Genomic DNA, 56,192 nt, shown 5'->3' with positions numbered 1-56,192 from the left:
AGTGCCCGGCATCAACGAGGACGTGCTGCTGCGGCGGGGTTTCGGCGCCGCGGACATTCCCCGGCTGCGCGTGCTCGTGGAGAGCCACGCCTCGCTCGCCGGGCTGCCGGAGCCCCGGCGCGGGGACTTCGTGGTGGCCATGGACGCCGTGGCCGGCAATGTCGTCCAGCACGCCGGCGGGCGGGGGCTGCTGGTCCTGACCAGGACCCGGCGGGAGTTGGAGTGCCGGATCAGCGACCGGGGCCCGGGCTTCAGCGAGGACGTCATCCCCGACCTCGCGCCCGGGCTCAACGGCTCCGCCCCCGGCCGTGGCCTGTGGCTCACGCGCTTGATCACCGACCGGCTCACGGTCACCCCGGGCCCCGTCGGGACCACCGTGAGCTTCACGATGAGCCTGGCGTGAGACCTGGGCCGGAGCCCCGGCGGAGCCGGACCGGCGCCCCGGCCCCACCGGCCGGGCGGCTCAGACGTTCCCGCGCCAGGCGCCGGTCTCCGTGCCGCGCTCCTCCATGAAATGCTTGAACCGCTTCAGGTCACCGGCGACCTGGCGCTTGACGAAGCCCAGCTTGTCGCCCACCGTCTCGGCCACGCCCTCGGGCTCGAACTCCATCTGGAGCATCACCTTGGTGGTCGCGTCGTCGATGCGGTGGAAGGTGACGACACCCGCCTGGCGCGCCTCGCCGCCCACGGTCGTCCAGGCGACCCGCTCGTCGGGGATCTGCTCGGTGATCTCGGCGTCGAACTCCCGCTTCGCACCGTCGACGTTGGTCACCCAGTGGGTGAGCGTGTCGGTGCGCTGCTCGATCCGCTCGACGCCCTCCATGAACTGAGGGAAGGTCTCGAACTGCGTCCACTGGTTGTAGGCGGTGCGCACGGGGACGGCGACCTTGATGGATTCCTCGACCTGCGACATGAGTGCGTCCTTTCCTCCGAGTGGTCCGCCCCGGAAGGCTGTTCCGGGGCGTGGAGCCCCATCGGCTCCCGCTCGGTAACCCACGTGCCCCGGCACACCGGAATCATGACCGCCGTTCCGCCGCGTGGGTCTCCCCGTGGCGGGCACGCGTACCGTATGGGAACGCTGAGCCGATGGGAACGAGCTCTCGAACGCTGGGAAAAGGGCCTGGTCGCCAAGGTCCGCCACACCGAGCCGGTCGAACTCCTCGACGCGCTGCGGCGCGAGTGCGACGACCACGCCGTGGTGTGCAGCGAGAACAGGGTGGTCGTACCGAACGCGTACGAGGTGGAGCTCGCCGCCGATGTGTACGAGGAACTCGCGCACCACGGCGGCGAGGTGGGGCAGGCGCTGACGGACTCCCTGGCGCGCCACGGCGAGGAGCGCGGCTATGAGTGGGCGGGCCCGCTCGCCGTGCGGCTCGTGCCCGCGGCGCGGCTGCCGGGCGGTCTCTACGAGGTGAGCAGCAGGCCCATGCCGCACGTCCGCGCCGACGCCTTCCCCGGGGCCGGCTGACCGCTCGGCCCCGGGCGCCGGCCGTCAGCCGTTCAGGGCCGCCGACACGACGGACTGGGCCTCCTCCTGGACGCGGGCCAGGTGATCGGGGCCGAGGAAGGACTCGGCGTACACCTTGTAGACGTCCTCGGTGCCCGACGGCCGCGCGGCGAACCAGGCGTTGGCGGTGGACACCTTGATCCCGCCGATGGGCGCGCCGTTGCCGGGCGCCCGGGTGAGCACCGAGGTGATCGGCTCACCGGCGAGCGTGTCGGCGGTCACCTGGGCGGGCGACAGGCGGCCGAGCGCGGCCTTCTCCTCCCGGTCGGCGGGTGCGTCGACCCGCGCGTAGGCCGGTTCGCCGAACCGGTCGGTGAGCGCGGTGTAGTGCTCGCTCGGCGTGCGGCCCGTCACCGCCAGGATCTCGGACGCGAGCAGCGCGAGGAGGATGCCGTCCTTGTCGGTGGTCCACACCGACCCGTCGCGCCGCAGGAACGACGCGCCGGCGGACTCCTCACCACCGAAGCCCAGCGTGCCCCCGGCCAGCCCGTCCACGAACCACTTGAAGCCGACGGGCACTTCGACGAGCTCCCGGCCCAGGTCGGCCGCCACCCGGTCGATCATGCCGGAGGACACCAGCGTCTTGCCGATCCCGGCGCCGGCCGGCCACCGCTCCCGGTGGCGGTAGAGATAGTCGATCGCGGTGGCGAGGTAGTGGTTGGGGTTCATCAGCCCGCCGTCGGGCGTGACGATGCCGTGCCGGTCGGCGTCCGCGTCGTTGCCGGTGGCGATCGCGAAGCGGTCGCGGCCCGCGATGAGGGACGCCATCGCGTGCGGGGAGGAGCAGTCCATGCGGATCCTGCCGTCCCAGTCCAGCGTCATGAACCGCCACGTGGGGTCCGTTTCGGGGTTCACCACGGTGAGGTCGAGGCGGTGCTCCTCGGCGATGCGGCCCCAGTACGCCACGGACGCGCCGCCGAGCGGATCGGCCCCGACGCGTACGCCCGCCGCGCGCACGGCGTCCAGGTCGAGTACGGACGGCAGGTCCCGCACGTACGCGCCGAGGAAGTCGTACCGGCTGGTGGTGGCAGCCGCCAGAGCCCGGGCGTACGGCAGGCGCCGCACATCCTTGAGACCGCCCGTGATGATCTCGTTGGCCCGCTCCTGGATCCAGCCGGTCGCCTCCGACCCCGCGGGTCCGCCGTTCGGCGGGTTGTACTTGAACCCGCCGTCCGCCGGCGGATTGTGCGAGGGGGTGACCACCACCCCGTCGGCCCGACCCGCGGTCCGTCCTCGGTTGTGGGTGAGGATGGCGTGCGACACCGCCGGGGTCGGGGTGTACCCGTCGGCCGCGTCGATCAGCACGGTCACCCCGTTGGCGGCGAAGACCTCGACGGCGGTGACCCGGGCCGGCTCGGACAGGGCGTGGGTGTCCGCGCCGAGGAACAGCGGCCCGTCGATGCCCTGACGGTCCCGGTACTCGCAGATGGCCTGGCTCGTCGCGACGATGTGATCCTCGTTGAACGCCGCGACGAGGGATGACCCGCGGTGCCCGGACGTGCCGAAGGTGACGCGCTGGGCCGGTTCGGCCGGATCGGGGTGCAAGGCGTAGTACGCGGTGACCAGCCGGGCCACATCGATGAGGTCCTCCGGCCGTGCCGGCTGTCCCGCGCGCTCGTTCGGCATCTGTCCACTCCTCCGTATCGGTCCGCTGCGCCCCGTGCACAACAGGTCATGATCGCCCGTCGGTCGCGCTCCGTGCGACTGCCCCACCGCACGGACGTTCCCGTCGGGCATGCCCGGCGTGCGCCCGCCCGACTCCCCGTCCGCCGCCATCGGCGGGATCCGGCTTCCCGGCGTGGCCGGCACGGTCCGGTGTGATGTCCACCCCGCGACGCGGGGCGGCCCCGCCACCCGGGACAGGAAGGTGGCGGGGCCGGTTCGGGCTCGGCGCCGGCCGGGGGGACGAACCGGCGCCTGCTCGGGTCGGGGTGCTGGTGCCCCGTATCCGGCCGCGTATGCCTCCCCCTCCTCAGCGGCGCGTCACAACCGGTGCCGCCGCCCGGATCGCGCCGCCTGGCGGCCCGCAACTCCTGCAGCCGGTCGTTGTCCCGATCCCGGCCCGGGGCGTGGTCCGCACTGCCGTGCACCGCCCCGTCGGCGACGGCGTCGCGCGGATCGCGCAGGTACTCCCCGTACCGGGCGCGCCGCACTTCCGCCTCCCGGTGCGGGCGCTCCCGGTGCAGGCGCGCGAGGCGCGCCGGAAGCGGCGGCGATGGCCGCACCGACCACGGTACGCACAAGAGTCGTCCACTCCATCGTCGGACCGTAACCCGTCAATCGCCGTAGCCCGTCCGGGTCTTGGGACGGCACGGGCGGAAACGCGGGCGGAACGCGCCATTCCCGCGTGACGCGGGTGCGACCGCCCGCAGGCCCGGGGGCGGGGTTCGTGTGGACGGCCCCGACCGCCACCGCCGGTCATGGACGCGATCGGGGGCCTGCCGACCGGGCGACGGCGCCGCGGCCTGACTGGCTGACCGTGCCGGGAAGGGCGCAGCATGGGATGAGGACCATGGACGGTGACCGGAGGCGGTGCACGCTGTGACCGGGCAGATCTTCGCGTCCTGCGGGGTGCGGCTGGCCGGTGTCTACGTGCCCGCCGACACCGGCGGCGCCCTGCGCCTGGCCGAGGTGGTGGGCGACACCCACACGCCGTACGCGATGCCGGCGTCGTACGACCTGTCGGACCACTCACCGGTCGCCGTCGCCTGCCGCGCGCACCGCCCCGTGTGGCTGACCGCCCGGGACCTCGCCCGGTACGGCGTGGACGGCCCCGTGTCGCTGGGGGCGCTCCCGCTCGGCGGCGGCACCCGGCTGCTGGGATGCCTCCTGGTGGTGGGGAGGACCGAGGACGGCTTCGACACGGACCAGCGTGCGTTCCTGGAGCTGTACGCCGACCAGACGGCGGCCGGGCTGGAGGCCGCCGCGGCCCGCGTCACCGTACCCGCCGAGGCCGGCACGCCTGCGGGCCCCCCGCTGCTCCCGCTGCGCGGCGGCGCGTTCACCCTGACCCTGAGGACCGGGCGCATGGACGTGGACGCGCAGGTGCTCAACCTGCTCGGCATCCCCCCGGCGGAGTTCGACGGGCAGGTGGCCACCTTGCTGGCCTGTGCCGTCCCCGACGACCTACCGGCGCTGATGTCGGCCGTGGAACCGGACCGGCCCTCGGCCGACCAGCAGCTGGCCTTCCGGATCCGCCGGCCGGGCGGTGAGCTGCGCTGGCTGGGCCTGCGCTGCCGGGTACTGAGCGGGCGCGACGGCAGGCCGGAGCGCATGCTCGGCGTGGTGGGCGACGCCTCCTACCTGCGCCCCACCCCCGACGACGTGTCCCTGGTGCAGCGGCTGTCCACCGCGCTGGCCGGCGCCACGACCATCCGGGACGTCAGCAGGGTCGTGGTCGAGTCGCTGCGCGCCCCCCTGCGCGCGAGCCGGGTCGCCGTCGGCGAACTGGAGGGCGACCGACTCGTCGTCACCGTCCTCGACCCGCCGGAGCCCGACGCGTGGCCGGAGGTGTGGCGGTCGGAGTGGCGCTCGGAGTGGCCGGACGCGTCCTGCCACGCCCTGCCGACCCTGGAGAGCGCCCTGCGCGAGGGCCACGTGGCCCTGTGGCCCCCGGGCACCGACCTGGAACCGGGCCTCCAGGGCATCGGCCCCGGCGGCCTCGCCGTCCTGCCGCTGCCCGCGGAGGGCAGGATGGTGGGGGTGTGCCTCGTCGGCTGGGACGGCGAGCACCGGTTCGGACCCGAGGAACGCTCCCTGCTCACCGCGACCGCCGGACTGGTGGGCCAGGCGCTGATGCGCGCCCACGCCCTGGACGCCGGCCACGAACTCGCCACGATGCTCCAGCGCAGCCTCCTGCCCCGCAAACTGCCGGCCCTGCCCGGAGGCGTCGCCGTCGCACGCTACCTGCCCGCGACGGTCGGCCTCGAAGTGGGCGGGGACTGGTACGACGTCATCCCGCTCTCCGACGGTCACGTGGCCCTGGTCATCGGCGACGTGCAGGGGCACAGCGCCGGAGCGGCCACGATCATGGGCCAGATGCGCACGGCCATCCGGGCCTACGCCGTCGAGGGCCACCCGCCCGATGTCGTGGTGGCCCACGCCAACCGTCTGCTCGTCGGCATGGAGACCGACCTGTTCGCCACCTGCTGTTACGTCGACCTGGACATGGAGGAGGGCATCGCCCTGGTCGTCCGGGCCGGGCACCTGCCGCCGCTGCTGCGCCCGCCCGGCGACGCCACCGAGGAGCTGGACATCGAGGGCGGCCCACCGCTCGGGGTCATGGCGGACGCCGAGTTCCCCATGACCGAGATCGGCCTCGCCCCCGGGAGCCTCATCGCCCTGCTGACGGACGGCCTGGTGGAGTCCGCGACGCTCACCCTGGAGGACGGCCTGCGCGGGGTGCGCTCGGTGCTGGACGCCGCCGACCCGGCCGACGTGGGACGGATGGCGGACGAACTCGTGGCCGGCGTCCGCCGCCGTGACGACGACGTGGCGGTGCTCCTGCTGCGCTACGACGGGATGCGGGTGCGTCCCGTCCGGGCGCGGTGGACGGTGTGGCGGCTGCCCGACGCCGTCATGCACGCCCGGCGGTTCACCGGGCGCGCCCTGCGCTCCTGGGGTGTGATGGAGGAGGTCGACATGGTCCTGCTGGTCGTCTCCGAGCTGGTCACCAACGCCATCGCGCACACCCGGGGCGAGGTGCGGCTGGACCTGACGCTGGCGGCGGACCGGCTGCGCGTCGCCGTGAACGACGCGTCGCCGCGTACGCCCGTCAAGGCCACCAGCGTGGACTGGGAGGCCACCGGCGGGCGCGGGCTCCTGCTCGTCGAGGCGCTGTCCACGTCGTGGGGCTCGGTGCCGCTGAGCGGCGGGAAACAGGTGTGGGCGGAGATCGCCCTCTCACCGCGCGACCAGCCCGACGACCAGCCCGACGACGGCACCGGGCCCAGCCGTCCCGCCGGCAGGAGGTGACCTGTGATGACCACCCACCGCCGCCGTGCCGCCGCCCTCGCGGCCGGACTGGTCCTGGCCTGCGGCCCGGTGGCGTGCGGCACGGCGAGCCAGGTGAGCGAGCCGGGCGAGCGGACGTCGGGCGACGGCCGGACGATCGGACTGCTGCTGCCGGACCACACCGAACGGTTCGACACGTTCGACAAGCCCCTGATCGAGCGGAGGGTGGGTGAGCTGTGCCCCGAGTGCACCGTGGAGTACGCCAGCGCCCAGCACGATGTGGCAACCCAGCAACAGCAGGTCGACACCATGATCACCAAGGGGGTCGGGGTGCTGATCCTCGACGCCGTCGACTCCAGGTCGCTGCGCTCCTCGGTCGAGCGGGCACGGGACGCCGGCATCCACGTCGTCGCCTACGACCGGCTCGTGGAGGGGCCGATCTCGGCGTACGTCTCCTTCGACGGTGAACGGGTCGGCAGGCTCCAGGGCGAGGCGCTGCTCGAAGCGCTCGGCCACAAGGCGCGCGGCGCCCGGATCGTGATGATGAACGGTGCCGCCACGGACCCCAACTCCGCCTGGTTCAAGAAGGGCGCGCTGTCCGCCCTGGAGGGCAGGGTGACGATCGCGAAGGCGTACGACACCGCCGACTGGCTCCCGGTGAACGCCAACATGAACATGTCGGGCGCCATCGCCTCCCTCGGCGCCGGGAACATCGACGGCGTCTACTCCGCCAACGACGGCCTCGCCTCCGGCATCATCGCCGCCCTCAAAGCCGCCAAGATCCACCCGCTGCCTCCCGTGACCGGGCAGGACGCGGAGCTCGCCGCCCTCCAGCGCATCGTCGCAGGCGACCAGTACATGACCGTCTACAAGCCGTTCCGGCTGGAGGCCGGCGCCGCCGCCACCATGGCCGTCGCGCTGCTGCGCGGCGAGAGCCCCGACCGGGTCGCGACCAGCAGGGTGAGCAGCCCCACCACCCGCGACATCCCGGCGGTCCTGCTCACGCCGGTCTCCGTGACGGCCGACACCATCAAGGACACCGTCGTCAAGGACCGCGTGTACACCCTCGGCGAGATCTGCACCCCGAGGTACGCGGCCGACTGTGCCAAGGCGGGACTCACCCCCTAGGGCGGAGGAGCAAGTGGCTCATACGAACAGGTCGGCACCACCCCTGCTGGCGATGCGCGGCATCTCCAAACGCTTCGGCGCGGTGCAGGCGCTCGCGGACATCGACCTGGAGATCCGCGCCGGCGAGGTCGTCGCGCTGGTCGGGGACAACGGCGCCGGAAAATCCACCCTGGTCAAGGTGATCGCGGGGGTGGACCCCGCCGACGAGGGCGTCATCCAGTGGGACGGCCGCGCCGTCCGCATCGAACGCCCCCACGACGCCCAGCACCTCGGCATCGCGACCGTCTACCAGGACCTGGCGCTCTGCGACAACCTCGACGTCGTCGGCAATCTCTTCCTGGGCCGGGAGATCCACCGGCTCGGCATCCTGGACGAGGTGGAGATGGAGCGCCGCACCCTCGCCCTGCTGGAGACCTTCTCCATCCGCATGCCGAGCGTGCGCGTACCCGTCGCCTCCCTGTCCGGCGGGCAGCGGCAGACCGTCGCCATCTCCCGCTCGCTGCTGGGCGAGCCACGGCTCGTCCTGCTCGACGAGCCGACCGCCGCCCTGGGCATCGAGCAGACCGCGCACGTCCTCGACCTCGTCGACCAGCTGCGCGAACGCGGACTGGGGGTGCTGCTCATCAGCCACAACATGGGTGACGTCAAGGCGGTGGCGGACTGGACCGCCGTCCTGCGCCTCGGCCGCAACAACGGCTTCTTCGACGTGACGACGACCTCCCACGAACAGATCATCTCCTCCATCACCGGCGCCACGGACAACGCCGTGACGCGCCGCGCCTCACGCGAGTGGAAGGGGGACCTGTGAGCGCGCCCACCACGACGGGACGCACGGGCCACGCCCGGGCCTGGCGGGACAGGCTCCGCGGCGGCGAGCTGGGCTCACTGCCCGTCCTGCTCAGTCTCGCGGCGATCTGGATCATCTTCGTGAGCCTGGACGAGAAGTTCCTCTCGCCCCGCAACCTGTCCAACCTCAGCGTGGACATCGTCGGCACCGGACTGATCGCCGTCGGCGTCGTCTTCGTGCTCCTCCTGGGCGAGATCGACCTGTCGGTCGGCTCGGTGAGCGGCCTCGCCGCCGCCGCGTTCGCCGTACTGAACGTCCGCCACGGGCTGCCGGAAGGGCTCGCCGTACTGATCGCCGTGATCCTGGGCATGGCCGTCGGAGCCGTACACGGGTTCTTCTTCGCGACGTTCGGCGTGCCCGCGTTCGTCGTCACCCTCGCGGGGCTGCTCGGCTGGAACGGCCTCATGCTCTACATCCTGGGCTCCAGCGGCACCATCAACCTCGACGACGAAGGCCTGGTCGCCATGTTGACCGGCTACTACTTCACCGACGTGGCCGTCGCGTACGGCATCGCGGCGCTCGGCGTCGCCGGGTACGTCCTCGTCTCCGTGAGGGACGCCGCACGGCGCCGGGCCGCGGGGGTCCCGTCCAGGACCCCGGCCGAGATCGGCGTACGGACCGGCGCGCTGGCCCTGGTCGCCTTCGCCGCCGCGTTCGTGCTCAACCGCTTCCAGGGACTGCCCCTCGCCCTGCTGCTCTTCATCGCCGTACTCGTCGGCCTCGACCACGTGCTGCGCCGCACCACCTACGGGCGGATGATCTTCGCGCTCGGCGGCGGCGTCGAGGCCGCCCGCCGGGCCGGACTCGGCGTGGTGGGCATCCGCCTCTCGGTCTTCATGGTGTCGGGCACGATGGCGGCGCTCGGCGGGCTCTTCCTGGCCTCCCGCGTCACCTCGGCCAGCCAGGCCTCGGGCGGCGGCAACCTCCTGATGAACGCCATCGCGGCGGCGGTCATCGGCGGCACCAGCCTGTTCGGCGGACGCGGCAGGGTGTGGTCCGCGCTGCTGGGCGTCCTCGTCATCCAGTCCATCGCCTCGGGGGTGGCGCTGCTGGGCATCCAGGCGGCCGTACAGTTCATGATCACGGGCGGGGTGCTCCTCGTCGCCGTGGTCATCGACGCGCTGTCGCGGCGCGCGCAGAAGGCGCACGGACGGGTGTGAGCCGACCGAGGCGCGTTGTGCCGATTCATCGATCACGACAGCTCGATGGGCCCAACCCGGCGTGCCGGACCGGATACACGGCTCTACGGTCGACTTTGCCCTGTCCGCCCCCGCGGACGGGTTCGCCGAGCGAAGGATGCCGATGTCCCGACGTACGCACACCTGCTCCGTCAGAACGCTGATCCGAACCGTGATCGCCGCTCACGCCGCGCTGCTGCTCGCCGCCCCCGGCGCCCACGCCGCGAGCGGGTACGCGGCTCCACGCGTCGACTGGGACGCCATCGCCCGGTGCGAGTCCAGCGGCAACTGGAAGGCCAACACGGGCAACGGCCACTACGGCGGCCTGCAGTTCACCCAGTCGAGCTGGGAGGCCGCCGGGGGCCGCGCCTACGCGCCCCGGGCCGACCTGGCCACGAAGAGCGAGCAGATCGCGACCGCCAAGAAGCTCGCCGCCATCCAGGGCATGGGCGCCTGGTCCTGCGCCCGCCGCCGCTAGGTCGTGTCTTCACAGTCCCGTCTGCCTGGCGGGCGCCCGGCACGCACTCCCCAGAGCTTCGCCCGGGGGTACCCCCAGCCGCGTTGTCGTCAGTCGCCGATGTCCCCCGTAGCCCTTCGGACACGGGAGGTGCCCCCACCGCAGTGGCTCCTTCCTCCGCCTTGCGATCGCACGCACCGGACACCGCCAGGCCCGCCTCACGGGCGGACGACGCTACTGTGAAGACACTCCCTAAGCGGCGCGCGGTCGCGGACCGCTGGGCGCCGTCGTCCGCGGCCGGCGCACCCGGTCACCGCCCGCCGTCGGTACCGGACCGGTGCCGACGGCGGCGCTCACCGGGCCAGGTCGTCCAGCAGCAACCCCGCCACCGGCTGCGCCCCGCCGGTGAGGGGTTGCTCGGTCCACATCACCTTGCCCGTGGGGGTGTACCGGGTGCCCCACCGCCCGGCGAACTGGGAGACCAGGAACAGCCCGCGTCCGCCCTCGTCCGTGGTGGCCGCGCGCCGCAGGTGCGGTGAGGTGCTGCTGCCGTCGGACACCTCGCAGATCAGGGTGCGCTCACGCAGCAGCCGTACGTGGATCGGCTCGGAGCCGTAGCGGATCGCGTTGGTGATCAGCTCGCTCAGCATCAGCTCCGTGGTGAAGCCGATGTCCCCCAGCCCCCACGCCTCCAGCTGCCGGCCGCACGCCGCGCGGACGGGGGCCACGGCAGACGGGTCGGCGGGCACGTCCCAGTCGGCGACCCGCTCGCGGTCCAGCAGGCACGTGCGCGCCACCAGCAGCGCGATGTCGTCCCTGCGGTGCGGGGGCAGCATGGCGCTGAAGACGGCCTGGCAGGTCTCCTCCGCCGTACGGTGCGCGCGGTCCGCGAGCGTGTCGCGCAGCAGACGCAGCCCGGCGTCGACGTCGCGGTCCCGGTGCTCGATCAGGCCGTCGGTGTACAGGACGATCCGGCTCCCCTCCGGCAGTCGCAGCTCGGCGGTCTCGAAGGGCCCGCCGCCCAGGCCCAGCGGGGGGAAGACGGGCACCTCGGGGAACTTTGCCGTCCCGTCGGGGAAGACCAGCGCCGGCGCGAAGTGTCCCGCCGTCGCCACGCTGCACCGGCCGGACACCGGGTCGTAGATCGCGTACAGACAGGTCGCCCCCGTGATGCCGTCGCCGCTGCCGTCACCGGCCTCCTCCAGATCGATGCGGGCGACCAGCTCGTCGAGGTGGCCCAGCAGCTCGTCCGGCGGCAGATCGAGGGCCGAGAAGTTGTGCACCGCCGTGCGCAGCCGCCCCATGGTGGCGGCGGCGTGCAGCCCGTGGCCCACCACGTCGCCCACGACCAGGGCGACCCGCGCGCCGGGCAGCGGGATGACGTCGAACCAGTCGCCGCCCACCCCGGCCTGCGCGGGCAGGTAGCGGTACGCGACCTCCAGGGCGTCCTGCTCCGGCAGTACGCGGGGCAACAGGCTGCGCTGGAGGGTGACGGCCATGGTGTGTTCGCGGGTGAAGCGGCGCGCGTTGTCGATGGCGACGGCGGCGCGGGCCGCCAGCTCCTCCGCGAAGGCCAGGTCCTCCTCCTCGAAGCGCTCGGCCCGCTCCGAGCGCCAGAAGTTGGCCATGCCCATCACCACGCCACGCGCCTGCAACGGCACCACGATCAGCGAGTGGATGCCGTACGCCAGCGCCTCGTCCGCACCCTGGGGGTCCTGGGCCCGCCAGCCGTGCGCCACCGTCAGGTCGGCCTCCCGCACCGCGTGCCCGCCGCGCAGCGCCGCCGCCATCGGCGTGGTCGGGACGTCGAACCTGATCAGGTCGCCCACCCGCTGGAGCGGGGGGTCCTCGCGGATGCCGCTGGTGGCGGCGCGCCGCATCTCGGTGTGCTCCTCCGTCGGCTCCTCGCCCCGCAGGACCGGGTCCAGCAGCTCCACCGTGGCGAAGTCGGCGAACCGGGGGACCGCCACCTCCGACAGTTCCTCGGCGGTCCGCGTCACATCCAGCGTGGTGCCGATCCGCACCCCCGCCTCGTACAGCAGCTTCAGCCGCTCCCGGGCCACCTCCGCCGTGCCGGACAGCGCCCGCAGCTCGGTGGTGTCGCGGAGCGTCGCGACCGTGCCGGACGCCCCGCCGTACGGGGCCGTGGGCCGGGTGTTGACCGCCAGCAGCCGGTCGCCCGCCAGTCGCACCTCGTCGGTCACGGTACGGCCGGAGGCGAGCAGTTCGGCGGTGTCCTGGTCCAGGCCCAGGCCGGCGACGTGGCGCCCCTCCGCGTCCGGAGGCAGTTCGAGGAGCCTGCGCGCCTCGTCGTTGGCGAGCGTCAGCCGGCCGTCGCCCCCGATCAGGATCACCCCTTCGCGCACGGCGTGCAGGACGGCGTTGTGGTGCTCGTACATCCTGGTCATCTCGGTGGGGCCGAGGTCGTGCGTCTGCCGCCGCAGCCGTCGGCTGACCAGCGCGGAGCTGGCCGTGGCGAACGCCAGCGCGGCGGCGGCGGACCCGAGCAGCATGGGCAGGTGGCGGTCGACCGCGTTGCCGACGCTGTCGATGGTGACGCCGGCGCCCACGAGCCCGACGACCGAGCCGGTGGCGTCGGTGACGGGGACGATCGCCCGCGCCGCGTCGTTCGGGGCGCCCTCGAAAATCTCCGTGAAGGGGGACCCGGCCGATGCCCGCTCGACGCCCTCGGCGCGCGTGCCGATGAGGGAGCGGTCCGTGTCCGCGTAGCGCGTCCCGTCGGGCGCCATCACCGCGATGAAGTCCACGCCCGAGCCGCGCCGGGCCTGCTCGGCGGGGCGTTGCAGCACGGCCGCCGGATCGGGGGACGTCAGCGCCTGGAGAGTGCCCGGGGCGTCGGCGAAGGACTCGGCGGCGGCCAGCGACCTGTTCTGGGCGTCCCGCTCACTGTCGTACCGGGCCTGGAACGCCAGTGCGACCACGGCGGCGGTGATCAGCAGCACCGCCACCACGACCTGGAGCACGAGTACCTGACCGGCGACCGTACGGGGGCCCAGCAGGACACGGAGCCCCCGGTGCGGCGGGCGCGGCGCCTTCTCGGCACCCCGCGGGCGCGGCGCGCCACCGGCATACCCCGAGGCCGGACGCCCGTCCCGATCGCTCCGACCGGGAAGTTCGGCGCGTGTCCGGCCCGACGCACGCCTGGGTCGTCCGAGACGTCCGTTCATGTCCCATTTCTAGCATCGGACCCCTGTTCCGGCATCGGCTGGCTCATCCTTCTCCTCGCTGGGAGAACGTGCCACCCCCGCCCAGGATGAGGGAATGCCCCCCGCCGGCAGGTCCACCCCCGGCCGTGGTCCAGGCCGACAGGCCGAGGGGGACCGATGTGGAAGAAGGTGTCGCCCGGCCTGACACGCTCGCTCCGGCCGGTGGGCCGGCTGCCATCGGCAGTGGGCGGAACCCTGGACAGGCGCCGCCCACTGCCTGGCTCTCAGGTTCTACTTCCTCTTCCGGGCCTGTACGACTCCGAAGATGACGAAGGCCAGGACGGCGATTCCGAACAACACCCAGAGAGGGACACCATCAAGTCCCTTGTAGGCCAGTACATTCGGATCAGCGGGTGATTGCACGAGAACTCCTTCGTTGGATGCGGAACCAGAAGTTCGGCTCTAGCTCGTGGCGTCTTCGTAGGCCGCCTCCGTGGCCTCTCCGACCGCCATGCCACCGACGGCGCAGGGGATTGCTCCCGCTCCGCCGGTCAGGTACGTGCACCCGGCAGTGAATGCCTTGTCGGCGGCGAAGCTGATCGCCGTTCCAGCGGCTGCCTCGTAGTCTCCCGTTATCAGCTGCCCGGCGAATTCACCGGCAGCGATGGCGTCCCCGGCCTTACCGACGGTGTCCATCACTCCGTTGAGGCTGAGGGTTCCCCGCGGGTCGATGCGGTTGACGGGGTCGCCCTCGGCGTAGAGGTAGGGGTTCTTCTCCTGGCCGGAGGGGTCGGGGGAGTTGAAGCGGCCGATGTTGGCGTCGTAGTAGCGGGCGCCGAAGTGGAAGAGGCCGGTGGGGTCCTGGTAGCCGCCGGCGAACCGGTAGGGCTGGGGCACCTGCTCACCGGTGCCGGCACGCTGGACCCCGCGGGGGCTGTAGGAGTAGGTGTTGACCTTGGCGCCGGCCTCATCCGCGACGCCGATCACGGAGCCGATCGCGTCGGTGAGGTAGTAGTACGACTTGCCCCCGGTCGTCATGGAGTTCAGGGTGCCCCCGGGCTCCCGGTTGAATCCCATGTCCACCCCGGCCGTGGTCCTGGCCGACAGGCCGAGGGGGCCGTTGTGGAAGAAGGTGTCCCCCAGCTTGATGCGCTCGGACTGGTCGGTGGAGCCGTACTGGCCCGCATACGTCTTGCCGCCGACCGTGATCGACGTCAGCTGCGAGTGGTCCGACCACGTTTCACCGGTACGGGTGCCTTCGGGGGTCGAGGCACCAGCGGTCTCGTTGCCGAGCTTGTCGTAGGACCAGACCCCCGTGGAAGTGCTCTTGGCGGTGATCTGCTGGGCGTCGTTGATGGTGTACGTGGTGCCGCGCGGGCAACCCGGCTCCGTGCCCTGGGAGGTGAGGTTGCCGGCCAGGTCGTAGCAGTACTGCCAGGAGTCGTTCAGCGTGGCGCCCTTCTCCTCCTTGGCGTAGGAGAAGCGGCCGGCGCCGTCGTAGGTGTACGTGGTCTTCATGCCGGCGACGGCGTCGGTGCGGGTGCGGATCTTCGCCCCGTCCTTGGTGCCGTTGAGGTAGGAGTAGGACAGATCCGTCAGCGTCCCCTTGGGCGAGGTCGCCTTGATCTTCTCGGGGCGGCCGGACTTGTCCGGGGTGACTTCCTGGACCGTACCGCCCGGATAGGTGGTCTTGGTGCGGAAGTCGTTGTTGTTGTGCGCGTAGGTGGTGACCTTGCCCGTCGGGTCCTTCAGCTGCGTGAGCTTGTTGGCCGCGTTCCAGGTGTAGTCGGTGGTGCCGGCCGGGTCGGTGTAGGTGTCGACGTTGCCGGCCGGGGTGTAGGTCAGCTTGGTCTGCGAGCCGTTCTGCAGGGTGCGGACCGTCTCCCGGGACAGCGGGTCGAAGTCGTACGTGATGACACCTGAGCCGTCGGACCGCTGCTTGAGGTTGCCGTCACCGTCGTAGGAGTAGGTGACGGTCGCGTAGCCGGAGGTGTCGACCTTGGTGATGCGGTCTCGCTCGTCGTACTCGTACAGCGTGGTGACGCCGCGGCCGTCCTTCGCCGTCGCGGTCCGGCCGAGGGCGTCATAGGTGTAGGTCGTGACGCCGAGTGGTGCGGGCGGGGTGACCTTGGTCAGGTTGCCCTTGGCGTCGTAGGTGAAGGAGGTGGAGACCGACTTGGTGCCGGACATCTTCACCGTCACCTTGCACCGCTGGCCCTGGAAGCCGCCGCAGGTGGGCGTGGCGGGGTTGTAGTCGAAGGACTGGCTGCCGCCGCCCGTACCGATCACGGCGACGGACTTGGTGTTGCCGGCCGTGTCGTACGTGAATTCGGTCTTCTCGTCGTCCGCGCTGGTCATCGTGCCCGGCAGGTCGGCGCCGGCGACGGTCTGCCAGGCGGCCGTTCCCGTCGCACCCGTGGGCAGCTTGGCGGAGGTGGGATTGTTGCGGGCGTCCCACCCGTAATCGGTGACGTTGCCGCCGGTGCCGTCCACGCCCATCGCGTCGGTGGCGGTGTCGATGTTGTGGTTGGCGTCGAACGTGCGGGAGCGGGAGCGGCCGAGCGCGTCAATGACCTTGGTGACCCCACCGTCCGCGTTGTGCTCGTACTTCGTGGCGTGCTGCTCCGGGTCGGTGACCGTGGTCGTCCCGGCCTCCGAGGGATCGACGTTGGAGTACGCGTAGGTGTAAGTGGGGCCGGTGTGGCCGGTGGAGTTGGTCTCGGTGGCGCGCAGCATGGAGCGCACCCGGTTGTGCTCGTCGTAGGTGAAGGTCGTCACCCGCCCCTCGGGGGTGGTGATCTTCACGAGGCGCCCGTCGGCGTCGAAGCCGTAGGCGGTGGTCTTGCCCTCGGTGTCGGTGGTGCGGGAAAGGTTGCCGCCGCTGTCGAGGTCGAAGACGGCCGTGCGTCCGGTGTGGTCCTTGGCCTGCCACTGGCTCGGGTAGGTCTTGACCAGGTCGACCCAGCGCCCGGAGCGGGTCTCGGTGAGCTTGAAGCCCTTGTGCTCACCGGTCTCGTCGTGCTGGTCGACGGTGATGGTGCCGCTGTTCTTGTCCGTGACCTTCGTCAGCGTGCCCGACGCGTCGTAGGTGTCCTTCAGCCCCGACTTGCGCGCCGTCAGCGTGTAGGTGCCGTCCGCGTTCTTCTTCAGGTCCTTCGAATAGCCCTTGGGCGTGGTGAAGGTGCCGTCGGTGTTCTTGGCGAAGCGCACCGCGTTCCCGGTCGCGTCGTAGAGCACGACCTCGGAGGTGTCGATCACGAGGTAGCGCTCGTACTCCTGCCACCACCGCTGGGACACCTTGCCCCACGGGGCGTCGAAGGAGTTGTAGGTGCGGGCCAGACGCAACTTCTGCCCCACCCCGGCCACCTCGAAGTCCGTGGCCGCCAGCATCAGATTGCCGTTGGACAGGTTGATCCGCGCGACCAGCGAATCGGTGATCCGGAAGTCGGAGATCTGGTGCCACGGAACCGCGCCCTGGCCTTCGGGCCGGTACGGGGTGCTCAGCGCGCTCATCACGGACTTGCGGGCGGCCGGCGTCGCCGAGCCGGCCCGCTTCTTCTGCGCCGCACGCCACGCCGCCACCTCCGGCGACGCGGGCGCCTGCGCCTTGTTGGCAACGGGCTTGGTCGAGCCGACCCGAACCGGTGGAACCTCGAAGCGGGGACCGCTCTTGCCCCATACCGAGGACGGTCCCGGATCGGCCGGAGCGGCCAGCGCCGGTGTCGCCGGGACGGCCAGCGACAGCGCGGCCACAGCCGCGACCAGGCCATACGTGGACGATCTGCGGGCACGCCGAAGAGGCGTGCCCGAAGCACGTGAGTGCATCAACTTCCCCCCACAGGAAATGTTCCGTCACGGCAACCTCAGTGGTCGCCGGGTGAGACACGCTGCCACGCGGGGGGTCACGTGTTCGATGCGCTGCCCGCAGAACACCCCTTCATGTCAACCAGATCCAGCCGATCCACGACAGCCGCATTGCGCGGTCAACTATTGTCGTAAGGCAAAAATTGCTGATCAGTGCGGGTCGGCCGTACCGCGGAACCTGGCGTGAAGTAGGCGTACCACCGAGGTCGCCTCTGCCGCCGAACCCGACCGGGCCGAGCCCCACAGCCTGCCGCACCTGCCGAACCGCCCGCGGCTGATCCCGCGCCGTCACCGGGTCAATGGCGCCCGCGCCGCCGCACGGTCCGCGTCAGCGCGGGAACGTCATGCCGTCAGCTTCTCCGGCAGCCACCGCAGTTGCGCCGCCTGCTGGAAGAAGTCGCCGCCCTCGTGGTCGTTGAAGTCGTACACCTCGATCGCCTTGTCCTCGTGCGCGTAGGCGTTGAACGCGGCGAACACCGTCGACGGCGGGCACGTGAGGTCCTCCAGGGCGGTGGAGAACAGCGCCGGCGCCGTCGCCCGCGCCGCGAAGTGCACCCCGTCGACGTACGCCAGCGTCCGCGCCACCCGCTCCGTCCGGCCGCGGTGCGTCTTGAGGTAGGAGGCCACCTCCCGGTACGGGTGTCGGTCGGTGATCGTCGTCGCGCGCGGGAAGTCGCACAGGAACGGCACGTCCGGCGCGACCGCGGCCAGGTCGGGGACCAGGCCCGCGACGGCGAGAGCGATCCCGCCGCCCTGGCTCGCGCCGATGGCCGCCGTCCGCGAGGCGTCGGTCAGCGGGTGCGACCGCGCGGCCTCCACGGCCCGTACCGCGTCGGCGAACACGCGCCGGTAGTAGAACTCGTACGGGTCCTCGATGCCCCGGGTGAGGAACCCCGGGTAGGCGGGCCCGCTGCCCACCGGGTCGGGTGTGTCACCGGGCGCCCAGCCGCTGCCCTGGCCGCGGGTGTCCATCACGAAGTGGGCGAAACCGGCCGACGCCCACAGCAGGTGCGTGTGCGGCAGGCCGCGTCCGCCGCCGTACCCGACGAACTCGACGACCACCGGCAGCGGTTCGCGGGTTCCGGCCGGTATCACGAACCAGCCCTTGACGGGCTGGCCGCCGAAGCCGGCGAAGGTCACGTCGTACGTCTCGACCGTCGCCAGGCGCGTGTCGACCCGCTCGAAACGCGCGTCGAGCGCGTGGGACCGGGCCTCGTCGAGGGTCTTGGCCCAGAAGGCGTCGAAGTCCTCGGGCTCCGCCGACGCGCTGCGGTAGGCGCGGAGTTCGTCGAGGGGCAGATCGAATCGGGACATGGTGGCTCCACCTGGGTCGGATACAGGGGACATCACCGTACGTGTGGGGGCCCGCTCCGCAGAAGACGGCCCAGGGGGAGCCGAGTTCGCCGGAACGGTTCCGCGCGCCCCCATTTTTGTCATGGACCTTGTGGAACGGTTCCCGTCCCTGCTATCCATCCTCCGGGACGGTTAGGAAACTTTCCTTCCAGTCTCGACTCCGTCCACCCGGAAATGGAGACCCCCACATGAGACCGGCACGGATCCTCAGGCGCTCCCTCGGCGGCGCCGCCACCCTCGCGGCAAGCCTCGCCGCCGCCCTCCTCCTCACCCTGGCCGCGGCCCCGACCGCCCCGGCGGTCACCACCGCGTCCGCCCCCGCGCCCGGGACGCCGGTCGCCGTCAACGGACAGCTGAAGGTCTGCGGCACCAAGCTGTGCAACCAGCACGGCACGCCCGTCCAGTTGCGCGGCATGTCCACGCACGGCCTGCAGTGGTACAGCCAGTGCCTCACCAGCGGCTCCCTGAACGCCCTGGCCACCGACTGGAAGGCCGACGTACTGCGCGTCTCCATGTACATCCAGGAGGGCGGCTACGAAACCGACCCGCGCAAGTACACCGACCTCGTGCACTCCCTCATCGACCGGGCCACCGCACGCGGCATGTACGCGATCGTCGACTGGCACATGCTCAACCCGGGGGACCCGCACCACAACCTGAGCCGGGCGAAGACCTTCTTCACCGAGATCGCCCAGCGCCACGGCGACAAGAACAACCTGCTCTACGAGATCGCCAACGAGCCCAGCGGGGTCAGCTGGTCCCGGATCCGCAGCTACGCCGAGCAGCTCATCCCCGTCATCCGCGCCAAGGACCCCGACACCCCGGTCCTCGTCGGCACGCGCGCGTGGTCGTCGTTCGGCGTCTCCGAGGGGGCGGACGAGAGCGAGGTGGTGGCCGACCCGGTGCGGGCCGCCAACATCATGTACACCTTCCACTTCTACGCCGCCTCGCACCGCGACGCGTACCTGGACACCCTCTCCAGGGCGGCCGGTGAACTGCCCGTCTTCGTCACCGAGTTCGGCACCCAGGACTACGCGGGCGAGGGTGCGAACGACTTCACCATGGCGCAGCGCTATCTCGACCTCATGGCGAGCAGGAAGATCAGCTGGGTCAACTGGAACTTCTCCGACGACGACCGCTCCGGCGCCGTCTTCCGGCCCGGCACGTGCTCGGCCGACGGCCCCTGGACCGGCACCACCGCCCTCAAGCCCGCCGGTGTCTGGGTACGGGAGCGGATCAGGTCCGCGCGAGCCCTCGGCACCGGCTGATCGTGCCCCCCGCCCGCATGTGGTGCACTGTGCGGGCGGGGGAGCACCGACACGCAGGGACAGGAGCCGCATTGACCAGCTACCGCCAGCCGGGCGTCGTCCTCACCGACCACCGCTTCACCGTCCCGCTCGACCACACCGACCCGTCGGGCGAGCGGATCGAACTCTACGGCCGTGAGGTCGTGGCCGCCGGACAGGTGGGCGCGGACCTGCCGTGGCTGGTGTACCTGGAGGGCGGACCGGGCTTCGGGGCCCGACGCTTCGTCGGCACCCAGGCCTGGCTCGGGCGCGCCGTCCGGGAGTTCCGGGTGCTGCTCCTGGACCAGCGGGGCACCGGCCGCTCCACCCCCGCCAACCGCCAGACGCTGCCGCTGCGCGGCGGCCCCCGTGCCCAGGCCGACCACCTCGCCCACTTCCGCGCCGACTCCATCGTGCGCGACTGCGAGCTGATCCGGCGCCGGCTCACGGGCGGCGCGCCCTGGACCGTACTCGGCCAGAGCTTCGGCGGCTTCTGCGCCACCCACTACCTCTCCACCGCCCCCGGGGGCCTGCGCACCGTGCTCATCACCGGCGGCCTGCCCTCCCTCGACGCCCCCGCCGACGACGTCTACCGCGCCGCCTACCCGCGCGTCCAGCGGAAGGTCGAGGCGCACTACGCCCGCTACCCGCAGGACGTCGAACGCGCCCGCCGCATCGCCGCGCACCTCACCGAGCACCGCACCGTGCTGCCGGGCGGCTACGTCCTCACCCCCGAGGCGTTCCAGTCGCTGGGCATCCTGCTCGGCAGCGGGGACGGCAGCCACCGCCTCCACTACCTCCTGGAGAACGCCTTCGTCCGCACCCCCACCGGCCCCGCCCTCTCCGACGGCTTCCAGGAGGAGGTCCACGCCGCCCTCTCCTTCGCGGGACACCCGCTGTACGCCCTGCTGCACGAGCCCATCTACGCGCAGGGCCGGGGGCCCACGGCCTGGGCGGCCGAGCGCGTGCGCGCCGAGTTCCCGCAGTTCGACGCGGGCAAGGCCCTCGCCGGTGACGGGCCGCTGCTCTTCACCGGCGAGACGATCCACCCCTGGCACTTCGACGTCGACCCCGCCCTGCGCCCGCTGCGCGAGACCGCCGAGCTGCTCGCCGCGCGCACCGACTGGCCGGCGCTGTACGACGCGGGGCGGCTCGCCGCCAACACCGTGCCGGTCGCCGCCGCCGTCTACCACGACGACATGTACGTCGACACCGCCCACTCGCTCGCCACCGCCCGCGCCGTCGGCTCGCTGCGGACCTGGGTCACCGACGAGTACGAGCACGACGGCGTCCGCGCGAGCGGCCACCGCGTCCTGGACCGCCTCCTCGCACTCGCCCGCGGCGAGGCCTGACGGCCTATCAGCCCAGTCAAGGCCTGACGGATCATCAGTCCGGTCGGCCACGGAGTCGAAGTCGGGCAGGCGGGCACGGTTGCGCCCGTATCCTGCGCGCATGACCGATCACGTGACCGCCCAACCGGACGACCGGCTCCAGCCCATGCCGGAGGACTGGCAGCGTGCCCTCGCCGTCGTCGCCCACCCCGACGACCTCGAATACGGCTGCTCCGCCGCCGTCGCCGCCTGGACCGACGCCGGCCGGGAGGTGGCGTACGTCCTCGTCACCCGCGGCGAGGCGGGCATCGACACCCTCGACCCCGCGACCTGCGGCCCGCTGCGCGAGCGCGAGCAGCGGGCGAGCGCGGCGGTCGTCGGCGTGTCCGAGGTCGAGTTCCTCGACCACAAGGACGGGGTGATCGAGTACGGAACGGCGCTGCGCCGGGACATCGCCGCCGCGATCCGCCGCCACCGGCCCGAGCTGGTCCTCACGCTCAACCACCGCGACACCTGGGACGGTGTCGCGTGGAACACCCCCGACCATGTGGTCGTCGGCCGCGCCACCCTCGACGCGGCGGGGGACGCCGGCAACCGGTGGATCTTCCCCGAGCTCACCGAGCAGGGCCTCGAACCCTGGGACGGCGTTCACTGGGTGGCGGTCGCGGGCTCCTCCGCCCCCACCCACGCCGTCGATGCGACGCCCGGCATGGACCGCGCCGTACGCTCGCTGCTGGAACACCGCGCCTACATCGACGCCCTGACCGATCAGGACCCGGAGCGGTACTGCCGGGAGTTCCTCACCCGGAACGCCCGGTCGGCGGCCCCTCGGTTCGGCGGGCGCCCGGCGGTGACCTTCGAACTGTTCAGCCGCTGACCGCCGGGGTCACTACGCGCCGGAGACGAGACGGTCGACGGCCGCCGTCCCGGAGGACGTGTAGCCGCGCGCCATGTCCATGGGCCGGACCGGCGCGACGGCGGCAGCCGTCGCCACCGCCGCCGGCACGGGAACCGGCATCGGCAGGGGGGCGGCCACCGGCCCGGGCGCGGGCACGGGGGAGGCCGGGACGAGCTCCAGGTGCTGCGGGGTGACGCCGGTCCGGACAGGGGCGGGCCGGGCCGGCGCGCCGTACAGCACCTGCTCCATCGCCGACACCAGCCGCTGCACCTCGTCCGGCCGCCGTACGACCAGGCGCAGGAAGCGGCTGGAGCTGCCCACCTTGTTGCCGCACTCGCGCACCAGCACGCCGTGCTCGGTCAGCAGGCGGTCGCGCAGCAGCGCCCCGTCCGCCCCCACCGGCAGCCGCACGTAGACGAAGTTGCCCTGGGAGGGGTAGACGGTCAGACCGGGCAGCGGTGACAGCCGGGCGATCATCTCCTGGCGGTCCCGCCGGGCCAGGCGCAGGCTCTCGGCGTACTCCTCGCGGTGCTCCCCCAACATGAACACCACCGCCTCCGCGACGGAGTTGAGGTTCCACTTCGGGAGCGCGGAGCGGATGCGGCCGGCCAGCGACGGGTTGGCGACGAGGTAGCCGAAGCGTATGCCGTGCAGGCCGAAGTTCTTCCCCAGGCTGCGCAGCACGATGACGTTGGGCCGCAGGACGGCCTCCTCGACGATGGTGGACTCCGCCGGCGCGTCCGCGAACTCCAGGAACGACTCGTCCACGACGACCAGGTCCAGGTCCTGGAGGCTGTCGCACAGGGACAGCACCTGATGCTTCGACAGCAGGCCGCCGTCGGGGTTGTTGGGGTTGCAGACGACCGCCGTACGCGTGCCTCTGGCGCGGACGAACCGTACGAAGGCATCCGGGTCGAGCCGGAAGCCGTACGCCTCGGGCAGCATGAACATGTCGACGCGCTTGCCGGTCTCCATGGGCTGGTCCGTCCACCGGCCGAAGGTGGGCACGGGAACGGCCAGCGACCCCCGGACCAGCAGATGGTCGATCCAGGTGATGAGCTCGGTGGAGCCGTTGCCCATGGCGACGGTCCGCGGATCGAGGCCGAGGACCCGGCACAGCTCGACGGTGATGGTGTCGGCGTCGCTCGGGTAGTAGGTGAGGATCTCCCGCAGCCGCGCGCCGAGCCGGTCGAACATCGCGGGGGTGGGGAAATAGGCGTTGCACGGGATGCAGAAGTCCGTGATCCGCCCCGGGCCCCCGTCGGCCGCCCGGTCGAGCATGGCGATCGACGGGGTGTGCGCGGTGGACGCCCGGAAAAGCGTGGTGACATCGCCGGCCATGGAACTGCCCTCCCTGCCCGTGGAAGGCCCGCGCGGGGGCGCGGACCACCGATCCATACGGATGGCGGGCCGGGCCGCGTTCAACACCGGTGCGCGGTCGCGGGAGGCCGCGGGGATACGGGGAGGCCACGGGGAGCCGGGTGGCCGTCGTCGCCCCGTCCGCCGCGCAGCCCGTCACCCGGTCGCCGGCGAGGCACCGGTGCGCGCCTCACCCGCGTGACCAGAGCCATCGCCCGGTGACCACCGGAGGCTCACCACCTCGCGCTGCCTCTTCCGTCCGAGGCAAGCGACCGCTTAGTATGCGAGCCATCGCGGTACTGGTACGTCCCGACTCTTGTGGAGGCCCCCCATGCAGGCATGGCGAGTGCACCGGAACGGCGAGCCGAGCGAGGTGATGCGGCTCGAAGAGGTGGACCGGCCCACGCCCGGCGCCGGGCAGCTCCTGCTGAAGGTCCGGGCCGCCAACATCAACTTCCCCGACGCGCTGCTCTGCCGCGGGCACTACCAGGTACGCCCCCCGCTGCCCTTCACGCCCGGCGTGGAGATCTGCGGCGAGACCGAGCACGGCCGCCGCGTCATCGCCACGCCCGCCCTGCCGTACGGCGGCTTCGCCGAGTACGTCGTCGCCGACGAGGCCGCGATCCTGCCCGCGCCCGACGCGCTCGACGACGCCGAGGCCGCCGCCCTGCACATCGGCTACCAGACCGGCTGGTTCGGACTGCACCGCAGGGCGGCCCTCAGGGAGGGCGAGACGCTCCTCGTCCACGCCGCCGCGGGCGGCGTCGGCAGCGCCGCCGTACAGCTCGGCAGGGCGGCCGGCGCGCGGGTCATCGGGGTCGTCGGCGGCGCCGCGAAGGCCGCCGTCGCCCGTGAGTTCGGCTGTGACACCGTCATCGACCGGAGCGCCGACGACATCGTCGCGGCCGTCAAGGAGGCCACCGGTGGCCGGGGCGCCGACGTGGTCTACGACCCGGTCGGCGGAGACGCGTACGCCAAGTCCGCCAAGTGCGTGGCCTTCGAGGGCCGGATCGTGATCGTCGGCTTCGCGAGCGGCGACATCCCGGCACCCGGCCTCAACCACGCCCTGGTCAAGAACTACTCCATCGTGGGCCTCCACTGGGGCCTGTACAACCAGCGGGACCCCGAGGCCGTCCGCCGCTGCCACGACACCCTCACCGAGTACGCGGCCAAGGGCCTGATCAAGCCGCTGATCAGCGACCGCGTCGCCTTCGAGGACGCCCCGGCCGCCGTGCAGCGCGTCGCCGACGGCACGACCACCGGCCGCCTGGTCGTCGTACCGGAAGGAGCCACCAAGTGATCGACGCCACCGAGCTGCGCCGCCGCACCCGGGAGTTGCTGGCCGCGCACCCTGTCCCCGCCTCCGGCGGGGACACCCCACGCGCCGCGACCGGACGGACCGACTTCCTCAAGGCCCGCTTCGACGCCGGCCTCGCCTGGGTGCACTACCCCGTCGGGCTCGGCGGCCTGGACGCCCCCCGCTCCCTCCAGGCCGTCGTCGACGCAGAACTGGAAGCCGCCGGGGCGCCCGACAACGACCCGCGCCGCATCGGCATCGGCCTCGGCATGGCGGCCCCCACGATCCTCGCGTACGGCACCGAGGAGCAGAAGCAGCGCTTCCTGCGCCCGCTGTGGGTGGGGGAGGAGGTGTGGTGCCAGCTGTTCAGCGAGCCCGGCGCCGGTTCCGACCTCGCCGCGCTGTCCACCCGCGCGGTACGGGACGGGGACGACTGGGTGGTCAACGGACAGAAGGTGTGGACGTCCAGCGCCCATGTCGCCCGCTGGGCCATCCTCATCGCCCGCACCGACCCCGACGTGCCCAAGCACCGCGGCATCACGTACTTCCTGTGCGACATGACCGACCCCGGCGTCGAGGTCCGGCCGCTGCGCCAGATCACCGGCGAGGCGGAGTTCAACGAGGTCTTCCTCACCGACGTACGCATCCCGGACGCCCACCGCCTCGGCGAGGTCGGCGACGGCTGGCGGGTCGCCCGGACGACCCTGATGAACGAGCGCGTCTCCATCGGCGGCGCCCGCATCCCGCGCGAGGGCGGCATGATCGGGTCCGTCTCGCGGACCTGGCGCGACCGCCCCGAGCTGCGCACCCACCACCTCCACCAGCGCCTGCTCGACCTGTGGGTGGACGCCGAGGTCGCCCGGCTGACCGGCGAACGGCTGCGCCAGCAACTCGTCGCGGGCCAGCCTGGACCCGAGGGCAGCGGCATGAAACTGGCCTTCGCCCGCCTCAACCAGGAGATCAGCGGCCTGGAGGTCGAACTCCTCGGCGACGAGGGGCTGCTGTACGACGACTGGACCATGCGCCGCCCCGAGCACGTCGACTTCACCGGGCGCGACGCCGGCTACCGCTACCTCCGCTCCAAGGGCAACTCCATCGAGGGCGGTACGAGCGAGGTGCTCCTCAACATCGTCGCCGAGCGCGTCCTCGGGCTGCCCTCCGAGCCGCGCAACGACAAGGACGTCGCATGGAAGGACCTGGCGCGATGACCGACCTGCTGTACTCCGAGGCCGAGGGCGACCTGCGCGCCGCCGTACGGTCCCTCCTCGCCGACCGCGCCGACCCGGCCGGCCTGCCGGGTCGCGTCGAATCCGGGAGCGCCCACGACCCCGCCCTCTGGAGGGCCCTCGCCGCCGACATGGGTACGGCCGGGCTCCTCGTCCCCGAGAAGCTGGGGGGCCAGGGCGCGACCCACCGCGAGGCCGCCGTCGTCCTGGAGGAACTGGGCCGCGCCGTCACCCCGGTGCCGTACCTCACCAGCTCCGTCATCGCGACCGAGACGCTGCTGGCCCTCGAAGCGAGCGACCCGGCCGTGGACCTGCTCACCGGCCTCGCCGCCGGCCGCACGGTCGCCGCGCTCGCCGTCCCGCTCTCCGCCGGCCCCGGCCACGAGCCCACCACGGGCACGGTCACCGGCGTCGCCGACGCCGCCCGCGCGGACGTCCTGCTCGTGCTCCGCCCCGACGGGCTGTACGCCGTCGACGCCGCCGACGCCACCATCGCGCCGCGGACCCCCCTCGACCTGACCCGCCCGCTCGCCGCGGTCACCGTGCCCGACGGCGTGGGCACCCGGCTCGCCGACGCGGACACCGCCCGGACGGCGGTGCGCCGCGGGCTGCTCGCGGGCGCCGGGCTGCTCGCCTCCGAACAACTGGGCGTGGCCGAGTGGTGCCTGGAGGAGACGGTCCGCCACACCCGCGATCGCCACCAGTTCAACCGGCCCATCGGCTCCTTCCAGGCGCTCAAGCACCGCATGGCGCAGCTGTGGCTGGAGGTCGTCAGCGCCCGCGCCGCCGCCCGTAACGCCGCCGACGCGCTCGCCACCGGCAGCCCCGAGGCACCGCTCGCCGTGGCGGTCGCCCAGGTCCACTGCTCGCGGGTCGCCGTGCACGCGGCCGAGGAGTGCGTGCAGTTGCACGGCGGTATCGGCATGACCTGGGAACACCCCGCGCACCTCTACCTCAAGCGCGCCAAGGCCGACCAGATCGCGCTCGGCTCGGTCGCCCGGCACAAGGAGACCCTCGCCGGCCTGGTCGACCTGCCCGCCCCGGCCTGAGGGCCCCGGCCGGGGCCGCCCCCCTTCCCGGACATGACCGGACACAGCACCCCGAGCACCGGGTAAGGACCGTGGGCTGACCGCACCCTCCTACGTGCTGTTTAATTGCGAACAGTTCGCAACAACAGTTGATCTTCACGAGGGGTGTGGAACATGACCGCCCGATCCCTGCGCGGCATGGCCGCCGCGACGATGGCCGCAGCCCTGGCCCTCACCGCGGCGGCCTGCTCGAACCCGGGTGCCACCGGAGCGGGCGCCGCGGCCCAGGACAGCGCCGTCGTCGGCATCGCCTACGAGCCCGAGACGCTCAGCCCCCTCCTCGGCTACGGCAAGGACGGCAACTCCAAGATCTTCGACGGACTGCTCGCCTTCGACGCCGGCATGAGGCTCAGGCCCGCCCTCGCCGCCGCGCTGCCCGAGGTGAGCGCGGACGGTCTCACGTACACGTACAAGCTCCGCAAGGGTGTGACGTTCAGCGACGGCAAGCCGTTCGGAGCCAAGGACGTGGTCTTCACCTACCGCACCATCCTCGACAAGAAGACCAACAACCCCTCCAAGAGCGAGCTCGACGCCCTCCAGGACGTCAAGGCGGTCGGCGACGACACCGTCGTGTTCACCCTGAAGTACCCCTACGCGCCGTTCGCCGAGCGCACCGTCCTCGCCATCGCCCCCGAGCACATAGCGGCGAAGCAGGACGTCAACGCCGGCCCCTTCACCACCAAGCCCATCGGCACCGGCCCCTACGTCCTCACCGGCTGGTCCAAGGGCGAGAAGATCAGCTTCAGGGCCAACCCCCGCTACTGGGGCGGCGCGCCCAAGGTGAAGAAGTTCACCATGGCGATCATCAAGGACGACGACGTCCGCGCCACCCGGCTGCGCTCCGGCGACCTGGACGGCGCGATCCTGCCCCCCAACCTCGCCAAGGGGTTCACGAACGACAAGGCGAAGAAGACGTACGAGGCCACGACGTACGACTACCGCCTCGTGACCCTGCCGACCCACAACAAGGTCACCGGCGACACCGCGGTCCGCCGCGCCCTCGACGTCGCCGTCGACCGCGCGACCATGGTCGACAAGATCCTCGAAGGCGCCGGAAAGCCCGCCTACGGCCCGGTCCCGACCGACAGCCCCTGGTTCACCAAGGGCACCGAGCGCTCCCACGACCTCGCCGCTGCGAAGAAGATCCTCGACGACGCCGGCTGGAAGCCCGGCCCCGACGGCATCCGCGTCAAGGACGGCGTCCGCGCCGAGTTCCCCCTCTGGTACCTCTCCGGTGACAAGCTCCGCCAGGAGCACGCCCTCGCGTACGCCTCCGACGCCAAGAAGGCCGGCATCGACATCAGGACGCAGGCCGGTACGTGGGAGGTCATCGAGCCGCGCATGAAGCAGGACGCGGTCCTCGCCGGCGGCGGCTCGCCCGGCGACCCGGACTTCGACCAGTACCTGCTGCTCAAGTCCTCCCTCGGCGGCGACGGCTTCAACAACATGGCCTGGTACGACAACCCGGCCGTCGACAAGGCCCTGGACGCCGGCCGCACCACCAACGACAAGGCCAAGCGCAAGGCCGCGTACGACACCGTCCAGCGCGAACTCGTGAAGAACCCCGGCTACACCTTCCTCACCCACATCGACCACCTGTACGTCGTCGACGACGCGTGGGACGGGCTCTCCACCCAGGTCGAGCCGCACGACCACGGCCTCGCCGCCGGCCCCTGGTGGAACGTCGAGGACTGGACGCCCAAGGGCGCCGAGAAGTGACCGCCGACAAAGCGGGCCGCCGCCTCCCCTGGGGGGCGATGGCCCGGATGGCGGGACGGCGGGCCCTGTTCGCCGTCCCCGTCCTCCTCCTGGTGACGTTCGGCGTCTTCGCCGTCGCCGCGGCCTCCCCCTTCGACCCCGTCAAGGCGTACGCCGGCACCGCCGGCCTCACCGCCTCGCAGGAGAACCTCGACCAGCTGCGCGCCAACCTCGGCGTCGACCAGCCGCTCGTCTCACGCTGGTGGCACTGGCTGGGATCGGCCCTCACCGGTGACCTCGGAACCTCCGGCGTCATGCGCCAGCCCGTCGCCGACGTCATCGCCGAGCGGATCGGCTGGTCGGCCCTGCTCGCCGCCACCGCGTTCACCGTCGCCATCCTGCTCGGCACGGCGCTCGGCGTGCTCGCGGCACGGAGGCGGGGCGGCTGGCTCGACCGGTGCGTCAGCTCCGCCGCGTACACCCTCGAAGCCGCCCCCGCGTTCTGGCTCGGGCTGCTCGCCATCTGGTTCTTCGCGCTCGAGCTGGGGATCCTGCCGGCCGGCGGACTCACCGACACGGGCAGCGACACCGTCACCTTCGGGCAGGTCGCCTCGCACCTGGTGCTGCCCGCGCTCGTCCTGGGCGTGTCCCAGCTGCCGTGGTTCTTCCTGTACGTCCGCCAGGGCGTCGCCGACGCTTTGGAGGAGGACCCCGTGCGGGGCGCACGCGCGCGTGGCCTCGGCGAACGCACCGTGCTCCTCGGGCACGCGCTCAGGTCCGGCATGCTGCCGATGCTCACCCTCATCGGCTCCCGCGTGCCCGAACTCATCACGGGCGCCCTCCTCGTCGAGACCGTGTTCAGCTGGCCCGGCATCGCGGCGGCGACCGTCCAGGCCGCCACCTCCGTGGACTTCCCGCTGCTCGCCGCGCTCACCGTGCTCGCCACGGCGGCGGTCCTGCTCGGCAACCTGCTGTCCGACCTCCTGTACGGACTCGCCGACCCGAGGGTGGGATTCGATGGCTGACCTCGTGTGGACGTCCCACGGGCGCACGCGCCGCTCCACCCGTACCGTCCGGGTGTCCGTCTCCGCCGTGATCGTCGCGGCGGTCGTGGCCGCCGTGCTCCTCGTACCGCCGCTGGTCCAGCTCGACCAGCAGGCCGTCGACCTGTCGCTGAAGCTCCAGCCGCCCTCCGCGGCCCACCCCTTCGGCACCGACGACGTCGGCCGCGACCTGCTCCTGCGCTGCGTCTACGGACTGCGCGTCTCCCTCCTCGTCGGCCTGGTCGCGGCGCTCGTCGCCACCGTCATCGGCACGGCGGTGGGCGCCCTGGCCGCGGCCTTCGGCGGCTGGACCGACCGGCTCGTCATGCGGCTCGTCGACACCTTCTCGTCCGTCCCGCACCTGCTGCTCGGCATCTTCATCGTGGCGATGTTCCGCCCCGGTGTGTGGCCGGTCATCGTCTCCGTGGCGCTCACGCACTGGCTGTCCACCGCACGCATCGTGCGCTCGGAAGTGCTGTCGCTGCGCTCCCGCCCGTACATCGACGCGGCGATCTCCGGCGGCGCGTCGCGATGGCGGGTGACGACCCGGCATCTCCTGCCGGCCGTCCTCCCGCAGGCCGCGCTCGCGGCGGTCCTCATGGTGCCGCACGCGATGTGGCACGAGTCCGCCCTGTCCTTCCTGGGCCTGGGCCTGCCCGCGCACCAGGCGAGCCTCGGCAACCTGGTGCAGAGCGCGCGCGGTTCGCTCCTGGCCGGTGACTGGTGGCCAACCCTCTTCCCCGGCCTCTTCCTGATCATCCCCACCCTGGCCATCGCGGGCCTCGCCGGCGCCTGGCGGGAACGGCTCAATCCGCGCCGCCGATCGGAGCTGATGCTGTGACCCCCGCGACCTCGGGGAACCCCGTCCTCTCCGTACGGGACCTCTCCGTACGCTTCCGGATGCGCGGCGGACGCCACATCGCCGCCGTCACCGGGGCGGGCTTCGACCTCGCGGCGGGGGAGTGCCTGGCGCTCGTCGGCGAGAGCGGCTGCGGCAAGTCCGTCCTCGCCTCCGCGCTGCTCGGCCTCCTCCCCGGCAACGCCCAGACCGCCGGTACGGCGACGATCGACGGCCCCGAGGGCGCCATCGACCTGCTCACCGCCGACGAGCGCACCCTCGCCCGTACGGTACGAGGGCGGCGCATCGGACTGGTCCCGCAGTCCCCGGCCGCGCACCTCACCCCCGTCCGCACCGTCCGGGCCCAACTGGAGGAGACGCTGCGCGAGCTGGCCGGCACTCGCAAGGCGGACCTGCGCCGGGCGGCGCAGGCCGCCGCCGAACGCGCCTCCTTCCCCCTCGGGCTCCTCGACCACCACCCGCACGAGCTCTCCGGCGGCCAGGCCCAGCGCGCCGCCACCGCCCTCGCCCTCATCGGCGACGCGCCCCTGCTGCTCGCCGACGAGCCGACCACCGGACTCGACCGCGACCTCGTCGACCGCACGGCCGACGAACTGCGTCGCCACGCCGACGACGGCCGCGCCCTGCTGCTGATCACCCACGACCTGGCCGCCGCCGAGCGGATCGCCGACCGGGTCGCCGTCATGTACGCGGGCCGCATCGTCGAACTCGCCACCGCCGGCCGCTTCTTCGGCACCCCGGGCCCCCGCCACCCGTACGCGCGCGGCCTGCTCGCCGCCCTCCCCGAGCGCGACTTCGCCCCCATCCCCGGCCTGCCGCCGGAGCTGGGCGCCCTGCCGGACGGCTGCGCCTTCGCCGCCCGCTGCGACCGCGCCACCGAGGCCTGCGGCGCCGTGCCGCGCTTCGCGGACGGCGTCGCCTGCCACCACAGTGAGGAGCCCGCCCGTGCTTGAACTCCACGCCGTCACCGCCGGGTACGACCGCCGCGCCCCCGTCTTCCGCGGAGCCTCGCTGACCGTCGCGCCGGGTGAGGCCGTCGGCCTCCTCGGCCCCAGCGGCTGCGGCAAGTCCACCCTCGCCCGGGTCGCCGCCCTGCTGCACCGCCCCGACGCCGGCCGGGTGACCCTGGACGGCGAGGAGGTACGCGGCTGGCGCCACCGCGCCCCGCGCCACCTGCGCACCGCGATCGGCGTCGTCTTCCAGCAGCCCCGCATGTCCGCCGACCCGCGGCTGCGGCTGCGCGACCTGATCGCCGAGCCGCTGCGCGCGACCGGCCGCCGCGACGAGGCAGCCGGCCGCGTCGCCGAACTGGCCCGTACGGTCGGCCTCACCGACGACCTCCTCGCCCGCCGCCCCCACGAGGTCAGCGACGGCCAGCTCCAGCGGGCCTGCCTCGCCCGCGCGCTCGTGCTGCGCCCCCGCTGGCTGATCTGCGACGAGATGACCGCGATGCTCGACGCCTCGACGACCGCCGCCCTGGTCGCCGCGGTCGAGGCGTACCGCGAGACGCACGGCGCCGGGCTGCTCGCCGTCGGCCACGACCGCGTCCTGCTGGAACGCTGGTGCACCCGCACGACGCAGTGGTCCGCGTGCCTGCCGCCGTACCGCCCGAACGGCGAGGAGCCGAGCCCAGGGGTGACCGATCCGCCAACGGCCGCCCGGCGGGTGTGAGCCGCACACGACCGGGCAGGCACGACCCTATGACCGACACCTTCACCCACGGTGCGTGGGGCACCGAAGGTACGCGCGACGAGGTGGCCCGGCTGCGCGGGGAGGTGCGGCACCTCCGGGCCCAGGCCAGGAACCGCCCACTGATCGCGCAGGCTCAGGGCATCCTGCGGGAGCGCTACCGGCTCGCGGACGCGGAGGCCGCGTTCGCACTGCTGCAGTACGCCTCCCAGCGGTTCAACATCAAGCTGCGCACCCTCGCCGACGCCGTGGTCGCACTGGACCGCCCCGACGAGGGGGCGGAACAGTGGTTCCCCGGGCGGGCCCGGCACCCGGCGCCCCGCCTGGACTCGCTGGCCATCGATGACACCGCCCGCGTCAACCGGGGCGCCGTGCTGCGCGCGGTCCTGTCGCGGACCATGACCATCACCTCCACCCACATGGGCAACGTGCAGATCATGGACCACGCGTCGGGCGGGCTGTGGCTGGAGAAGCACGAGGGGCTGAGCGAGGACTTCGTGAGCTTCTTCGACTACGTCGGTGGCTCCGGTACTTCCTGCGCCCAGGCGGCGAACGACATGACCCAGGTCACCGTCCGGGATGTCGCCACCGCCCCGGTGTTCACGGAGGACGCCCGCCGGACGATCCTGGAGGCGGGGAGCCGCTCCGCCCACAGCGTGCCGCTGCTCGGCGGCGGCCGGGTCGTCGGCATGGTCAACGCCCACTTCGACCGTCCGATCCCGGAGCTCCACACCGCCCAGCTCAACGCCCTCGACCACACCGGCCGCGAGGTGGGGCGCTGGCTGGCCTGGTACGACCGCACCGTCGTCCTCGACGCCCTCGAATACCTCCACGCCGCCGCCCGCCACCCGGCCATGACCCGCGCCCGGCGCCGCTGAGAGCCGATCATGAAGACATAGGCTTCGGACATGAGTCGAATACATGTCAAGGGCGCCGCGCTCCACTACGACGACCGGGGCCCCGGCGACGGCCTGCCGGTGGTCCTGGTCCACGGACACCCCTTCAACCGCACGCTCTGGGCGCCGCAGGCCGAGGCGCTGACGGCGGCCGGACACCGCGTCATCACACCCGATCTGCGGGGCTACGGCGACAGCGACGTCACCCCGGGCACGACCCCGCTCTCCGACTTCGCCGACGACATCGCCGCCCTCCTCGACCACCTCGGGATCGACGAGGCGGTGATCGGCGGAGTGTCCATGGGCGGACAGATCACGATGGAGTTCCAGCGCCGGTACCCCGGCCGCGTCCACGCGCTCGTGCTCGCCGACACCTCTCCCGCCGCCGAGACCGACGAGGGCAGGGCGTTCCGCAACCGCCTGGCCGACCGGCTGCTCGCCGAGGGCATGGACGGGTACGCGGACGAGGTCATCGACAGGATGCTCGCCCCGTACAACGTCACGGGGAAACCGGACGTCGCCGCCCATGTCCTCGGCATGATGCGCTCCACCGACCCGCGGGGCGCCGCCGCCGCGCTCCGGGGCCGCGCCGAGCGCCCCGACTACCGGCCGGTGCTCGCCGCCGTGTCGGTGCCGACCCTCATCGTCGTCGGCGCGGACGACCCGTACACCCCCGTGGCCGACGCCGAGGGCATGCACCGGCTGATCCCGCACGCCACCCTCACCGTCGTCGAACAGGCCGGCCACCTGCCGAACGTCGAACAGCCGCAGCGGTTCAACGCCGCGGTGCTGCGGTTCCTCGACACCCAGGTGCGCCCGGACAGCGACTGAGACCCAACGAGGCGCGAACGAGGCGCGGCGCGCCGGCGGCGCACCGGCCAACTCCACGCGTGCCCGGTCCGGTTGGAGGTGACGGGACCGCATACTCGGTTCCGTCCCTCCATCCCCGTCCCGGGAGGCCCTCCATGGCGCCGCTGTCCCGCCGATCCGCCGTGGTCGGCCTCGCCACCACCGCCACCGCCCTCGCCCTGCCCACGCGGCGGGCCGCCGCGCACCCCGCCCCGGCCACCCCCGTCAAACCCCTGCGCCGTGCCCACGCCCACAACGACTACCTGCACGAGCGACCCCTCCACGACGCCCTCGCGCACGGCTTCACCAGCGTCGAAGCGGACATCTTCCTCGTCGACGGCGAACTCCTCGTCGCCCACGAGCCGTCCCGGCTCGACCCCACGCGTACGCTCCGCGCGCTCTACCTCGACCCACTCCTGGCACGCGTACGGGCCAACGGCGGGACGGTGTACCGCGGCCACCACAGGCCCGTACAACTGCTCATCGACATCAAGGCGGACGGTGACACCGCGTACCGCGTACTCCACCGCCGACTGACGGCCTACCGAGCCATGTTGAGCAGGTGCGCGCACGGCGCCGTACGGCCCGGGGCCGTCACGGCCGTGATCTCCGGCGACCGCGCCGCCCGCGCCCCCATGGAGGCGCAGACCGTGCGGTACGCCTTCTACGACGGCCGCCTCGACGACCTCACCGCGCCCACCCCCGCCCCCGCCTCCTTCGCGCCGCTGATCAGCTCCAACTGGACCCGGAGCTTCACCTGGCTCGGCACCGGCCCCTTCACGGACGCCGAACGGGCCCGCCTCCACGCGATCGTCACCGCCGCTCACCGCGCCGGGCAGCGCGTACGGTTCTGGGGCACACCCGACCGCCCCGGGGCCGCCCGCGACGCCCTGTGGGCCGAACTGCTCGCCGCCCGCGTCGACCACCTCAACACCGACGACCTCGCCGGACTCGCCGCCTTCCTCCGCGCCCACGGCGTCCGCACCGGGGCGTAACGGGCCGGCCGCGGGTAATACCCGTTCGGCCGACACGCCGTACGGCCGGACGGCGCCGCCGCTCCGCCAGACTGGCCGCCGAATGCCGCACAACCGATGCGGCGACTGGCCGAGGAGGGCGTCAGATGGCCGTATCCGTCTCCGTGGTGCTGCTTTTGCTGGTTCTGGCGGTGATCTTCCTGCGTAACGGCGGCCTGAAGGTCTCCCACGCGCTGGTCTGCGCCCTGCTCGGGTTCTTCCTGGCCGGCACGAGCCTGGCGCCGACCATCTACAACGGCGTCTCCGCCACGGCCGACGTCGTCAGCAGCCTCAAGCCGTGACGGTCAGGCGGCGTCCGGCCGTACGAACAGCCCGATGCCGTTCGGTACGGCGCGCTGGACGCCACCGCTGGGATGGTTGAGCACGCTCACCTTCGTCGCCTCGCCGACCCGGGCCACCAGCGTGGAGGAGCCACCGCCGTCCAGGTTGACGGCCTCCGACGCGCCCAGATCCCGCATGACGGCGGCCAGTTCGGCGACGGTCAGCCCGGACCGGAACTCCGCGCCACCGTCCAGGGCGAGCAACACCAGCCTTTTGCCGTCGGCCCCGACCCCGGCCGCCGTGCGCACCGCGGCCGTCACCCCGTCCAGCCCGCCCAGCGGCTCCCCGCCCCGCAGCACCGGGAACCCGCCCACGGCGAAGCGGTACGACACCCCCGGCTCCGCGCCCGCGGCCACCAGCGCGTACCGCACGCCCACGAGGTCCCCGACCGCCAGCTTCCGCAGCTCCCGCGCGCCCGCCTCACGCCCCACCACGACCTGGGTCCCCGGCTCGATCACCCCCCGGCCGGGCGCCTCGGCGACCGCGACCACCTTGCCGCCGCGCACCGTCACCTCGTACGTCTCCGCACTGCACGGGGCGCTCCGCTGGGTGTCCGTACCGCAGGTGGCACGCACGCGTGACGCACCGCCCCAGTCCTCGGTGAACACCCCGACCGAACCCACCGGCAGCGCGTACTGGTTGAGCCCGCCGAGCGGGAACTTCCCGTACGGCGTCGACACGGCCCCCTCCAGGACCAGTTCACCGACGCGCGCCTTGCCGTCGTCGCCCACGCCCAGCACCTGCCGGGCGTTCGTACCCGGCGGCAGCGCGGGGCCGAACCGCTGACCGTCCGGCACGGCGGCCTTCAGCGGGCGCCCGTCCGCGACCGCGGGCCCGACCGGCGCCCCGGTCGCCTCCACGCCGGGATGCTGGGCCTCCGTCAGGTTGAAGAAGTCACCGTTGATCCCGCCGGTCGCGCCCGCGCCGTCGGCGAGCGCCGACAGCGCCGAACGGGCGGCGACCACCCCCGGGTACAGCAGTCCCACCGACACCCGCGCGTCGGCCAGGTCCGCCGACAGCAGATGCGCCCGCGCCGTGCCCCGGCCCGACGGAATGTCCATGGTCCGGTACGTGACGCCCGACGCCACCTCGGACCAGGCCGGCGCGGGGGCGGCGGACGGCGCACCGGCCAGCCCGGTGGCGCCCACCAGCGACGCCATGACGAGCAGCAGGACGGTACGCGTCCGCGCACCACGCGTCGCGGTGCGGCGCCGCATCACGCTCACGGTCCCCCCAAGGTGTCCGGGCAACTCACACGGGTCGGGGAAGAGTTGCCCCGCCCGGACCGCCGACGAACCGGCCATCCGGGAACGATCCAGGAAAGGTACGCCGTTCGGGGCCCTGCGTCGACAGCCCGTGCCCCGCCCCTCCGCCTCCGGCGGCACGTCGGAATCACCCGTTCGGAACGCACCGCTCGATGGGACACGGGCGCACCCGAGGCCGCGTCAACTCCGCGGGGCCGCCCGGTTCCGCGCCAGCCAGCCCCGCGCGTAGTCCACCGCCTCGACCACCCCGAGGAGCCGGCACCGCGCCGCACCGACCCTCCCGTGCCGGACCACACCGGGACGGTCACGCTCCAGGTCCGCCCCGAGCGTCCCGAAGTCGCCGTCGTCCAGGGCCACGTCCTCGTACGCCCACCACCGCCGCGCCCCGCCCTCGCGCACCACACAGCGGTACGTGCGGCGGGGCGGGCGCGCCAACCGGTACTCACCCAGGTGGAAGGCCGTGCACCGCTCGAACCCCGTCCCCAGCAGCAGGATCCGCCCGTCCAGGTCGTACAGCCGGGCCAGCGGCGAATGCTCACCCAGGTGGCAGTCGGGGCGGTGGCCGGACACCACCTGCCCGGCACGGGCGCCGAGCGCCGCGAACGACGTCTGGGGATGCGCGCTGCGCACCGCGCCCGCCGCCGTCCGCACGGTCTCCGCGAGCACGCCCATCCCGTCCGACGCCATGGTGGCGGCGTCGTACGGCGGCATCGCCGCCCGTACCGCCGCCCGCTCCGCCTGGCCGAGCCCACGCACCCGCTCCCGGTAGGCGGGCGAGCTGTCCGAGTTGTGCGCGGTGAACGTCGGCACCACGACCGTGCCGTCCGGGCCCAGCGCCGCGCGCAGCGCCCGCAGCACCGCCTCGCTCCCGCCGGACACGGGCCCCACGGCCCGGAGGGACGCGTGCACCAGCAGGACACCGCCCGGCTCGACCCCCAACGCGGCCAGCTGCGCGCGAAGTTGCTCCTCGGTGTGCGATCCGGACCCGGTCAAAGCTCACCCATTCCCCCGGCGCCCGGCCCCGGGCGCCGCCACTGCTCCGTGCGGGCCATCGTAGGGGCCGGCAGCGCGTCAGCCGGCCGTTGTCGCCCGGTCCGCGAACGCGATCCGGGTCGCCATCCGCCGGATGGGCTCACCGTCGACCAGGGTGTCCGACCCGCGCCGTACCGGTACGTCTCATGGCGTACACCCCGCTCCCGCAACCGCCGCAGGGACGGCGCGATCCGGCCGGCCGGGCAGCGCGGGTCGTTCTCCCCGGCGGGCAGCAGGACCGGGGCGCGGACCCGGTCGGTGTATGCCAGCGGGGAAGAGGCGGTGCGTACACCTCGCGACGCTCCTCGGGTGAGCCGCCGAACAGCTCGCGGTCGAAGGCCCGGAGGGAGACCGGGTGCTCGGCGTAGGCGGCGGCGTGGTCCGCGGCGTGGTCCGCGCCCCAGGACCCGGGCGCTGAACCGGCTCGCCGACCGCTTCGCGGACGTGGTCTCCCACGGTCCTCTTCCCGATCGCCGGCGCCGTGCAGGCCGCGCTCCGGCTCGGGACGCGGCTGTCGCCCCTGAGCAGGGCGGGCCGCTGACCGGCCGGGGTGCCGCCTAGGCGAGGTGGAACACCTCGGTGAGCGGCGTCATCGCCTCATCCGGCCGGCCGCCGTCCAGCGACTCGAAGAAACCGGCCATCTCGGCCTGCCAGCGGGCGTTGACCTCGGTGCGCTCCATGGCGTCCCGGGCGGCCGTGAAGTCCTCGGTCTCCAGGTAGCCGACGAGCAGGCCGTCGTCCCGCAGGAAGAGGGAGTAGTTGCGCCAGCCGCTGTCCGAGAGCGCCCGGAGCATCTCGGGCCACACGGCCCGGTGGCGCTCGCGGTACTCCTCCAGACGGTCCTCGCGGACCTTCAGCAGGAAGCAGACGCGCCGCGGGACCGGAGGGGCCGGGCTCGTCCCGGGCTGATGCATGAGGGCTCCCGGGTGATGAGGGGTGAACACCGGCGTACGCGCCGACGATCATGAAAGGTTTCAACCAAGGACGCCGGAAAGCTAGACGGAGAACGGCCGTGGCGTCAACGGGTCGATCCGGAAACGACGTTGGCGGATGACCATTGTCAAGCCGGGCATGTCGACCGGGCTTGTCCCGTCTCTTGACAGGGGGCCGGTTCCTTCATGGTCGTTCATCGAGGAGGGCAGACTCCGCACGATCGTGGACCGCGTCCGGCCGGGGGACTACCTCTTCGTACAGTTCGGCCACAACGACACCACCGCCAGCCGTCCCGAGCGCTGCACCTCGCCCGAGGACTACAAGGAGTACCTGCGCGAGGACCACATCGGCGGCGCGCGGGCGCGCGGCGCCGTACCGGTCGTCGTCACCCCCGTCTCGCGGCGCTCCCACGACCCGGCGACCGGCGGGTTCCGCGTATCCTTCGCCCCGTACGCGCAGAAGGCGATCGAGGTCGCCACCGAGGAGAACGTCCCGCTCGTCGACCTGTCCGCGTCCAGCCGGGCCTACCTCGACTCCATCGGCCCCGAGGCCGCCGAAGACGTCTTCCTGCACACCGATCCCGGTGAGTACCCCAACCGCCCCGAGGGCACCGCGGACGACACCCACTTCCAGCGGTACGGCGCTCTGCAGATGGCCCGCCTCGTCGCCCGCGAGGTCACCGCGCTGCGTCTGCCCCTGTCCGCCGAGGTCCGCGACACCGTCTTCGACGTCTACGACCTCGGACCGGCCGGCGCTCCGGTGGCAGCCTCCTCCACCCCGGTCACCGCCACCACCGCGTACACCGCGCAACGCGGATACGGGCTGTCCGGCACCGGCGTCATCGAGCGGGACCGGGGCCCCGGCCGCGCACGCGATCCAGCGGGACTTCGTCGCGCTGTTCAACGGCCGGTACGCGTTCCGGGCACAGGTCCCCAACGGCGCGTACGACGTACGGGTCCATGTCGGCGACACCCTGGGCTCCGCCCGCACCGACGTCACCCTGGAGGACTCCGTATCCGGCCGGCCGGCCGGCACCGGCCGCCGGCACGGCCGCGGCCCGCACCTTCACGGGGGTCACGGTCACCGACGGCCGCCTCGACCTCGCCGTCTCCGGTGGGACCGCCCACCTCAACGGGGTGGAGATCCTGCCCGCCGGCCCATGACGCCCGGCCGTGGGAGGGACGTGCCGCGCGGCGGGGAGCCCGGCCGGCGGTACGCGGGTGAGGAACGGCCCATCGCCGGGTAGGCGGCGCAGCATGGCTGAAGTGGTGCAGGCGGGGCTGTGGGGACTGGTGGCCGGTTCGGCGCTGTTGCTCGGCGCCGCGCTCGGATACGGGCTGAAGGTGCCGCAGAAGGTGATCGCCACGGTGATGGCCTTCGGCGCCGGGGTCCTGCTGTCGGCGGTCTCCTTCGAACTGGTCGGCGAGGCGTACGACCAGGCCGGGCTGGGGCCCGCTGCCGTGGGCACCCTCGCCGGGGCGGGCGCCTACACCGCGGGCAACGTGTGGCTGGCACGACGCGGGGCCCGGCACCGCAAACGCTCCGGCCACGGGCAGGCCCAGCCCTCGGAGACCCACCAGGGCGGCTCCGGCCTGGCCCTGGCCCTGGGCGCGCTGCTCGACGGCGTACCGGAGTCGGCCGTCATCGGCGTCAGTCTGCTGGACGGCGGCGCGGTCAGCCTGGTGACCGTCACGGCGGTGTTCATCAGCAACGTGCCCGAAGGGCTGTCCAGCTCCGCCGGGATGAAGCAGGCCGGGCGCGGCAAGGGGTACGTCTTCGGCGTCTGGGGGGCGATCGCCGCGGCCAGTACGGTCTCGGCGGTCCTCGGCTACACCGTGATCGGGAGCTTCTCCCCGGCCGTGATCGCCGCGGTGACGGCGGTCGCGGCCGGAGCGATCCTCGCCATGATCGCCGACACGATGATCCCGGAGGCGTTCGAGAACGCGCATCTGGCCATCGGCCTGATCACCGTCAGCGGGTTCCTGGTCTCCTTCGCCCTCTCCCACGCCTGACCCCAAGACCACCGGCGCGCACGCGTGGGCCGGGCGACGAGAGCCGCGTCACGAACGTACGACCGGTCCGATCGCGTCCCTCGATCCCGGAAGCGCGACGGGTCGTCACCCCGGTGGCCGACCGGCTCCCGGGCGCCCCGTGACGGCCGTGCGGCCCACCGCGGCGGCCAGCTTGCGCAGCCGGCGCCAGTCGAGGGGAGGGGGAGCCTCGGGGACGCCGGGCCGGTGCCGGGGCACGCGGACGCGCAGCACGCCGGGGGCGATCCGGCAGCGGACGGGGGTGGGCAGGACGAAGGGCTCGCCGTCGATACCGACCTCGACCCGCGGACCGTCGGCGTCGACGACCACCTCGCGCGCGGTCAGCACCGTGAAGCCGTTGGCCTCGGGAGCCAGCAGCAGCCCGGCGGCGTCGACCGCGCTCTCGATCCGCACGCCGAGCACTCCGAGCAGACCGGAGTCCAGCCGTTCGCGGCGGCCGAGGCCGAGCGGATCGTCCCTGCGGTAGGGGTTGTTGCTCACCAGCACGGCCTGCGGCCCGGTGAGGGCGGTCCCCGCGGCACGGACGGTCAACCGCGGCCCGCTCTGCCCGGTGAGCAGGTCGGGCAGCAGATCGAGCGCGGTGCCCACCTTGTCGTCGCGGTACCCGGGGGCCTGCACGACGGCCCCGTACACGCCGAAGGACACGTTGTTGACGAAGGGGCGCCCACCGGCGAAGCCGAGGTCCACCCGGAGCTCCACGCCGTCGGACAGCGCGTCCAGGCCGGTCGCCGGGTCGTCGCGGTCGAGCCCGAGATCCATGGCGAAGTGGTTGCGGGTTCCGGCGGAGACGACCATGAACGGCAGGCCGTGCTCGGCGGCGACCGCCGCCACGAGCGCCTGCGTGCCGTCGCCGCCCGCGACGCCCAGCAGGTCGAAGCCGTCCGCGACGGCCTGCCGGGCCAGAGCCGTGACGTCCTGGTGCCGCTCCGGGTCGAGCAGCACCACGTGCGCGCCCAGCCGTTCGGCCTTCTCCCGCAGGCCGAACCGCTCCACCTTGGCTTCGCCCGAGAGGGGGTTCATGAGGAGAAAGGGCCGCCGTGGCGGCGGTGTCCGGTGCTCCCGCGCCCGTACGGGGCGCAGGCCGGTGCTCCGCAGCGCGTACCGCCCGGTCCACACGGCCACGCCCCACAGCGCCAGGGACAGCACGACGGTCCACAGCACACCGGCCGCCGCGAACAGCCCGACGACGGCGGCGGGTGCCGCCGCGGCCAGCACGGCGGCCGCCACGCGGGCGGCGCCGCGCCGCGTCAGCGCCCACCACAGTGCCGCCGCCGAGACGGCCATGCCCATGACGCCCACCAGGAGCAGCACTACGCTGCCCACGCCTCCGTACACCAGGGGCAGCAGCACCGCCAGCGCCAGGGCGGACAGGGACGCCCTGGCCGCCCACCGCTGCGCGCGGTGTGCGCGTCCGCCCGCGTCCGGCCCGATCCCCATGCGTCCTCCCTCGCCTGGGGCCATCGTAGGAGCACGGTGCCCGGCCGGACGACGACCGGTGACCCACCGGCCCCGTCGCCCCGGTGCCCGTCGCGTCACACGCGGGCCCCCACGGGCGTCCCGGCCCGGGGAACGAGGAAGACGGGAGCCGAGGGGAGGGACCCGTCGGACCGGCGGGGACCCGTGAGGGGGGCCGGGTCCGTGCTCAGGACGGATGCCGCGTCCCATGTGCCGCCCAGGTTCCAGGAGTTGCCACGGGAGACGGTGGAGCCGGCGACCGCGACGGGCGTCCGCTCCGCGACGGACAGGTTGCCGTCGAGCACGGCCCGCGAACCGGGCACATCGAAGTCGAAGCCCGTGCCGCCGTTGCCGTACGTCGTGTTCCGCGTGAGGGCGAGCGCGCCGGGGTTGCCGTTGTCCGTCATGCCCTTGGCCGCGTTCCGGAACGCGATCGCGTCGCGTACGGCGTGCGCCACCGCGGGCGCGGGAGTGCCGCCACCCAGTTTGAAGCCGTTGCCGTCGCCCGCGAAGTCGGGGAAGTTCCAGCGGTTGAAACCGTTGCCGTACGCGACGGTGTTCTCGATCAGGACCGGGGAGGCGAACTTCCAGGCGTCGAAGCCGTCATCGACGTTGTTCCACAGCCGGGCGCCGCGGACCACGTTGCCCGTCCCGCTCCCTTCCTTGATGGCCAGGCCGTCCGCGCTCTCACCGTTCTTGCGCGGGTCGCGGTTGCCGTGGCTGTCGAGGTCGAGGACGAGGTTGCGGCCGGAGGCCCCCTGGAGCTGGAAGCCCGACTCGTAGTTGTCACGGGTGACGAGCCGCGCGAACACGTTGTCGTTGCAGTTGTCGCAGTAGTACCCGTACGGGCCGTTGACGAGTTCCAGGTCGGACACCCGCCAGTGGGAGGCCTCCTGGTGGATCACTCCGCGCTCGGCACGCGGGATGCTGCCGCCGACGGGCGTGTGGCCGGCGGGCAGCCGCTCACCGTCGACGACGACCCGTTCGCCGGGGTACGCGCCGAGCGAGATCGGCTGGGACGCGGTGCCGGACGTGCTGATGGTGATGTTGTCGTCAACGGCGTACGTGCCACCGCGTACGGCGATGACGTCACCGGGCTTCGCCCGGTCCACGGCCGCCTGAATCGTGCGCAGGGGACGGCTGAGCGTCCCGGGCGCCGAGTCGTCCCCGGTCACCGCCACCACGATCGTCGGTGTGGCGGCTGCCGCCTCGGCGGGTACGGTCGCCACGGCCGCCGCTGTGAGGACGGTTCCCAGCACCGCGCTCCATGCTCTGCCTGCTCCGGGCACGTGCCCTCCCGCTGTTCGCTGTCCATGCCTGTCACCGGTCAGTGGCCGCCGGGGCGGGGAAGGTTGCCGCACGGGCGGGGGCGCCGGCCATGGGTCCGCCCCTGCCACCGGCCCGCATCCGCGCGCGATGAACCCGACGGCGGATCGGCACGTATGGAGGTGCAGTCTTCCTTTCTCACCACCGGTACGGCATTGGGGGCCATGGATGAAGCACGGACGGCGCACCCTGCGGCGGGGCATCCGTCTGGCGGCCGTCGGAGGGCTGCTCTGCGGCGCGCTGATGGTGTCGAACGCGATGGCGGGGGAGGCGCCCGGCGGCACCGGGACCACGGCCGGCGTCCCACCGTCGCCCGATGCGGCCGAGAGCCTGGTCGCGCGGCTGGGCACCGCCCGTACCGCGGGAAGCTGGATAGGGCGGGACGGTCGCCCGGTCGTCGCCGTGACCGACGCCGACACGGCCGCCGAGGTCCGGCGGGCGGGCGCGCGGGCCGAGATCAAGCGGTACAGCATGGAGGACCTCCGCTCGGCGACCGAGACCCTGAAGCGGGCACCCAGGGTGGCGGGCACGGCCTGGGCGGTGGACTACGCGTCCAACCAGGTGAGGGTGTACGCCGACAGCACCGTCTCCGCCGCCGACTGGTCACGGCTCTCGGAGGTCGCGGAGCGGGCGGGCGGACCTGTCCGCATGCGCCGGACCGAAGGCCCCTTCACCACGCGGCTCAACGGCGCCACGCCCATCTTCAACGGCACCGGACGCTGCTCCGTCGGTTTCAACGTCACGGACGGCCGGGACAACTATCTGCTCACCGCCGGGCACTGCGGCCCGGTCGGCACCCCCTGGTTCCGCACCACCCAAGGCGGCGGGCGACTCGGCACCACGGTCGCCGGCAGCTTCCCCGGCAACGACTTCTCCCTCGTCCGGTACGACAGGGACGACGGCGTCGACTTCGACGGGACCAACGCCGTGGACATCGGCGGGGGCCGGCGCGTGGAGATCGTCGGCGCGGCCGATCCCGTGGTCGGCCAGCAGGTGTTCCGCAGCGGCAGCACCACGGGGCTGCGGTCGGGCCGGGTCACCGCCCTGAACGCCACGGTGAACTACCGCGAGGGCACGGTCACCGGTCTCATCCAGACCACGGTCTGCGCCGAGCCCGGCGACAGCGGCGGCCCGCTGCTCGCGCAGGGGCTGGCGCTCGGAGTGACCTCGGGCGGCAGTGGGGACTGCGCCGAGGGCGGCATGACGTTCTTCCAACCCGTCACGACGGCGCTGAAGGCGCTCGGGGTGCGCGTCATCGACGGCCGCCTCCCCGGTGAGGCCCGCGGCACGGTCGTCAGCCCGCCTCCCCCCGCCGACGCCGCCCCGACCGCCCGAGCGGTGGGAGCACCGGTCGGAACCGATGGGCGAACGGTCCCCGGGATCGTCGAATTCCGGCAACTGGCGCTCGGTTCTGCGTTGATCGGGGTCAGCGTGCTCGGCCTGATCGCCGCCCGGTGGTTGCTGTCCGAACGGGCCAAACGCGAGCAGTACCGCGCCGAGTACTCCCACACCTGGACCTGACTGCGCCTCAGGACGACGGCGGCGCCCCGACTTTCTCCGCGCCTGTACGGCGTATCCCTTTCGTGTCGAATAATCCTGTTATCGCTCCATGTGCTTAGGGTGTGAGCCGCTGAAGCACTTCCCCTACCTGGAGACAGAGCCATGGGTCAGTTCGTTCGTACATGGGGCGCCGGTATCACCGCGGCCGTGGTCATCGGCTCGGTCGGGGCCGCCGCTGCGGTCGCCTCCCCGACACCGCACACGCCGGCGGTCGCCAGGACCGCGGTCACCGACGCCTCCGCCACCACCACCGCGAAGAGCGTGCGGGCGTGGGAGCAGTTCCGCATCCGCGGCGTCGCCAAGAACCTGCGTCCGGGCAGCACGGTCACCCTGCAGCAGAAGCAGGGGAAGCGCTGGGTCTCGCTCCCGGCCTCGATGCAGACGACCTCCCGCTCCACCTACAGCCTGCGCGTCATGCTCGGCTTCAAGGGGCACAACAAGCTGCGCATGGTCGACGCCCGCAAGCGCCCCGTCTCACCCGTCATCGACGTCTGGGTGCGCTGATCTCCCGGCGGGCCCGACCCGCCGCGAGCGCGACCCGGCGGCGCGCGCCTCGAGGGACCGGGCGCGCGGAGTACCGCCACCCCGATGCCGGCCCCGGCCTGCCGTGGAGCGACGCTGCCACGGCATCGCCGGGGCAGGCCGGGGGACACGGCGCGGCGAGCGGTCAGTTCCAGAGCCGCCGCTCCTCCCCGCGCGGGTCCATGACGACACCCCGCGCGGGATGGTCGAACACCATGACGGGGCGGCGCCGCAGGTCGTACGGCTCCCAGCCCGGGTCGCCGTGCGACGTGAACGCCACCCACGCGGCGTGCGTCCGGCGGGCGAGGTCCCGCGGCGCGTCCTCCCCGACGAGCCCCTCGGCGCCGGGCCTGCCCAGTGTGCCGAGGGCGAAGGCGATCTCCAGGGCGTGGCAGGCGCCGAGGTCCTCGACGGGGGTACGCCAGGCGAATTCGTACATGTGGGTGGTGGCGGCGGCCTCGGCACGGGCCTCGGCCACCCGGATCGCCGGCATCCGGAAGTACCGGTCGGTGAGCACGGCGGCCAGCACATCTCCGGGCGTCGCACCGGGACGGGCGCCGGCGTAGGCGTCGGCGACGGCCGGGGTGACGAGGGACCGCAGCGCCTCGGCGTCGATGGCCCCGGCGACGCCGGTCGGAACGAGGAGCAGCCGGTGCTCCTCGGTGGTGGTGCCCGTGAGCAGCGGGATGGTGTGACCCGCGCCGGCGGCGATCGCTTCGAGCGGTGGCCGCTCGAGGATGTCGCCGTCCACGACCGGCGGATACGGCATCGCGGCCGCCACGACACTGGGCCCGAAGCGGCCGGGATCGGGCCGGGCGCCGAGAGCGGCCCCGATGCGCCGATGGGCCGCGAGCACGTCCGGCAGTGCGACGGAGGCGAACGCGCGGGCGGTCGGTTCCACTCCCAGGAGCCGTGCGGTCTCCGCGGTCACCCGCCGCGCGTCCTCGGCGGTCACGAACCCCTGTCCCGCGCCGCTCTGCGCGATGGCGCGGTGGAACAGGCCGGCGCCGTGGCGGCTGGACAGCAGTGAGGTGACGCTCATCGCCCCCGCGGACTCGCCCGCCACGGTGACCCGCGCCGGATCGCCCCCGAAGGCCGCGATGTTGTCCTGGATCCAGGCGAGCGCCGCCAGTTGGTCGCGCAGGCCCAGGTTGGCCGGGGCGTCGGGGAAGAGCCCGAAGCCCGGCACACCGAGGCGGTAGTTGAGGGAGACGAAGACGACACCGTCGCGGGCGAAGGAGTGCCCGTCGTACGTGGGGACGGCGGAGGAGCCGTTCTGAAAAGCACCCCCGTGGATCCAGACGAACACCGGCAGGCCGGAGCCCCCGGGATCGGGTGTCCACACATTGAGGTTGAGGAAGTCCTCACCCGGGACCGACGGCTCGGGCAGCAGCCGGTCCAGCGGACGTGGGTACGCCGACTTGGGCGCCGTCGGCCCGAACGCGTCCGCCTCGCGGACCCCGTCCCAGCCCTCCGGAGGCGCGGGCGTCCGGTACAGCCCTTCACCCGTGGGGGCGGCGGCGTACGGAATGCCGAGAAACGAGGCGACTCCGTGGATGAGACGCCCACGCAGGCGGCCCTGTTTGACGGTGACGACCGTATCCATTCGTTCTCCCTCGACGTCATGGGGCCCACAACATACCGACCGGTTGGTCACCCGGCCATGCCGGGAAACGCTTTCGAGCCGCCGGTGACGGCGGGTCATGCGGGGCCTTTCGGCCCGCCGTTGACTGCCCCTGCCCACGGGCGCGGGGCGGCGGACCGGCGGGCCGAGGGGGCACGGCCGTCAGCTGTTGATCAGGTCCCGGACCTGGGTGTACACGGTGGCGTCCGTCAGGAGTCCGTTGTGGCCGAGGCAGGTGGTCTGCCGGTTGTCGGCACCCGCGAGGGAGACGCTGCTGTCGGGGTTGATGACCGCGTCGCAGGGCGACCACCAGGTCGCGTACCGGGGGCTTCCCGGCGTTTCGTCACCGGAGTTGAGAGCGGTGAGGAAGTCCGATCCGATGCGCATCTCGTAGCAGGAGGCGTCGAGGCAGCCGTTGGCCGTGTCGGTGCCGTGGTTCGGGCCGCCGAGCGAGACCCAGGCGTCGATCTCGGCGCCGCCGCCGAGGTTCTTGGCGTAGTGGCGCGAAGACAGCCCGCCCATGGAGTGGGTGACGACGTCGACCTTCGAGGCGCCGGTGGAGACGAGCAGCCGGCCGACCTCCGCGGCGAGCTGCCGGGCGGTGGTGGCGTTCGACTGCCGCGAATCGTACTGCCACTGATCCAGGTGCGAGACGGGCCAGCCGTCGTTCTTGAACCGGCTCACCATGGTGTCCCAGTTCTGCGCACTGCCGTTGTAGCCGTGGACGAAGAGGACCGGGTGGCTGGTGGAACGGTACGTCGAGGTGCCGGCCGCGCCGGCGGGGGACAGGGCTTGCAGAGCCAGGACGACGGCGGCCACGAGGGCGGCGATCACGGGCTTTCTCACGGTGACCTCACGGAAACGGGGAAGGGGACGGCGCTTGGGGTGAGGGGGTGGCGATGACGGAGCGCGTCGTTCCCGGGTCACGGAAAGACTGAGAGGCGGCCGGCGGATCGGGGCCCGTGGCCGTCGCGGGGGTACGGCACGAGTGCCGGAGGCGGGGTGGCGCAAGGCTACTGCCGGGTACGCGGGGGATGGCAAGAGGTGTGCGGCGGATGATTTCCCGCCGGGAGGCACGTGCGGCCCAGTTCACCGCGGCCCGGTCGAGGACGTCCGGTCGGCTCGCCCCCGCGTCCGGGCGGTGAGGCGCGCCGCCCGGACGCCGCGAACCGCCACCCCGCTGACTCGACCAGGCGTGGGCGCCCCCGGCTTCCCCGTCGGACTCGACCGTGAAAGGCGCGCCCATGGCGGCGGTCGTGGTGCCGGACACCGATCCGGCACCACGGTGCGGGCGTCAGGCGGGGGTGGTGCCGCAGACCGCCACGCCCAGGACCTCGTTGCCGGTGGTGCCGTAGCCGGGGAAGGTCACCGTGTCGCCGGGGGCCGCCGTGCGGCAGGGCACGGAGGTGCCGTCGCGGTACTCGACCGTCACCTGCTGCGGGGTGTCGCAGCCATTGCTGACGAACGTGTAGCGCCAGCTCGTCGAGTACCGCACACACGCGGGTGCCGCTCCGTCGACGCTCGCCGCCTCCGCCGCTGCGGCCTGCGTCGAGCCTGCGACGGACAGCACCAGGCCGACAACTCCGCATATGACTGAACGCACAGCTTGAGGCATGACAGCTCCAGCCTTCATAGGTCGAATGAGACGCTGCCAGTATCAACGCTTCTGGGCATGGCTGAAAATATTTTCGCCAACTTGCGCAAGGCTTCCATGAGTTGCCGGTCGCCAGGGGGGCGCCGCCTTTCTCTTACGAAAGGCGCAGCTCAGGCTCGCGTGGCCAAGGGACTCTCTCCCCATGGCTGTCGGCCGCCACGCATGAAGGCGCGGCGCCCCGAGAGCGTCCCTGCGGCAGGTCGTGCGCGTGTCCCCGCCGACAGACGGTGTCCGGTCATGCGACGTGGGAATCCGACCGGAACCCGTACCCGTGGTCTCTGGCCCTTGTCTTCGAGAAGTTATGGTCACGGGCGGGCTGCCCGCCGCCCGCCGCATCACCACGCCTGCCGGCCCACGGACGCCCTCACGCGGGACGCCTCCCATCGGTAGAACTCCACGCCCCTCGCGTCGACCGGGCGGCGCCACGACTCGGGGTCCTAGGCGTGGACGTACGGCGATTGGGCGGGCGCTGACCTCGCGGAGCGCCGGGTGGCGACGCGGCGGACGCGGCGGGCGATGGCGTAGCGGCCGGCGGGGACCTCGGCGGGGCGTGACCTTGGCAGGGCAAGGGGGCTGTTCGGGCGGAAGGGTCCCTATGGAATCGGGAGGAAGCGATTGTGAGCAGGCGTGTGAGGTCGACAGCGGTGTCGGCGGTGCTCTGGACGGTGGTGACGGCCGCAAGCGCGGCACCGGCGTGGGCGGGAGGTATCGGCACGGTCGGCGACGCGGCGTTCGACAACACCTGTGTGCGGACCGGCGCCGGACCCGAGGCAGACGTCCGGCAGCCGAGGCAACCGGGCCTGTTGGGAGGAAACGTCAACCAGGCCCCGGTCGCGTACAGCAAGAACAGCTGCGGCAGCACCGACATCGACGTGGACACGACGTCCTGAAAGTGCTGCCCGTACCGCTCCCGGCCATGCTCCCGGCGATGTGAGGAGGGGCCCGGTGCGTGATTGCCACGCACCGGGCCCCTCCTCCCCGTCCCGCCGGAACGCGGTCAGTGACGGAAGCCGTCCTTCGCTCCCTCCTTGGTGGCCCGGGCCTTGCCCCGTGCCTCCAAGGCCGCCCCCTTGGCGGCGGTCGTCTCCTGGCCCATCGCGTGGGCCGCCTTCCTCACGGCCTTCCCGACAACCTGCTCGGTCCTGGCCTTGGCCTTCTCTCCGGCGCTCATGTCGGTCCTTTCGTAGACGCTGTTGAAGCGCCTGCCCCTGACCAGCGGGTGAAAACGGTGTCCCTGCCGGGGTCCAGGGCGCCGTGGGGTGAGATCTGCCGGTATGGGTACCCGGGGCGGCATGATGAAGCGCGCTGTGTGGCAAGGGCTGGCCGCCGGGACCGTCGGCGGTCTCGTGATGACACTGGGCGAGAAGGCGGAACAGCGGGTGACCGGCCGCCCGGACTCTCACGTACCGGCTCGCGTGCTGGAGCGGTTGACGGGCCTGCGGGAGAGGCCCGGCAAGCAGCCGTTGCCGGTGAACTGGGCGATGCACTTCGGCCAGGCCGCGCTCCTGGGCGTACTGCGGTCGGTCATGGCTCAATCCGGTCTGCGGGGGCCGCTCGCGTCGGCGCAGTTCGCCGTGGTGCGGCTGACCAACGACCAGATCCTGGAGAACGCCACCGGCGTCGGCGCGCCGCCGTCGACCTGGCCCCGGAAGGAGCTGTTCGTGGACGTGCTGCACAAGGCCGTCTACGCCTTCGCCACAGGTGCGGTCGCCGACGCCCTCGCCGCGCGCGACGGACGCGGCCCCGGACAGCGTCACGCCGCCCTCCGCCCCGGCCGCCACGCCGACGTCGGTCCGCTGACGCGCCGGCGGTCCTACGGGCGGTAGGCCTTCACGCCGCGCACACCGCCCCCGCCCGGGCCGTGCGGCACCACGCCGGTGACCGTCGGCGGCGGCGCCCGTCGAGGGACGGTTGACCCTCCGGGGTGCCACCGGCCATGACTCCCGGGCCGGGCCGGCTACGTGAGCTTGTAGGTGCAGCCCTTCGGGTTCTTCCCACCGTCGTTGTCCGCGACCTGCTTGCCGTCGACCTTGATGGTGCACGGGGCCTGCTTCAGCATCCCGTCGGCGCCCTTGACCGAACCGGGGACCACCGACAGCAGGTAGCCCACCTTCTGCTCCGCGGCGGTGAGTTCGACGGTCTCCGTCTTCGACCACGGCAGCGTCTGCTGCTCGAAGCCGCTCCCGGCGGCGTGCCACATGATCTGCGTGCTGCCGGTGCCCCGGACCTCCAGCGTCACCTCGTGGGTCGCCTCACCCGCCGCGGGAGTGGGCGGCGCGCTGCGGGTGGTCTCCGGCGCCTTGCCGCTGTCGCCGCCCGTCTTGCCCTTCGCGTTCCCGTTGTCGCTTCCGCAACCTGTCAGCAGTGCCGCCGTGACGGCGAGAGCCACTGCGGTAACCGTCCTGCGCATGGTCCCCGTTCCTCGTACTCGCATGACCGTGTTCCCTTGTGTGCAAGGGATCTGTAGCGGTGGACATCCAACCACGTTTGCCGGGGGCGCCCGAAGGCGGTTCAGCCGGACGCGGGCCCGGCAGCGGCCCCCGCGTCACGGAGGTGACGAGCCGTCACATCCCGGACGGGGGAGGTCTTCGAGCAGGTGGTTCAGCGCGCCCCCGACCAGGCGGCACACCTCGTCCGGGTCCGCCTCCACCAGGGGCCGTTTCCCCACGACCACGCGCGTCAGACCGATCCCCAGAAGCCATGACAGGGCGAGGTCGGCGCGCAGGTCCCTGTCATCGGCGGTACTGAGCGTGGCCAGAGCGCGGGCGTAGTCGTCGCCCAGCGCGCTCACCGCCGCCGACACCTCGTTGCTTCCGCCGACCGACCGCAGCAGGGTCTCCAGGGACCGGTCGGCCCCGGAGCGCTCACCGGCGCTCGCGGCGGGCTGCATCAGGGACCGCAACACCGCTTCGACCAGTTCCCGCGCCGGAGTGCTCCGCAGCTGCTCGTGCCCGCTCTGCGCGATCACCTCCCCGAACAGGGCCTGCTTCGAGCCGAAATGGCGGAAGAGAAGCGCCTGGTTGACCCCGGCGCGGGCGGCGATGTCCCGCACGGTCGCCCGTTCGTAACCCCGCTCGGCGAACAGGGCCGACGCGGCCGAGAGCAGCCGCTCCCGCGTCGACCCACCACCCCCCGGCGCAGCCTCTCCACCCGGCTTTCCCACCACCATTTCCCGCCACCCCTCGCTCGCCGCCCGCCGCACCTCAAAGGCGCCCCCCGTACGCGCCGTTGACTGCGTCACCCGGCCAACTCTAGGTTCGTAAGCGGCTGCTTACACCATGGAGGTCGCGGGATGACGAGCACGGACGAGCAGGAGATCCTCACCTATCCGTTCAACGAACCCGAGGGGATCGGGCTGGCCGACGCGTACGCGCAGGCGCTCGAACGACCTGGACTGTTACGCGTACGGATGGCCTACGGCGAGCCCGCGTGGCTGGCCACCCGCTACGCCGACGCCCGCCTCGTCCTCGGCGACCGGCGCTTCAGCCGGGCGGAGGGGCAGCGACACGACGAGCCACGGCAGTCCGAGGCCCAGCAGGACAGTGGCATCCTCGGCATGGACCCGCCCGAGCACACCCGGCTGCGCACCCTGGTGGCGAGGGCCTTCACCGTGCACCGCGTGGAGAAGCTGCGCCCGCAAGTGCGGGAACTGGCGCACGGCTTCCTCGACGAGATGGAGGCCGCCGGCCCCCCTGCCGACCTCGTCGAGCACTACGCCCTGCCCATCCCGGTCGCCGTGATCTGCCGAATGCTCGGCGTACCCGAGGAGGACCGGCCGAAATTCCGGGTGTGGAGCGACGCGGCGCTGTCGACCAGCTCCCTGACCGCCGAGGAATTCCACCGCAACCGCGAGGAACTGCGCGCCTACATGGCCGAGCTGATCCGGGATCACCGCGACCATCCCCGCCCGGATCTGATGTCGGCGCTGATCGAGGCGCGCGACACCGGTGACCGGCTGAGCGAGCTCGAACTGGTCGACCTGTGCGTCGGCATCCTGATCGCCGGCCACGAGACCACGGCCAGCCAGATCCCCAACTTCGTCCACGCCCTCCTGGACCACCCCGATCAGCTCGCGCTCCTGCGGGAACGGCCGGACCTCATCGCGGGCGCGGTCGAGGAACTCCTGCGGTTCGTCCCGCTCGGCAGCGGCGCCGCGTTCCCCCGTTACGCCACCGAGGACATCGAGGTGGGCGGCACCCTCGTACGGGCGGGGGAGCCGGTGCTCGTCGCGGTCGGCGCCGCGAACCGGGACGCGCTGAAGTTCGACGCGCCGGGCCGGCTCGACGTCACCCGCGCCGGGGTGCAGCACCTCGGCTTCGGTCACGGCGTCCATCACTGCCTCGGTGCGCCGCTGGCCCGCCTCGAACTCCAGGAGGCACTCCGGGCGCTGATCACCCGCTTCCCCCGTCTCCACCTGGCGGGCGACGTCGTGTGGAAGAACCAGATGCTGGTCCGAGGCCCCCGCGAGATGCCGGTGGGATGGTGACCGCCATGTCCTGGACCACCCGGATCGATCAGGAGCTGTGCATGGGCTCGGGCATCTGCGCGGCCCTCGCCCCCGACCTGTTCCGGCTGGACGGGGACCGCGCCGAGCCGGTACGCCAGGAGATCCCGGCCGATGAACGCGCCGTGGACGCCGCCGACTCCTGCCCGGCGCTGGCCATCGTCGTCCGCGACGGCCACCGCACCATCGGCCCCCGCCCCTGACGCCCCGCCCCTGCCCCCGCCCCTCACCCCTGGGGTCTCGCCCCGTCCCGCCCGGCCTCGCGCCGGACGCCGCGGCCCGCCCCTGCGGCCGGGCCGCGCCCCGGGGTCGGTCACACCATCGTGCAGGCGGCGCCGTTGAGGGTGAAGGCGGCGGGGGCGGCGGCGTTTCCGGTGTGGGTCGCCTGGAAGCCGATGGTGATGCCGCTGCCCGGGCCGATGGTGGCGTTGTACGGCGCGTTCGCGGCGGTGACCGAGCCGGTACGGGGACTGAAGGCGGCGTTCCAGCCGGTGGTGATGGTCTGGCCGGCGGGGAGCGTGAAGCCGAGGGACCAGCCGTCGATGGAGGCCGTGCCGGTGTTGGTGACGGTGACGGAGGCGGTCAGGCCCGAGTTCCAGCTGTGGGTCGTGACGGCGACGCGGCAACCACCCGTGCCCGGACCGGGACCGGGACCGGGGCCGCCGCCGCTGCGGAGGGCCGCGGTCAGCGCCGGGTACCAGCGGCTTTCCAGCTTCCGGATGCCGGTGGTCTCATTGGGGTGCACGCCGTCGGTGGTGTCCGCGGCCGTGTCGAAGCCCGTCCACTGATCGACCACGGTGATCGGTGACCGGTCGGTACGGTGCGCGGAGGCCCAGGCGGGGATGGCGTTGTTGAGACCCACCACGCCGTCGGCGCAGTCGGCGCAGCCGCTCGGACTCATCGGCGGGATCTGTGCGATGAGAAGCTGCACGTCCGGATTGTCGGCACGCATCTGGTTCAGCAGCGTGGTGTAGGAGTTCAGGATGGCGGACGTGGGCAGGTGGCTCCACACGTCGTTGGTGCCGAGCATCATCATCACGATGTCCGGCCGGGCGGCGGACAGCCAGCCGGGGAGGTGGTTGTCGGCGGCGATGCCGGTGGCCAGATAGCCGCCGTGCCCCTCGTTGTCGGCGTCGAAGGATCCCTGGCAGTAGGGGTTGTGCCGGGTCCCCACGAAGTCGACGCCGGTGTGCCCCGTGCTCTGGAGGTGCTGCCACAGCAGCGCCCGCCAGCAGCCGTTGTTCCCGGTGATGGAGTCCCCCAGCAGCATGACGCGGGTGGGGGCGGCGGCCCCGGCGGGCTGCGCCGCGCCGGCCGTGCCGACCGCTGCCACCTGGGTGGCCAGCAGGGTCACCAGCAGCGCCAGGAGCGCAAGGAGCCGATGTCGTCGCGAGGTGGTCATGGACGCTCCTCGGAAAGCAGGGACGGGGGGCCGGGAACGGAGCCGGCGGCAGGGGTGCGGTACGACCGGGCGCGCTCGGTGGGAGCGCTCCCAGGAACTATCGGGGCGGCAGGGGTGAGCGTCAATCCCTGCGGGCCCGATCCGGCCATGGGAGGGAGCCCGACACACCGTGCCACGCGGCAGGGCGACCGGGGTGTTCCCCGGTGGCCGCCGAGTCGCGGCAGACGTCCGTGCCCGGCAGGTCTTCGGGCTCCTCCGGGCCCTCCGTACCCGGCGGAGCCGGGCTCCGGCTCGCGGGGGCCTCTCGGTGGGCGACGGATGTCCACGTGCGGGAGTGGTCCCGGGATCGAGCGGTCCGGCCCGGGGGCCCACCACCGGCTGCGATGGAGGAAGACGGCTTCTCCCGGGGTGACGCCGACGTGGCTCGCCGCAGGTGAGCACCTGATCGCCGTGACTGCCCCTGAGATGTTCCGCCGGCAGGCTCGCCGTCCATGGGATGGGCGCCACGAACAGCGGCAGGGCGAGGCCGAGTGCGAGCAGCGCCCGGTCCGCGCGTTCCGCGCGGCGCCACATGGTGCCGGGTGAGCCGGATCCGGCCGACGATCAGGAAGCCGATGACATGGGCACACCGTCACCTACCGGGTCAAGCGTGTCGGGGAACTCCTGTCGCCCGCCACCACCGCGCCCAGCACACGCCACTGATGCTCACGCCGGGGGCTCGACACACTCCGTGGTGGGGGAGTCCATGGACTTGCCGACGCCGTTGACCGTGAGCCGTACGGTGCCGCCGTAGTTCTGCTCGCCGGGGTCGGGGAACCCGGCTCCGTACAGGCATTCCGCGATGGGCCCGGTCGTGCCGAAGCAACCGCGGCGTTCGCCGACCGCGAGGTTGTATGCCGAACAGGACGCGTCGGGCCCGAAGCTGGATGTGACGGTGCCCGAAATGGTGACGGCGGAGGAGGAGTTGTTCACGACCACGAGCACGACCTGCGCGTCGTCGTAGGCGTTCCTCACCAGACAGGCCTGGTACCCCACACCCGCCTTGGCGGGGTGGGCCGCGGTGGGGGCACACTTCCAGCTGAGGTTGGTGGACACCGTCTGCCAGTACGGCGCGGCCTCGGCCGGCGCCGCCGTGAGAAGCGTGCTGCCCATGAGGGCGGCCGCGGCGGTGAGGAATCTGCCGGTCTTACGCATGGTCCCACTCCCTTGATCACATGACCTCTTGGCGGATGACAGTAGGTGATCTTGCGGCGCGGGATGTAGCGATCACGGTGGCCGTTTTGGGCCAACGCGCCCCGGCATGACCGACGGTGGGTGGTGCCGGCTCCCGGCAGCTTCCCGGACGCCGACAGTTCAGGGTTTGATGGATTCAGGAATTTGTGTACTGTCGTGGTGTGCTGACTCTCGCTCGTGACATCGAGGTGCTGGCGCGGTTCGGCCGCGCGCTCGCCGATCCGATCAGGTGCCGTCTGCTGCTGGCCTTGCGCGAAGGCCCGGCCTATCCCTCCGACCTCGCCGCCGCCCTGGAGGTCTCCC

50 protein-coding genes (2 of these 50 only partly in view) are annotated in these 56,192 nt (G+C 72.8%); 31 read left to right on the top strand and 19 right to left on the bottom strand.

Features of this window, described 5'->3' with window-relative positions; genetic code table 11:
* Positions 1-403, top strand: the 3' portion of a protein-coding gene (locus ABZZ38_RS06090; protein ID WP_356736224.1) for an ATP-binding protein. Its footprint begins 23 nt before the window's first position; only the last 403 of its 426 coding nucleotides appear in the window; its start codon lies beyond the left edge, outside the window; the stop codon is at positions 401-403.
* A 60-nt stretch (positions 404-463) separates the two neighbouring features.
* Here the strand turns inward: ABZZ38_RS06090 and ABZZ38_RS06085 are convergent, their stop codons facing one another.
* Positions 464-913 (bottom strand): SRPBCC family protein, encoded by a 450-nt coding sequence (locus tag ABZZ38_RS06085; protein ID WP_356736222.1) that lies wholly within the window; start codon positions 911-913, stop codon positions 464-466.
* 156 nt (positions 914-1,069) lie between these two features.
* Here ABZZ38_RS06085 and ABZZ38_RS06080 point away from each other — a divergent pair, with 156 nt between their 5' ends.
* Complete coding sequence (locus tag ABZZ38_RS06080; protein WP_356736220.1) at positions 1,070-1,468, top strand: DUF3662 domain-containing protein; 399 nt, start codon at positions 1,070-1,072, stop codon at positions 1,466-1,468.
* Positions 1,469-1,492: 24 nt separating this feature from the next.
* Here ABZZ38_RS06080 and pgm read toward each other — a convergent pair whose 3' ends face one another.
* The gene (gene pgm, locus ABZZ38_RS06075) at positions 1,493-3,133 is read right to left on the bottom strand and encodes a phosphoglucomutase (alpha-D-glucose-1,6-bisphosphate-dependent) (protein ID WP_356736219.1); all 1,641 of its coding nucleotides are present in this window, start codon (positions 3,131-3,133) and stop codon (positions 1,493-1,495) included.
* 915 nt (positions 3,134-4,048) lie between these two features.
* On the opposite strand from pgm, the gene ABZZ38_RS06070 reads away from it, so the two are divergent.
* The 5 genes from ABZZ38_RS06070 (at position 4,049) to ABZZ38_RS06050 (ending at position 10,091) form a co-directional block, all read left to right on the top strand.
* Entirely contained in the window at positions 4,049-6,481 is a 2,433-nt protein-coding gene (locus ABZZ38_RS06070) for a SpoIIE family protein phosphatase (RefSeq protein ID WP_356736217.1), read from the top strand.
* A gap of 6 nt (positions 6,482-6,487) precedes the next feature.
* A complete protein-coding gene (locus ABZZ38_RS06065; protein WP_356736215.1) occupies positions 6,488-7,588 on the top strand; it encodes a sugar ABC transporter substrate-binding protein in 1,101 nt (366 codons plus the stop codon).
* A gap of 52 nt (positions 7,589-7,640) precedes the next feature.
* Positions 7,641-8,396, top strand: coding sequence for an ATP-binding cassette domain-containing protein (locus tag ABZZ38_RS06060; RefSeq protein WP_356736266.1), 756 nt, complete (start codon positions 7,641-7,643; stop codon positions 8,394-8,396).
* A complete protein-coding gene (locus ABZZ38_RS06055) occupies positions 8,393-9,595 on the top strand; it encodes a sugar ABC transporter permease (protein ID WP_356736214.1) in 1,203 nt (400 codons plus the stop codon). The genes ABZZ38_RS06060 and ABZZ38_RS06055 overlap by 4 nt, the downstream gene beginning before the upstream one ends.
* Positions 9,596-9,737: 142 nt before the next feature.
* Positions 9,738-10,091 (top strand): transglycosylase family protein, encoded by a 354-nt coding sequence (locus ABZZ38_RS06050; protein WP_356736212.1) that lies wholly within the window; start codon positions 9,738-9,740, stop codon positions 10,089-10,091.
* 332 nt (positions 10,092-10,423) lie between these two features.
* Here the strand turns inward: ABZZ38_RS06050 and ABZZ38_RS06045 are convergent, their stop codons facing one another.
* From ABZZ38_RS06045 to ABZZ38_RS06035, 3 genes are all read right to left on the bottom strand, one after another.
* Entirely contained in the window at positions 10,424-13,090 is a 2,667-nt protein-coding gene (locus tag ABZZ38_RS06045; protein WP_356736264.1) for a SpoIIE family protein phosphatase, read from the bottom strand.
* 609 nt (positions 13,091-13,699) lie between these two features.
* Entirely contained in the window at positions 13,700-17,062 is a 3,363-nt protein-coding gene (locus ABZZ38_RS06040) for an RHS repeat-associated core domain-containing protein (protein ID WP_356736210.1), read from the bottom strand.
* A 381-nt stretch (positions 17,063-17,443) separates the two neighbouring features.
* Positions 17,444-18,415 carry an acetylxylan esterase gene (locus tag ABZZ38_RS06035; RefSeq protein WP_356736208.1) on the bottom strand — a complete coding sequence of 324 codons (972 nt, stop codon included), beginning with the start codon at positions 18,413-18,415 and terminating at the stop codon, positions 17,444-17,446.
* Positions 18,416-18,642: 227 nt separating this feature from the next.
* Between ABZZ38_RS06035 and ABZZ38_RS06030 the strand changes: the two genes are divergently transcribed.
* The 3 genes from ABZZ38_RS06030 to ABZZ38_RS06020 all read left to right on the top strand — a co-directional run bounded on the left by ABZZ38_RS06030 (position 18,643) and on the right by ABZZ38_RS06020 (position 21,948).
* Positions 18,643-19,722, top strand: a complete 1,080-nt coding sequence (locus ABZZ38_RS06030; RefSeq protein ID WP_356736206.1) for a glycoside hydrolase family 5 protein — start codon at positions 18,643-18,645, stop codon at positions 19,720-19,722.
* Between the two features lie 71 nt (positions 19,723-19,793).
* Positions 19,794-21,092 carry an alpha/beta fold hydrolase gene (locus tag ABZZ38_RS06025; RefSeq protein WP_356736204.1) on the top strand — a complete coding sequence of 433 codons (1,299 nt, stop codon included), beginning with the start codon at positions 19,794-19,796 and terminating at the stop codon, positions 21,090-21,092.
* 100 nt (positions 21,093-21,192) lie between these two features.
* The gene (locus ABZZ38_RS06020; protein ID WP_356736202.1) at positions 21,193-21,948 is read left to right on the top strand and encodes a PIG-L deacetylase family protein; all 756 of its coding nucleotides are present in this window, start codon (positions 21,193-21,195) and stop codon (positions 21,946-21,948) included.
* A gap of 12 nt (positions 21,949-21,960) precedes the next feature.
* Here ABZZ38_RS06020 and ABZZ38_RS06015 read toward each other — a convergent pair whose 3' ends face one another.
* A complete protein-coding gene (locus ABZZ38_RS06015; protein WP_356736200.1) occupies positions 21,961-23,310 on the bottom strand; it encodes a histidinol-phosphate transaminase in 1,350 nt (449 codons plus the stop codon).
* 349 nt (positions 23,311-23,659) lie between these two features.
* Here ABZZ38_RS06015 and ABZZ38_RS06010 point away from each other — a divergent pair, with 349 nt between their 5' ends.
* From ABZZ38_RS06010 to ABZZ38_RS05955, 12 genes are all read left to right on the top strand, one after another.
* On the top strand, positions 23,660-24,628 hold the full coding sequence (locus ABZZ38_RS06010) for an NADPH:quinone oxidoreductase family protein (protein ID WP_356736198.1): 969 nt from the start codon (positions 23,660-23,662) through the stop codon (positions 24,626-24,628).
* Entirely contained in the window at positions 24,625-25,833 is a 1,209-nt protein-coding gene (locus ABZZ38_RS06005) for an acyl-CoA dehydrogenase (RefSeq protein ID WP_356736196.1), read from the top strand. Before ABZZ38_RS06010 ends, ABZZ38_RS06005 begins: the two co-directional genes overlap by 4 nt.
* A complete protein-coding gene (locus ABZZ38_RS06000; protein ID WP_356736194.1) occupies positions 25,830-26,900 on the top strand; it encodes an acyl-CoA dehydrogenase family protein in 1,071 nt (356 codons plus the stop codon). The genes ABZZ38_RS06005 and ABZZ38_RS06000 overlap by 4 nt, the downstream gene beginning before the upstream one ends.
* 153 nt (positions 26,901-27,053) lie before the next feature.
* The gene (locus ABZZ38_RS05995; RefSeq protein WP_356736193.1) at positions 27,054-28,658 is read left to right on the top strand and encodes an ABC transporter substrate-binding protein; all 1,605 of its coding nucleotides are present in this window, start codon (positions 27,054-27,056) and stop codon (positions 28,656-28,658) included.
* Positions 28,659-28,696: 38 nt separating this feature from the next.
* Positions 28,697-29,662, top strand: a complete 966-nt coding sequence (locus ABZZ38_RS05990) for an ABC transporter permease (protein WP_356736262.1) — start codon at positions 28,697-28,699, stop codon at positions 29,660-29,662.
* A complete protein-coding gene (locus tag ABZZ38_RS05985) occupies positions 29,655-30,521 on the top strand; it encodes an ABC transporter permease (RefSeq protein ID WP_356736191.1) in 867 nt (288 codons plus the stop codon). The genes ABZZ38_RS05990 and ABZZ38_RS05985 overlap by 8 nt, the downstream gene beginning before the upstream one ends.
* A 59-nt stretch (positions 30,522-30,580) precedes the next feature.
* Positions 30,581-31,492: an ABC transporter ATP-binding protein gene (locus ABZZ38_RS05980; RefSeq protein WP_356736260.1), complete on the top strand. Its 912-nt coding sequence runs from the start codon at positions 30,581-30,583 to the stop codon at positions 31,490-31,492.
* Positions 31,485-32,210 carry an ATP-binding cassette domain-containing protein gene (locus tag ABZZ38_RS05975; protein WP_356736189.1) on the top strand — a complete coding sequence of 242 codons (726 nt, stop codon included), beginning with the start codon at positions 31,485-31,487 and terminating at the stop codon, positions 32,208-32,210. Before ABZZ38_RS05980 ends, ABZZ38_RS05975 begins: the two co-directional genes overlap by 8 nt.
* A gap of 29 nt (positions 32,211-32,239) precedes the next feature.
* Positions 32,240-33,106, top strand: coding sequence for an ANTAR domain-containing protein (locus ABZZ38_RS05970; RefSeq protein ID WP_356736187.1), 867 nt, complete (start codon positions 32,240-32,242; stop codon positions 33,104-33,106).
* A gap of 30 nt (positions 33,107-33,136) precedes the next feature.
* On the top strand, positions 33,137-33,955 hold the full coding sequence (locus ABZZ38_RS05965; RefSeq protein WP_356736185.1) for an alpha/beta fold hydrolase: 819 nt from the start codon (positions 33,137-33,139) through the stop codon (positions 33,953-33,955).
* 134 nt (positions 33,956-34,089) lie between these two features.
* The gene (locus tag ABZZ38_RS05960) at positions 34,090-34,968 is read left to right on the top strand and encodes a phosphatidylinositol-specific phospholipase C/glycerophosphodiester phosphodiesterase family protein (protein ID WP_356736183.1); all 879 of its coding nucleotides are present in this window, start codon (positions 34,090-34,092) and stop codon (positions 34,966-34,968) included.
* A 125-nt stretch (positions 34,969-35,093) separates the two neighbouring features.
* The gene (locus tag ABZZ38_RS05955) at positions 35,094-35,288 is read left to right on the top strand and encodes a hypothetical protein (RefSeq protein ID WP_356736181.1); all 195 of its coding nucleotides are present in this window, start codon (positions 35,094-35,096) and stop codon (positions 35,286-35,288) included.
* A gap of 3 nt (positions 35,289-35,291) precedes the next feature.
* Here the strand turns inward: ABZZ38_RS05955 and ABZZ38_RS05950 are convergent, their stop codons facing one another.
* From ABZZ38_RS05950 to ABZZ38_RS05940, 3 genes are all read right to left on the bottom strand, one after another.
* The gene (locus ABZZ38_RS05950) at positions 35,292-36,545 is read right to left on the bottom strand and encodes a phosphodiester glycosidase family protein (protein WP_356736179.1); all 1,254 of its coding nucleotides are present in this window, start codon (positions 36,543-36,545) and stop codon (positions 35,292-35,294) included.
* Positions 36,546-36,773: 228 nt separating this feature from the next.
* The gene (locus ABZZ38_RS05945) at positions 36,774-37,586 is read right to left on the bottom strand and encodes an AAC(3) family N-acetyltransferase (protein WP_356736177.1); all 813 of its coding nucleotides are present in this window, start codon (positions 37,584-37,586) and stop codon (positions 36,774-36,776) included.
* Between the two features lie 596 nt (positions 37,587-38,182).
* Entirely contained in the window at positions 38,183-38,539 is a 357-nt protein-coding gene (locus tag ABZZ38_RS05940; protein WP_356736175.1) for an L-rhamnose mutarotase, read from the bottom strand.
* A 136-nt stretch (positions 38,540-38,675) separates the two neighbouring features.
* On the opposite strand from ABZZ38_RS05940, the gene ABZZ38_RS05935 reads away from it, so the two are divergent.
* Positions 38,676-39,782, top strand: a complete 1,107-nt coding sequence (locus tag ABZZ38_RS05935; RefSeq protein WP_356736173.1) for a hypothetical protein — start codon at positions 38,676-38,678, stop codon at positions 39,780-39,782.
* Between the two features lie 32 nt (positions 39,783-39,814).
* A complete protein-coding gene (locus tag ABZZ38_RS05930) occupies positions 39,815-40,570 on the top strand; it encodes a ZIP family zinc transporter (RefSeq protein ID WP_356736171.1) in 756 nt (251 codons plus the stop codon).
* Between the two features lie 105 nt (positions 40,571-40,675).
* On the opposite strand, the gene ABZZ38_RS05925 is transcribed toward ABZZ38_RS05930, so the two are convergent.
* Entirely contained in the window at positions 40,676-42,046 is a 1,371-nt protein-coding gene (locus ABZZ38_RS05925) for a diacylglycerol kinase family protein (RefSeq protein ID WP_356736169.1), read from the bottom strand.
* Positions 42,047-42,141: 95 nt separating this feature from the next.
* On the bottom strand, positions 42,142-43,293 hold the full coding sequence (locus tag ABZZ38_RS05920; protein ID WP_356736167.1) for a DUF1565 domain-containing protein: 1,152 nt from the start codon (positions 43,291-43,293) through the stop codon (positions 42,142-42,144).
* A 265-nt stretch (positions 43,294-43,558) separates the two neighbouring features.
* Here ABZZ38_RS05920 and ABZZ38_RS05915 point away from each other — a divergent pair, with 265 nt between their 5' ends.
* Together ABZZ38_RS05915 and ABZZ38_RS05910 are read left to right on the top strand one after the other, a co-directional pair.
* A complete protein-coding gene (locus tag ABZZ38_RS05915; protein ID WP_356736165.1) occupies positions 43,559-44,911 on the top strand; it encodes a S1 family peptidase in 1,353 nt (450 codons plus the stop codon).
* A gap of 141 nt (positions 44,912-45,052) precedes the next feature.
* A complete protein-coding gene (locus tag ABZZ38_RS05910; protein WP_356736164.1) occupies positions 45,053-45,454 on the top strand; it encodes a hypothetical protein in 402 nt (133 codons plus the stop codon).
* A 163-nt stretch (positions 45,455-45,617) separates the two neighbouring features.
* On the opposite strand, the gene ABZZ38_RS05905 is transcribed toward ABZZ38_RS05910, so the two are convergent.
* The 3 genes from ABZZ38_RS05905 to ABZZ38_RS05895 all read right to left on the bottom strand — a co-directional run bounded on the left by ABZZ38_RS05905 (position 45,618) and on the right by ABZZ38_RS05895 (position 48,666).
* Complete coding sequence (locus ABZZ38_RS05905) at positions 45,618-47,078, bottom strand: carboxylesterase family protein (protein ID WP_356736162.1); 1,461 nt, start codon at positions 47,076-47,078, stop codon at positions 45,618-45,620.
* A 180-nt stretch (positions 47,079-47,258) separates the two neighbouring features.
* Positions 47,259-47,942 (bottom strand): triacylglycerol lipase, encoded by a 684-nt coding sequence (locus ABZZ38_RS05900; RefSeq protein WP_356736160.1) that lies wholly within the window; start codon positions 47,940-47,942, stop codon positions 47,259-47,261.
* A 448-nt stretch (positions 47,943-48,390) separates the two neighbouring features.
* On the bottom strand, positions 48,391-48,666 hold the full coding sequence (locus tag ABZZ38_RS05895) for an alpha-amylase (RefSeq protein WP_356736158.1): 276 nt from the start codon (positions 48,664-48,666) through the stop codon (positions 48,391-48,393).
* A 701-nt stretch (positions 48,667-49,367) separates the two neighbouring features.
* Here ABZZ38_RS05895 and ABZZ38_RS05890 point away from each other — a divergent pair.
* Positions 49,368-49,640, top strand: a complete 273-nt coding sequence (locus ABZZ38_RS05890; protein ID WP_356736157.1) for a hypothetical protein — start codon at positions 49,368-49,370, stop codon at positions 49,638-49,640.
* 107 nt (positions 49,641-49,747) lie between these two features.
* On the opposite strand, the gene ABZZ38_RS05885 is transcribed toward ABZZ38_RS05890, so the two are convergent.
* Positions 49,748-49,921 carry a hypothetical protein gene (locus tag ABZZ38_RS05885; protein WP_356736155.1) on the bottom strand — a complete coding sequence of 58 codons (174 nt, stop codon included), beginning with the start codon at positions 49,919-49,921 and terminating at the stop codon, positions 49,748-49,750.
* Between the two features lie 121 nt (positions 49,922-50,042).
* On the opposite strand from ABZZ38_RS05885, the gene ABZZ38_RS05880 reads away from it, so the two are divergent.
* Positions 50,043-50,576 (top strand): hypothetical protein, encoded by a 534-nt coding sequence (locus ABZZ38_RS05880; RefSeq protein WP_356736153.1) that lies wholly within the window; start codon positions 50,043-50,045, stop codon positions 50,574-50,576.
* Between the two features lie 131 nt (positions 50,577-50,707).
* Here the strand turns inward: ABZZ38_RS05880 and ABZZ38_RS05875 are convergent, their stop codons facing one another.
* Positions 50,708-51,160, bottom strand: a complete 453-nt coding sequence (locus ABZZ38_RS05875) for a hypothetical protein (RefSeq protein ID WP_356736151.1) — start codon at positions 51,158-51,160, stop codon at positions 50,708-50,710.
* A gap of 135 nt (positions 51,161-51,295) precedes the next feature.
* Positions 51,296-51,919, bottom strand: coding sequence for a TetR family transcriptional regulator (locus ABZZ38_RS05870; protein WP_356736258.1), 624 nt, complete (start codon positions 51,917-51,919; stop codon positions 51,296-51,298).
* A 123-nt stretch (positions 51,920-52,042) separates the two neighbouring features.
* Here ABZZ38_RS05870 and ABZZ38_RS05865 point away from each other — a divergent pair, with 123 nt between their 5' ends.
* The gene (locus ABZZ38_RS05865; protein ID WP_356736149.1) at positions 52,043-53,236 is read left to right on the top strand and encodes a cytochrome P450; all 1,194 of its coding nucleotides are present in this window, start codon (positions 52,043-52,045) and stop codon (positions 53,234-53,236) included.
* A 5-nt stretch (positions 53,237-53,241) separates the two neighbouring features.
* The gene (locus tag ABZZ38_RS05860) at positions 53,242-53,457 is read left to right on the top strand and encodes a ferredoxin (protein WP_356736147.1); all 216 of its coding nucleotides are present in this window, start codon (positions 53,242-53,244) and stop codon (positions 53,455-53,457) included.
* Positions 53,458-53,567: 110 nt separating this feature from the next.
* On the opposite strand, the gene ABZZ38_RS05855 is transcribed toward ABZZ38_RS05860, so the two are convergent.
* Together ABZZ38_RS05855 and ABZZ38_RS05850 are read right to left on the bottom strand one after the other, a co-directional pair.
* Complete coding sequence (locus ABZZ38_RS05855) at positions 53,568-54,656, bottom strand: cellulose binding domain-containing protein (RefSeq protein ID WP_356736145.1); 1,089 nt, start codon at positions 54,654-54,656, stop codon at positions 53,568-53,570.
* Positions 54,657-55,361: 705 nt separating this feature from the next.
* The gene (locus tag ABZZ38_RS05850) at positions 55,362-55,850 is read right to left on the bottom strand and encodes a hypothetical protein (RefSeq protein ID WP_356736143.1); all 489 of its coding nucleotides are present in this window, start codon (positions 55,848-55,850) and stop codon (positions 55,362-55,364) included.
* Positions 55,851-56,050: 200 nt separating this feature from the next.
* Between ABZZ38_RS05850 and ABZZ38_RS05845 the strand changes: the two genes are divergently transcribed.
* Positions 56,051-56,192: the beginning of a metalloregulator ArsR/SmtB family transcription factor gene (locus ABZZ38_RS05845; protein ID WP_356736141.1), read on the top strand. Its footprint extends 194 nt past the window's final position; the window shows 142 of its 336 coding nt (coding positions 1-142); it begins with the start codon at positions 56,051-56,053; its stop codon lies off the right edge, out of view.

It is taken from the genome of Streptomyces sp. NPDC006368, assembly GCF_040612535.1.
Classification (GTDB): Bacteria; Actinomycetota; Actinomycetes; order Streptomycetales; family Streptomycetaceae; genus Streptomyces.
This window is presented reverse-complemented; position numbering and strand designations above follow the sequence as displayed.

Excerpts from the sequence above, each read along its gene's own strand:
- ABZZ38_RS06035 (WP_356736208.1), bottom strand. The coding sequence starts at position 18,415 with ATGTCCCGATTCGATCTGCCCCTCGACGAACTCCGCGCCTACCGCAGC.
- ABZZ38_RS06030 (WP_356736206.1), top strand. The coding sequence starts at position 18,643 with ATGAGACCGGCACGGATCCTCAGGCGCTCCCTCGGCGGCGCCGCCACC.
- ABZZ38_RS05985 (WP_356736191.1), top strand. The coding sequence starts at position 29,655 with ATGGCTGACCTCGTGTGGACGTCCCACGGGCGCACGCGCCGCTCCACC.
- ABZZ38_RS05865 (WP_356736149.1), top strand. The coding sequence starts at position 52,043 with ATGACGAGCACGGACGAGCAGGAGATCCTCACCTATCCGTTCAACGAA.
- ABZZ38_RS05910 (WP_356736164.1), top strand. The coding sequence starts at position 45,053 with ATGGGTCAGTTCGTTCGTACATGGGGCGCCGGTATCACCGCGGCCGTG.
- ABZZ38_RS05855 (WP_356736145.1), bottom strand. The coding sequence starts at position 54,656 with ATGACCACCTCGCGACGACATCGGCTCCTTGCGCTCCTGGCGCTGCTG.
- ABZZ38_RS06020 (WP_356736202.1), top strand. The coding sequence starts at position 21,193 with ATGACCGATCACGTGACCGCCCAACCGGACGACCGGCTCCAGCCCATG.
- ABZZ38_RS05905 (WP_356736162.1), bottom strand. The coding sequence starts at position 47,078 with ATGGATACGGTCGTCACCGTCAAACAGGGCCGCCTGCGTGGGCGTCTC.
- ABZZ38_RS05880 (WP_356736153.1), top strand. The coding sequence starts at position 50,043 with ATGATGAAGCGCGCTGTGTGGCAAGGGCTGGCCGCCGGGACCGTCGGC.
- ABZZ38_RS06010 (WP_356736198.1), top strand. The coding sequence starts at position 23,660 with ATGCAGGCATGGCGAGTGCACCGGAACGGCGAGCCGAGCGAGGTGATG.
- ABZZ38_RS05990 (WP_356736262.1), top strand. The coding sequence starts at position 28,697 with ATGGCCCGGATGGCGGGACGGCGGGCCCTGTTCGCCGTCCCCGTCCTC.
- ABZZ38_RS06060 (WP_356736266.1), top strand. The coding sequence starts at position 7,641 with ATGCGCGGCATCTCCAAACGCTTCGGCGCGGTGCAGGCGCTCGCGGAC.
- ABZZ38_RS05915 (WP_356736165.1), top strand. The coding sequence starts at position 43,559 with ATGAAGCACGGACGGCGCACCCTGCGGCGGGGCATCCGTCTGGCGGCC.
- ABZZ38_RS05950 (WP_356736179.1), bottom strand. The coding sequence starts at position 36,545 with ATGCGGCGCCGCACCGCGACGCGTGGTGCGCGGACGCGTACCGTCCTG.
- ABZZ38_RS05960 (WP_356736183.1), top strand. The coding sequence starts at position 34,090 with ATGGCGCCGCTGTCCCGCCGATCCGCCGTGGTCGGCCTCGCCACCACC.
- ABZZ38_RS05995 (WP_356736193.1), top strand. The coding sequence starts at position 27,054 with ATGACCGCCCGATCCCTGCGCGGCATGGCCGCCGCGACGATGGCCGCA.
- ABZZ38_RS05885 (WP_356736155.1), bottom strand. The coding sequence starts at position 49,921 with ATGAGCGCCGGAGAGAAGGCCAAGGCCAGGACCGAGCAGGTTGTCGGG.
- ABZZ38_RS06080 (WP_356736220.1), top strand. The coding sequence starts at position 1,070 with ATGGGAACGCTGAGCCGATGGGAACGAGCTCTCGAACGCTGGGAAAAG.
- ABZZ38_RS05930 (WP_356736171.1), top strand. The coding sequence starts at position 39,815 with ATGGCTGAAGTGGTGCAGGCGGGGCTGTGGGGACTGGTGGCCGGTTCG.
- ABZZ38_RS06000 (WP_356736194.1), top strand. The coding sequence starts at position 25,830 with ATGACCGACCTGCTGTACTCCGAGGCCGAGGGCGACCTGCGCGCCGCC.
- ABZZ38_RS05955 (WP_356736181.1), top strand. The coding sequence starts at position 35,094 with ATGGCCGTATCCGTCTCCGTGGTGCTGCTTTTGCTGGTTCTGGCGGTG.
- ABZZ38_RS05980 (WP_356736260.1), top strand. The coding sequence starts at position 30,581 with ATGCGCGGCGGACGCCACATCGCCGCCGTCACCGGGGCGGGCTTCGAC.
- pgm (WP_356736219.1), bottom strand. The coding sequence starts at position 3,133 with ATGCCGAACGAGCGCGCGGGACAGCCGGCACGGCCGGAGGACCTCATC.
- ABZZ38_RS06015 (WP_356736200.1), bottom strand. The coding sequence starts at position 23,310 with ATGGCCGGCGATGTCACCACGCTTTTCCGGGCGTCCACCGCGCACACC.
- ABZZ38_RS06040 (WP_356736210.1), bottom strand. The coding sequence starts at position 17,062 with ATGCACTCACGTGCTTCGGGCACGCCTCTTCGGCGTGCCCGCAGATCG.
- ABZZ38_RS05850 (WP_356736143.1), bottom strand. The coding sequence starts at position 55,850 with ATGCGTAAGACCGGCAGATTCCTCACCGCCGCGGCCGCCCTCATGGGC.
- ABZZ38_RS05940 (WP_356736175.1), bottom strand. The coding sequence starts at position 38,539 with ATGCATCAGCCCGGGACGAGCCCGGCCCCTCCGGTCCCGCGGCGCGTC.
- ABZZ38_RS05860 (WP_356736147.1), top strand. The coding sequence starts at position 53,242 with ATGTCCTGGACCACCCGGATCGATCAGGAGCTGTGCATGGGCTCGGGC.
- ABZZ38_RS06085 (WP_356736222.1), bottom strand. The coding sequence starts at position 913 with ATGTCGCAGGTCGAGGAATCCATCAAGGTCGCCGTCCCCGTGCGCACC.
- ABZZ38_RS06065 (WP_356736215.1), top strand. The coding sequence starts at position 6,488 with ATGACCACCCACCGCCGCCGTGCCGCCGCCCTCGCGGCCGGACTGGTC.
- ABZZ38_RS05925 (WP_356736169.1), bottom strand. The coding sequence starts at position 42,046 with ATGGGGATCGGGCCGGACGCGGGCGGACGCGCACACCGCGCGCAGCGG.
- ABZZ38_RS06050 (WP_356736212.1), top strand. The coding sequence starts at position 9,738 with ATGTCCCGACGTACGCACACCTGCTCCGTCAGAACGCTGATCCGAACC.
- ABZZ38_RS05965 (WP_356736185.1), top strand. The coding sequence starts at position 33,137 with ATGAGTCGAATACATGTCAAGGGCGCCGCGCTCCACTACGACGACCGG.
- ABZZ38_RS05870 (WP_356736258.1), bottom strand. The coding sequence starts at position 51,919 with ATGGTGGTGGGAAAGCCGGGTGGAGAGGCTGCGCCGGGGGGTGGTGGG.
- ABZZ38_RS05970 (WP_356736187.1), top strand. The coding sequence starts at position 32,240 with ATGACCGACACCTTCACCCACGGTGCGTGGGGCACCGAAGGTACGCGC.
- ABZZ38_RS05875 (WP_356736151.1), bottom strand. The coding sequence starts at position 51,160 with ATGCGCAGGACGGTTACCGCAGTGGCTCTCGCCGTCACGGCGGCACTG.
- ABZZ38_RS05935 (WP_356736173.1), top strand. The coding sequence starts at position 38,676 with ATGACCATTGTCAAGCCGGGCATGTCGACCGGGCTTGTCCCGTCTCTT.